Origin of the sequence: Neotamlana sargassicola, from assembly GCF_020523965.1 — a bacterium.
Lineage (GTDB): Bacteria > Bacteroidota > Bacteroidia > Flavobacteriales > Flavobacteriaceae > Neotamlana > Neotamlana sargassicola.
Genome location: NZ_JAJAPX010000002.1, coordinates 230,685 through 288,355 on the forward strand (window position 1 = coordinate 230,685; position 57,671 = coordinate 288,355).

Here is a 57,671-nt window from a genome sequence, read left to right on the forward strand (position 1 = left end):
GTTTATTAGGCTTACTTAATGCGTTTACAGGTGGAGCGTTTGCAAATGCATCGGTATTTGCACTTGGTATTATGCCTTACATTTCTGCTTCTATTGTTGTTCAATTAATGGGAATTGCAATTCCTTATTTACAAAAATTACAAAAAGAAGGAGCTAGTGGTCAGAAAAAAATAACACAAATAACACGTTGGTTAACCATCGCTATTTGTTTATTACAAGCACCAGGTTATTTAGCTAGTTTACCCGCATTAGGTATTCCTCAGAGCGCCTTTTTATTAGGAACTGGATTTACTTTTTATTTCTCTTCTGTTTCTATATTAGTAACGGGATGTATTTTTGCGATGTGGTTAGGTGAAAAAATTACCGATAAGGGAATTGGTAATGGTATTTCATTATTAATTATGGTTGGTATTATCGCTACTTTACCACAAGCATTTTTACAAAACGCAGCTACTAGATTAGAAGGTAATAACGTTATGTTAATTCTTTTCGAACTTGTAATTTGGTTTGTAATAATATTAGCATCTATTATGTTAGTAATGGGTGTTCGTAAAATTGCGGTTCAATATGCAAGAAGAACGGCTACTGGAGGTTACGAAAAGGCGGCAGTTGCTGGTTCTAGACAGTACATACCATTAAAATTAAATGCTTCTGGTGTAATGCCAATTATATTTGCTCAAGCTATTATGTTTGTGCCTGGATTAATTGGAGGATCTTCTTTTTTAAAAGATACCAGTTTTGGAGCATGGTTAACTACAAATTATTCTGATTTATTCGGATTTACATACAACCTAACATTTGCTTTATTAATTATTGTGTTTACATATTTTTATACGGCAATTACGGTTCCAACTAATAAAATGGCCGACGATTTAAAACGTAGCGGTGGTTTTATTCCAGGTATCCGTCCAGGTTCTGAAACTTCGGAGTATTTAGATAAAATCATGTCTCAAATTACCTTACCAGGTTCTATATTTTTAGCTTTAATTGCAATATTCCCTGCATTTATAGTTAAACTTATGGGAGTTCAACAAACATGGGCTATGTTTTTTGGTGGCACATCCTTGTTAATTATGGTCGGGGTTGCTATAGACACTATGCAACAAATAAATTCTTATTTGTTAAATAGACACTATGATGGTTTGATGAAAACTGGTAAAAATAGAAAGGCAGTAGCTTAATTATTATACTATGGCAAAACAAGCAGCAATAGAGCAAGACGGAACAATTATTGAAGCATTATCTAATGCAATGTTTCGTGTAGAATTAGAAAATGGTCACATTGTGACTGCGCATATATCTGGTAAAATGCGTATGCATTATATTAAATTATTACCAGGGGATAAAGTAAAATTAGAAATGAGTCCTTATGATTTAACTAAGGCTCGTATAACCTATAGATACTAAGACTCATGAAAGTAAGAGCATCAGTAAAGAAAAGAAGCGCAGATTGTAAAATAGTGCGTAGAAAAGGTAGACTTTACGTAATTAACAAAAAGAATCCTAGATTTAAGCAAAGACAAGGATAAAAAAAATAATGGTCATTAGTAATTAGACGTTAGATGAATCTGTTTGAAATAGAAATGTTTAGGATTCTAACAACTAAAAGCTAACAACTAAAAACTAAAATCAATATGGCAAGAATTGCAGGTGTAGACATACCAAAAAACAAAAGAGGAGTTATCTCTTTAACTTATATCTACGGTGTAGGTAGAAGCAGAGCAAAAGAAATTTTAGCTACAGCTAAAGTTGATGAAAGTACCAAAGTTCAAGATTGGACTGACGATGATATTAGCGGTATTCGTGAAGCTATCGCAGCCTTTACTATTGAAGGTGAGTTACGTTCTGAAACTCAATTAAACATTAAGCGTTTAATGGATATCGGTTGTAATAGAGGTATTCGTCACAGAGCGGGGCTTCCTTTAAGAGGACAACGTACTAAGAATAACTCTAGAACAAGAAAAGGTAAAAGAAAAACTGTTGCTAACAAGAAAAAAGCATAAGTAAAATAATTTAACAGTCATTAGTTCATTAGTATTTGGACGTTAGAAGAATCTGTTTGAAATGTAAAAGTTTAGGATTCCAATAACTAAAAGCTAGCAACTAAAAACTAAAAGAATATGGCAAAAACAAGCACAAAAAAACGTAAAGTTATTGTTGAGTCTGTAGGTGAAGCTCACGTTACAGCATCATTTAACAATATCATTATCTCACTTACCAATAAAAATGGAGACGTTATTTCATGGTCTTCTGCCGGTAAAATGGGATTTAGAGGTTCAAAGAAAAACACACCTTATGCAGCGCAATTAGCTGCTGAAGATGCTGCAGGCGTAGCTTCGGAAGCAGGTTTAAAGAAAGTAAAGGTATACGTTAAAGGACCAGGTAATGGTAGAGAATCTGCCATCCGTTCAATCCATAATGCAGGTATCGAAGTTACAGAAATTATCGACGTAACTCCATTACCACATAACGGTTGTCGTCCTCCAAAACGTCGTAGAGTATAATTACATTTTAATGTAAGTTAAATAAATATCAGCTATTTATAGCTGATATTTGTTTTTTTATGTACATTTGCAAACCGAAAAAAATAATATAAACAAGTATCAACGAGAGAAATACGTTTGTCGAAGGATAAGATTAAGACCTTAATTCACAAATTCTCTCATAATTTAATTTTAAAATGGCAAGATATACTGGTCCTAAAACTAAAATAGCTCGTAAGTTTGGCGAAGCTATCTTTGGAGACGATAAGTCTTTCGAAAAAAGAAATTACCCTCCTGGGCAACACGGAAACAACCGTCGTCGTGGTAAAAAATCTGAATACGCTATCCAATTAATGGAAAAGCAAAAAGCTAAATATACTTACGGTATTTTAGAGCGTCAATTTAGAGGCTTATTTAAAAAAGCTAGAGCTGCACAAGGAATTACTGGTGAAGTTTTATTACAACTTTGTGAATCTAGATTAGACAACGTTGTTTTCCGTATGGGAATTGCTCCAACAAGAAGTGGTGCAAGACAATTAGTATCTCACAGACACATTACAGTTAATGGTGAATTGGTTAACATTCCTTCTTATCAATTAAAAGCTGGTGATGTTGTTGCTGTAAGAGAAAAATCTAAATCTTTAGAAGCTATTGAAAGATCATTAGCGAACTCAAGTAATGTTTTTGAGTGGATTACTTGGAACAACGATACCAAACAAGGAACTTACGTTTCTGTTCCTCAAAGAATTCAGATTCCAGAAAACATTAACGAGCAATTCATTGTCGAATTATACTCTAAATAATAATTAACAATCATTGGTATTTGGCCAAAGGGTTTATTCGTACTTCTTCAAACTTATAAACCGCGCAACCAAATAACAATTAAAACGAAGAAAAACTATGGCAGTATTTAATTTTCAAAAGCCTGATAAAGTAATCATGATCGATTCTACTGATTTCGAAGGTAAATTCGAATTCAGACCACTAGAACCAGGTTATGGTTTAACAGTTGGTAACGCATTAAGACGTGTGTTATTATCTTCTTTAGAAGGTTTTGCAATTACATCGGTACGCATCGAAAGTGTAGATCACGAATTCTCAACCATCGCAGGCGTTGTAGAAGATGTTACTGAAATTATTTTAAATTTAAAGCAAGTACGTTTTAAAAGACAAATTGATGATATCGATAATGAATCGGTTTCAATTTCAATTTCTGGTCAAGACCGTATTACTGCTGGCGATTTTCAAAAGTTTATTTCAGGTTTCCAAGTATTAAACACAGAATTAGTAATCTGTAACTTAGATCCTAAGGTTAATTTAAATCTTGAAATTACAATTGAAAAAGGTAGAGGTTATGTTCCTGCCGAAGAAAATAAAAAAGCTTCTGCACCAATAGGAACTATTTTTACAGATTCAATTTATACGCCAATTAAAAACGTTAAGTATAGTATTGAAAACTATCGTGTAGAACAGAAAACTGATTATGAAAAGTTAGTTTTTGAAATTTTTACAGATGGTTCAATCACGCCACAAGACGCTTTAACAGAAGCTGCTAAAACATTAATTCACCACTTCATGTTATTCTCTGATGAGCGTATCACTTTAGAAGCTGATGAAATTGCACAAACTGAAACTTATGATGAAGAATCACTTCACATGAGACAGTTACTGAAAACTAAGTTAGTCGATATGGATTTATCTGTACGTGCACTTAACTGTTTAAAAGCTGCAGAAGTAGATACTTTAGGAGATTTAGTATCATTCAATAAAAACGACTTAATGAAGTTCCGTAACTTTGGTAAAAAGTCTTTAACCGAGCTAGAAGAATTAGTAAACGTTAAAGGTTTAAACTTCGGAATGGACTTAAGCAAATATAAATTAGATAAAGATTAATTTTATTAACTCCTTTATAATTTGCTCTCCTAACAGGATATAGTAGCAAGATAGAGGTTTAAAACAAAAGTCATGAGACACGGAAAAAAAGTAAACCATTTAGGTAGAAAAACAGCTCACAGAAAAGCAATGTTAGCTAATATGGCATGTTCTTTAATAGAGCACAAACGTATTAACACTACTGTAGCAAAAGCAAAAGCTTTAAAACAATTTGTTGAGCCGTTAGTAACAAAGTCTAAAGAAGATACAACACATAACAGACGTATTGTTATGTCTCGCTTAAGACAAAAAGATGCTGTTACCGAACTTTTTAGAGAAGTAGCTACAAAAGTGGCCGACAGACCAGGTGGTTATACACGTATTATTAAATTAGGAAATCGTTTAGGTGATAATGCCGATATGGCGATGATTGAGTTAGTAGATTATAACGAAATTTACAACGCAGACAAGCCTAAGAAGAAATCAACAAGAAGAAGTAGACGAGGCGGTTCTAAACCTGCTGCAACTGCTCCAGTTGAAACGGAAGCTTCAAACGAAGAAGAATAAAACGGAATTTAAAAAGATAAGCCAAAAGCTTATCTTTTTTTTATTAATTAAAAACTGTAATATATGTTAAAAAAAATCACATGCTATTTAGTACTTTTTGGAACCTTAAATTGTTTAGCTCAAACTAATTTAGGAACAAATGGATTAGGAGGTAATTCTAGGGAATCATCAAGCTTGTTTTCTGGTATGAAAGCAACAACTTATCATACTAATTTTAATGATAGAGACGGTAATAATATTGAGGGAACTCCATATTTATTTAGTCAGTGGAATAAACAGGCTAAAATATGGTTTGGGGAAAAAACTTTTGTTATTGATGCTGTAAACTATAACATTAAAGATGAAAGATTTGAGGTTAAATTTGATGACGATTCTATTTTTGTTTTAAGCCCAGAAATTAACAAGTTAAAACAAATAGCTATTGATTTGCTGGTTTTTAAGCCATTTCATAGTAACGAATTAAATACCGACGACTTCTATCAAGTATTATTAGATGAAAATAGTTTTTCATTGTTATCAAAATATAAGATTAAAATAACTCCTGGTAGTATGGACCCGTTAACTAAGCAGTATTTAACGCCAAAACAATATGCATCTGAAAAAGAGTTTTACTTAAGAACAGTTGCTGACGAAAAAATAAAACCTATTAAATTGAAAAAATCAGGGGTTTTAAAATTGATTCAAAGTAATTACACAAGTCAGGTTAAAAGTTTTGCCAAAAAGGAGAAGTTGAAATACAACGAAATATCCGATGTCAAAAAAATATTCAGTTATTATTTTTCTATTAAAAGTTAAAAAAGAAAGGATAAACTATTTTAGTTTGTCCTTTTTTTTTATCAATTTTGTGAAACTTTTTTTTAAATGAGATATCAAAAACGACAAAAGGCCATAGTTCTATTAGCGGATGGCACTATTTTTCACGGTAAGGCAGTAGCAAACAAACAAGGTACTGCATTTGGCGAAGTTTGTTTTAACACAGGAATGACTGGTTATCAGGAGATTTTTACAGATCCTTCGTATTTCGGTCAAATTATGGTTACAACAAATGCCCATATCGGAAATTATGGAACAAATACAGATGAAGTTGAATCGAACTCTGTAAAAATTGCAGGTTTAATTGTAAAAAACTTTAGTTACGATTATTCAAGGGATGCAGCCGATGCGTCATTAGAAGAATTTTTAAATAAAAATAACCTTTTAGCAATTTCAGATGTTGATACACGTGCACTTGTAAGTTATATTAGAGAGCATGGTGCAATGAATGCCATAATTTCAACAGAAGTTGATAATATCGAAGGTCTTAAAAAACAACTTGCTGAAGTGCCAAATATGGAAGGTTTAGAATTGGCTTCAAAAGTGTCAACTAAAGAACCATATTATTACGGCGACGAAAATGCAACTTATAAAGTGGCAGCCTTAGATATTGGAATTAAAACTAACATATTACGTAACATTGCAAAACGAGATGTTTATATTAAAGTGTTTCCTTATAATTCTAAATTCGAAGATTTAGAAGCGTTTAAGCCAGATGGTTATTTCTTGTCAAACGGACCTGGAGATCCAGAACCGTTAGTTGAAGCTCAGGAAGTAGCCAAGGAAATTATAAAAAGGAACTTACCATTATTTGGTATTTGTTTAGGTCATCAAGTTATTGCATTAGCTAATGGTGTTTCTACTTACAAAATGTATAACGGGCATCGTGGTATAAATCACCCAGTTAAAAATTTAATAACGGGTAAAGGTGAAATTACTTCTCAAAACCATGGATTCGCCATTAATAGAGAAGAAACAGAAGCAAATAAAGACTTAGAAATTACTCATGTGCATTTAAATGATAATACCATTGCAGGTATTGCCATGAAAGATAAAAATTGTTTCTCGGTACAATATCACCCAGAGGCTAGTCCTGGACCACACGATTCGTCGTATTTGTTCGATCAATTTATAGAAAATATTAAAAAATAGTTTAAAAAACCTCAAAGCAGTTCGTTGTTTTTGAGGTTTTTTTATTACTAAAACGTTATCGATATGTTTTTATGAAATTCTTTTGTAAAGCATGAAATAATAACAAGATTAAAACGTAAATTTGAATAAAATTAAGATTAAAATAAACTAATTATGAGTGTAATAGTTAATGTTCACGCAAGACAAATTTTAGATTCTAGAGGAAATCCTACTGTAGAAGTAGATGTAGTAACAGAAAACGATGTTTTAGGTAGAGCCGCAGTGCCATCTGGTGCATCAACAGGAGAACACGAAGCCGTTGAGTTAAGAGATGGTGGTAATACCTATATGGGTAAAGGTGTTTTAAAAGCTGTTGAAAATGTTAACGCTATTATTGCTCAGGAATTATTAGGTGTTTCGGTTTTCGAGCAAAACCTAATAGATAAAATAATGATTGAATTAGATGGTACATCTAATAAATCAAAATTAGGAGCTAATGCCATTTTAGGTGTTTCTTTAGCAGTAGCTAAAGCAGCCGCAGGAGAGCTTGGTTTACCTTTATACAGATATGTTGGTGGTGTTTCTGCAAATACATTACCTGTACCAATGATGAATATTATTAATGGAGGTTCACATAGTGATGCGCCAATTGCATTCCAAGAGTTTATGGTTATGCCAGTTAAAGCTAAAAACTTTACGCACGCTATGCAAATGGGAACCGAAATTTTTCATAACCTTAAAAAAGTATTACACGACCGTAATTTAAGTACAGCTGTAGGCGACGAAGGTGGTTTTGCACCAACTTTAGATGGTACAGAAGATGCTATTGAAACTATAGCAAAAGCTGTTGAAAATGCTGGTTATAAATTTGGAGATGAAGTAATGATAGCATTAGATTGTGCTTCGGCAGAGTTTTATGTTGATGGAAAATACGATTATGCTAAGTTTGAAGGAGAAACAGGCGTTGTAAGATCAAGTAAAGAACAAGCAGATTATTTGGCCGAATTAGTAGAAAAATATCCTATTATTTCTATTGAAGATGGTATGGATGAAAACGACTGGGATGGTTGGAAATATTTAACCGAACTTGTTGGAGATAAAGTACAATTAGTTGGCGACGATTTATTTGTAACAAACGTAGAGCGTTTATCTAAAGGAATAGATAACGGTATTGCAAATTCAATTTTAATTAAAGTAAACCAAATTGGTACTTTAACCGAAACTATTGCCGCTGTAAATATGGCGCATAACGCTGGTTATACTTCTGTAATGTCTCACCGTTCTGGAGAAACTGAAGATAATACTATTGCAGATTTAGCAGTAGCATTAAACACTGGCCAAATTAAAACGGGTTCTGCTTCACGTAGTGACCGTATGGCAAAATACAACCAATTATTACGTATCGAAGAAGAATTAGGTGACGTTGCTTATTTTCCAGGTAAAAATGCTTTTAAAATAAAGTAAAACAACTTAAAATTTATACTAAAAAGCGGTTATTATTATAATAATCGCTTTTTTTATGCTCTTTTTTGTAGCAATACAAAAAATTGGTAAACCAATATTAATATATCTTTAAAAATCGAACCTAATTTTGTACTTTAGCGTTCGGCAAAATAAAACTTAAAATAATACTAAATTAAACATGGCAAATACTGCTACAATTGAAATTAACGGGCAAAAAAATGAGTTCCCGTTATACACAGGAACTGAAAATGAAGTTGCAATAGATATCTCGAAACTTAGAGGCACTACTGGTGGTGTAACAACCATCGATCCTGGTTATAAAAATACAGGATCTTGTGTTAGTGGCATTACCTTTTTAGATGGTGAGAAAGGAATTTTAAGGTACCGAGGCTATAGCATTGAAGAATTAGCAGAAAAAGCCGATTTTTTAGAAGTAGCATATCTTTTAATTTTTGGAGATCTTCCAACAACCGCCGAATTAGATAAATTTCATGCAGATATTAAAAAGCATGCTGTTGTTGATGATGATGTGAAAAAGATTTTAGATGCTTTTCCAAAATCTGCGCATCCAATGGGGGTTTTGTCTTCATTAACAAGTGCATTAACGGCATTTAACCCGTCTTCTGTTAACGTTGAGTCTGAAGAAGAAATGTACAACGCTATTGTTCGTATATTAGGTAAATTCCCAATTTTAGTTGCTTGGACTATGCGTAAAAAATTAGGGTTGCCGCTTTATTACGGAGATTCATCTTTAGGATACGTTGAAAACATTTTAAAAATGATGTTTAAACAACCTAATGAAGATAAGTATACACAAAATCCAATTTTAGTAAACGCTTTAGATAAACTATTAATTCTTCATGCCGATCACGAACAAAACTGTTCTACTTCTACAGTAAGAATTGTTGGTTCTTCGCATGCTGGATTGTTTGCGTCTTTATCTGCAGGTATCTCTGCGCTTTGGGGACCACTTCACGGAGGTGCAAACCAAGCGGTATTAGAAATGCTTGAAGCTATTAAAGAAGATGGTGGCGATACAAAAAAATACATGGGAAAAGCTAAAGACAAAGCCGATCCTTTCCGTTTAATGGGCTTCGGACATCGTGTTTATAAAAATTTCGATCCTAGAGCTAAAATTATTAAAGTTGCTGCCGATGAAGTTTTAGGAGATTTAGGTGTTCAAGATCCAATTTTAGATATCGCTAAAGGTTTAGAAAAAGAAGCTTTAGAAGACCAATACTTTGTAGATCGAAAATTATATCCAAACGTCGATTTCTATTCAGGTATAATTTATCGTGCTATGGGTATTCCAGTTGATATGTTTACAGTTATGTTCGCATTAGGCCGTTTACCTGGTTGGATTGCACAATGGAGAGAAATGCGTTTACGTAAAGAACCAATTGGACGTCCAAGACAAGTTTATATTGGTGAAAATGAAAGAGCTTTTAAGGCTATTGCCGACAGATAAAAATTAGTTTTAAAATAAAACTTTAAAATATAAAGCTTCATAAGTCAGTTCTTATGAAGCTTTTTTATATTTACAATATGTTAAAACTAAATATTAAAAACGAAACATCTCGATTGCGCGCAGTTATTTTAGGAACAGCAGCAAGCAATGGTCCTGTACCAAAGCTCGAAGATTGCTACGATCCTAAAAGTAGAGAACATGTAAAAGCCGGTACTTATCCTACCGAGCAAGCTATGGTGCAAGAAATAGAAGAAGTTGCAAATGTTTTTAATAAGTATAATGTGCAAGTTTTTAGGCCAGAGGTTATAAAAGATTGCAATCAAATTTTTTCTCGAGATATTGCTTTTGTTATTGAAGATAAAATAATTCGAGCTAATATTTTGCCAAATCGAGAAGCCGAAGTTGAAGCCATTAAGCATGTTTGGGATAAAGTGGCACCCGAAAATAGAATTATACTTCCAGAAGATTGTCACGTAGAAGGTGGAGACGTTATGCCGTGGAATGAATATATTTTTATTGGCACTTATTCTGGAGCAGATTACCCCAATTACATTACAGCAAGAACCAATAGGGCGGCTGTTTTGGCTATACAAGAATTGTTTCCTAATAAAATAGTTAAGTCGTTCGAGCTTCGAAAATCTAATACTAATGCTAAAGAAAATGCTTTGCATTTGGACTGTTGTTTTCAACCACTAGGAAAAGGTAAAGCTATAATTCATAAAAATGGATTTTTAATAGAAGAAGAATATAATTGGCTAATTAATTTCTTCGGAATTAAAAATATTTTCGAAATAACTAAGGAGGAAATGTATCATATGAACAGTAATGTATTTTCCATTTCTGAAGAGGTTATAATTTCAGAAAAAAACTTTACAAGGTTAAACAGTTGGCTTCGCTCTGAAGGTTTTATAGTAGAAGAAGTTTCTTATGCCGAAATTGCTAAACAAGAAGGATTACTGCGTTGTTCTACTTTACCATTAATTAGAGATTAGGGTACTTAAAATCTCTAAGCATAACATATTCCTAAATTAAACAAATCAAAACGTGTTAAAAGAAAGTTATTAATGTAGCTGAATAAAACATGTTTGGTAAGGCCTATGCCAATACTTATTAAACTAATTTGCCGGTAAGTAAAAAGCAATCTCTTTTTTAATCAAATAATGGATATATTTAATTTAGCGGTATCTTCCAAAGATGACTAATTATGGTCAATCTTTTATAAAATCATCAGCATTATTAATTATGTAAGTAAATTATTAGTAGATTTTACTATTAACGAAAAGATGCGGCTTTTAACAAAAAAAAATAAAATACGATTAAAAAGTTGGTAAAACGTTTAACTTAGTTCTGTTTCAAATTAATCTAACTTCAAAATTCTCTCAATTAAAATTTTTAATGAAAATTAGTTACAAGCTTTCTTTCGGAACTATAAATGTATTAGAGCCCAATTTGGCGGAAGTGATAGTAAACGAAGGAATAATTTTTAATGAAATTATGGTAGATGAATACCATGACTTTTTATTAACTGTCCTAAAACCGCCATTTAGTCTTTTAATAAATAAAATAAATTCTTACTCGTACACTTATGGTGCACAGCAAATATTTTGTGATTTAAGCGAAATTCATGCAATAGGTGTTATGGTTTGGTCTTCTGCTAGTTTATTAGCTATCGATACATTAAAAAGTATAAATAATCATAAAGGGTGGAATATCAAATCATTTAGAGATAGAGATGAAGCTATTTCATGGTTAAAAAAAGGGCTAGATACGGTTTCTCAAACGTTATAGTTTAAATCTTACTCATTTAATTTTTGGTTGGTTTGTGTGGCCGTATTTTAAGCTTAAATTTGCAACAATAAATATCGTGTCATGACAAATTTTTTTAGAAAGCAGCGTCCAAACGTTAAAAACGACATTTTAAGCGGAATAACAGTCTCCTTGGCTATGATTCCTGAAGTAGTGGCCTTTGCTTTTGTGGCTCAAATCGATCCTTTAATGGCATTATCTGGGGCTTTTATAATTGGTTTAATTACAGCTATTTTTGGTGGTCGTCCAGGTTTAATTTCTGGAGCAGCTGGTGCGGTAGCCGTAATTTTTGTTCACATGATTGCCGAAGGGCACACCAAGGGCATGCTTATGGATACACCAATAGAAAACATGGGCTTCTTCTATTTAATGGCTTGTGTAATTCTTATGGGAATTATTCAAATATTAGCAGGTGTTTTAAAACTAGGACGATTTGTTCGTTTAATTCCGCATCCTGTAATGATGGGGTTTGTAAACGGTTTATCTATCGTAATTTTCATGGCACAGGTAAAAATGTTTTCACATAAAACGTTGCAAGTTTCTAGTGCTGGAGTAAAAGAATATATTAGTCATTACATGCAAGGTACGGAGCTTTACACCATGATTGGCTTAGTGCTTTTAACTATGGGAATTATTTGGGGTTTACCAAAATTAACCAAAAAGTTACCAGCAGCCTTAACGGCTATAATAATTACTTCGCTAATTGTAATTGGTTTTAATTTAGATGTTACTACAGTTGGTTCGTATATTATTGAAGGTGGCGGAACAGGTTTAAAAGGCGAGTTTCCTACACCCAATATCGAGCTTTGGCAAAACTTACCTATAAATTTTGACACTTTAAAGTTTATTGCACTACCTGCATTTTTAGCGGCATCGGTTGGTTTAATTGAAACTTTAATGACTATGAATTTAGTAGATGAAATAACCGAAACTAGAGGAAACGGAAATCGTGAATGTGTTGCCCAAGGCGCCGGAAATATTATGTCTGGGTTATTTGGTGGAACCGGAGGTTGTGGAATGATTGGGCAAACTGTTATTAATATAAATGCTGGCGGACGCGGAAGATTATCTGGAATTATGATGGCGGTTACGTTATTATCGTTTATTCTTTTTGCAGATAAACTTATTGAAATGGTGCCCATTGCTGCTTTAGTAGGCGTTATGTTTATGATGGTTATCGAAACTTTTGCTTGGTCTAGTTTTCGTATATTAAAGAAAATACCTTTATCTGATGCTGTTGTATTAATTACAGTATCGTTAGTTACTGTTTTTGTAGATTTAGCCGTGGCTGTTTTTGTTGGGGTTATTATTTCTGCCTTATCTTTTGCTTGGGAAAATGCTAAACGTATTCGAGCTAGAAAGCGCATGCGAGAAGACGGTACAAAAGTTTACGAAATTTGGGGACCATTATTTTTTGGGTCGATTCAGGCATTTAATGAAAAGTTTGATGTGAAAACAGATCCAGACAAGGTGGAAATTGATTTTGTAGAATCAAGAGTAAGCGATCATTCTGCTATTGAAGCTATTTTTAATTTAGTTGAAAAATATGAAGCAGCCGGAAAAAAAATAAAGTTGAAGCATTTAAGTGAAGATTGCAAAGTACTTCTTTATAAATCCAGTCCTAAATTTAAAGAGGTGATTATTGAAGATGTTGAAGATCCGCGCTATCATTTAGCAGCAAATCCAGAACAATTCCCTAAACCATTATCGCATTATAAATTATAATATAAAAAAAGCATCTTTTAAAGATGCTTTTTTTATTTCTATTAGGAATTGATTTGCTATTTCAAAGCCTTTAAAGCTTCAATAATTTCATCAGGTTCAGATCTGGTTCTGTAGTCAACATTAACATAGTTCCATGTAACAATACCCTCTTTATTAATAATAAAGGTTCCTGGTATAGGCAACACATTTGCATTACCGTTATTTATCTCTTTTAAATCAAGATTTCTATCTACGCGCATATGTTCCATTAAAAACTCAGGAACTTCCCATGCAACACCATAGTTTTTAGCTGTTTTAGCATCTTGATCAGACAAAACAGTAAATTCCATATTGCTCATTTCATTCTCTGTAAGCGACCCGTCTGGTACTTCTGGACTAACCGCAACTAAAGTGGCTCCTAAATCTTCAATTTCGTTTAATTTCGCTTGTAAAGCTCGAAGTTGTAAGTTACAATAAGGGCACCAACTACCACGGTAAAAGGTTAACACAACAGGCCCGTTGTTTAATAAATTATATAGAGAAATAGTATCGCCTTTTGCATTAGGTAAATTAAAATCAGGAGCTTTTTCTCCAACTTTTAATGCATCAGCGCCTTCTTCAAAAGCTTTAGCTTTACTAATTACTTCATCAACGCCAGCCATAAAACTTGGTTTAGCTTTACGTCCTGCAGCTATTTTAGCATCGGTTTGCTCTCTTAATGTTTTCATGCGTTTTTTTGTGGCAAGATAATTATAAATTAAGGCTGGAGTGAGATTTTAGCATTTAATTCACATATTACTTTACCCGAACGCTATCTGGAACAAGTAAGGTATAATCCCCTTTATTTCTAATTACATCACGTACAATAGACGATGAAATATAGGAGGTTCGAGATGCAGTTAATAAAAATACGGTTTCAATTTCCGAAAGGCTTCGGTTGGTGTGAGCAATGGCTTTTTCAAACTCAAAATCGGCAGGATTTCTTAATCCGCGTAAAATAAATTCAGCGTCCATAGCCTTACAATAATCCACCGTTAAACCTTTATAAGTAGTTACTTTTATCTTAGGTTCGTCTTTAAAAGCTTCTTCAATGAATTTCTTGCGTTCTTCTAACGAAAACATGTATTTTTTATCGGCATTAATACCAATAGCAACAATAATTTCATCAAAAAGAGGAATACCACGTGTAATAATATCGTGATGACCTAAGGTTAATGGATCGAAAGACCCTGGGAAAATTGCTCGTTTCATATTTATGTAAATTTCTAACTAATTAGAAATGTTAGTTTTAATGTTTTATTTTACTAAACCCATAATTTTTATTTAAAGGCTTCTTCAATGGCATTATCAAATAAATCACTCATGCTAATTCCAGCCGCGGTGGCTTGTTGTGGTAAAATACTAGCTTTGGTTAAGCCAGGAACGGTGTTCATTTCAAGTAAATAAGGTTCGTCGTTTTTAAAAATAAATTCGCTTCGGCTAAAGCCTTTCATTTTTAAAACTTCGTATACTTTTTTAGCGACAGCTATAACATTTTCTTCTTGTATTTTAGTTAATCTGGCTGGAGTTATTTCTTGGGATTTACCTAAATATTTTGCTTCGTAATCGAAAAAATCGTTTTCACTAACAATTTCTGTAATTGGCAATACTTTGGTTTCGCCTTTATAAGTTATAACGCCAATAGAAACCTCGGTGCCATCTAAAAACGATTCAATTATAATTTCGTCGTCTTCTTTAAAAGCGACATCAATTGCATTTTGTAAATCTTCTTGTTTATGTACTTTGGTAACTCCAAAACTACTTCCTGCTTTATTGGCTTTTACAAAGCATGGTAAGCCTACTTTTTTGATTATTTCAGCTTCATTTATTTCATCACCCAAGTTTAAATAAAACGATTCGGCTGTTTTTATACCATAAGGCTTTAAAATACTTAAAAAATCACGTTTATTAAAGGTAACTCCGGCTTGGTACATGTTACAGCTGGTGTGTGGAATGCCTAACAATTCCAAATAACCTTGCATATAACCATCTTCTCCTGGCGAACCATGAATGGCGTTAAAAACACAATCGAAAGTTATTTTTTCATTATTCACAGTAACCGAAAAATCGTGTTTGTTTATTGGGAACTCGTTTTCATTGTTATCAACATAAACCCATTTTTCTTTAAAAATATGTATGCGGTAAGGGTTGTATTTTTTAGTATCTAAAACTTCGTAAACTACGTTACCGCTGTTTAAAGAAATTTGATATTCACTAGAATATCCGCCCATAATTATGGCTATATTTTTTTTCATTTATATATTAATAGTTATGTATTGGTCTAAAATGTATAATAAAACGTATGTAATATTAGTTATAGCTAAAATAACCTATAATATGCAAAAGAAAAAACACTTGGGTTTTTATATATTTGCTAGATAGAAAAATTAATAGATGAGTTTTGTAAAATTCCTTTTCAGTAAAACCTTTTTAAAACAAATAGCATTAGCTGTACTTGTATTAGTCGTGCTTTGTTTTATATTATTAAAATGGTTAAATGTATCGACAAACCATGGTGATTTTGAAACAGTTCCAGATTTAAAAGGAAAATCAATTAGTGTAGCGCAGGTAGAGTTAGGCGATAATAATTTGGTGATGCAAATTCAAGATTCAGCGAATTATAATCCAGATTATCCTAAATTTTCTGTAATTGAGCAGGACCCTATTGCTGGAGCAAAAGTTAAAAAAGATCGCAAAATTTACATCACTTTAAACCCGTCGGGGTACCGAAAAATAAGAGTTCCAGACGGTTTAATAGATAAAACATTCCGTCAAGTAAAACCAACACTTGAAGCTTTAGGTTTTAAAATAGGAAAAATTAGTTATGTAGATAATTTAGGTAAAGATGTTGTTTTAAAATTATCTCATAAAGGAAAACCTTTAGAAGCTGGAGAAAAACTTGCAAAAACTTCGGTTATAGATTTAGTTCTTGGTAACGGAAATAGACCTTAATACATGGAACATACGGTAGATAATTTCTCTGAAGAAGATGAAAACGATTTATACGAACACCATGCTTTTGTTGTTGAAAAAGGACAAAAACCACTTCGAATAGATAAATATTTAATGAATTTTGTTGAAAACGCTACGCGCAATAAAATTCAAAATGCTGCTAAAAACGGAAGTATATACGTTAATGGTATACCCGTAAAGCAAAATTATAAAGTAAAACCTCTGGATAATATCCGTGTTTTATTTACGCACCCGCCACACGAAAACTTATTGGTAGGTGAGGATATTGATATTGAAGTTGTTTACGAAGACGATAGCCTACTTGTTGTAAATAAACCTGCGGGTATGGTTGTGCATCCAGGGCATGGAAATTATTCCGGAACTTTAATTAACGCCTTAATTTATAGGTTTGAAAATTTACCTAATAATTCAAGCGACCGTCCAGGTTTAGTACATCGTATAGATAAAGATACAAGTGGTTTACTTGTAGTTGCTAAAACCGAAGAAGCTATGGCGCATTTGTCGCTACAGTTTGCCGAAAAGACTAGCGAGCGCGAATACGTGGCTTTGGTTTGGGGAAACATTGAAGAAGATGAAGGAACTGTTGAAGGTAATATTGGAAGGCACCCGAAAAACCGATTGCAAAACACCGTTTTTTTAGGAGATGAAGCCGATAAAGGTAAGCCAGCTGTAACCCATTATAAAGTTTTAGAGCGTTTAGGCTATGTTACTTTGGTAGCATGTAAGCTAGAAACAGGAAGAACGCACCAAATACGTGTACACATGAAGCATATTGGTCATACTTTGTTTAATGATGAGCGTTACGGTGGCGAAAAAATATTAAAAGGAACTACGTTTACAAAATATAAACAGTTTGTAGACAATTGCTTTAAAGTACTACCAAGGCAAGCGTTACATGCAAAAACTCTAGGCTTTAAACACCCAAAAACAGGTGAGTTTTTACGATTTAATTCTGAAATTCCCGAAGATATTGCAAATTGTATAGAAAAGTGGAGAGGCTATGCAAAGCATCAAGATTTAAGTGATGATGATTAAGCTTTTACTATAATTACCTCAATCTGTTTATTGATGTTTTTATTGTTTTGTTTTAGAATCTTTAATTTCTTTATTTAAGTGATCTAAGTAAAGAATGCCATTTAAATGATCGATTTCATGCTGAAAAATTACAGCTACAAAACCTTCAACAGTTTCAATTTTGTGTTGCCCATTTAAAGCGTCGTATTCAATATCTATAATTTGTGAACTACTGTTTAAGGTTTCTTTTCTGTTAGGTATAGACAAGCAGCCTTCTGTAACCGTTTGTTTATCGGGAGAGTATTCTATTATTTTAGGGTTTAAATAAACTTCAAAAGGTGAATTTTCCTTATCTAATCGTTGTACCCAAATTATGTTTTTTAAAACACCAACTTGCGGTGCAGCAATGCCAACTCCTAAAGAGGTACTGTCAGTAACTGTGGCATAAAGGCGTTTAACAAAAAGTTGTAAAGCTTCATTTTTTGGTTCCGGATTAATGTAGCTACTTTTTTTTCGCAGAAGTAAAGAGTCGGTTTTATTAGTAATTTTATATACACGCATTGGCATGTTGCTTGTACCGGAGTTAATAAGTTTTAATTCTTTGTTTGAAAAGGCATTTTTAACAGAACTTTTGGCTATGGAGCAGGATGATAGTATTAAAATTAAAAATATGGAGGCATAAACAGTTTTCATAATTTTAGGGGAATTATAATTAAACAATGCTATAACTTAGAGTAGTTATGTATTTAGGTAATATGGTTAATTGCAAGTAAAATATTTACGTATTGCAGTTTACCATTCGTTTATTCTATTAGAATCTAATTTAATAAAAATAAACAATAAAATGGTAAAAGCCCAAAGCCCTGACCCACCATAACTAAACATAGGTAAAGGAATACCAATGGTTGGAATTAACCCCATAACCATGCCAATATTTACAAAAAAGTGAATAAAAATAATAGCAGCTACACTATAGCCATAAACACGACTAAATTGCGATTTTTGTATTTCGGCAAGGTGTAAAATTCTAAGAAGTAATAATACAAAAGTAACCACTACAAAAGTACTGCCCAGAAAACCCCATTCTTCACCCACGGTGCTAAAAATATAATCTGTGTGTTGTTCGGGAACAAATTTACCAGTAGTTCTTGTGCCTTCTAAAAAACCTTTTCCAGTAAATCCACCAGAACTGATAGCTTTTTCAGATTCGTTAAGGTTATAGGCGAAGGTTTTTTTCATGGCTTCAAGTTTAGCAGGATCTTTTTCTAAACGTAGCCATAAACTTATTCGGTCTTGTTGATGTGGTTGTAAAATACTCTGATAGAAAAATTTTACACCAAACGCTATTGAAATAGCGACTACAACTAAAAATACAGCTTGGTAAATTCGAATACGTTTTTTATTGAAGTAATAAACGCCAATTATAATTATAGTAGAAATAACAGATGTAATTATAAATCCAAACTTTAAAGATAAAATAGCTAAAATTAAAGCAGAAAATGCCGTTATTAAATACACTTTAGGTAGACCTTCGCGGAATAAAACATAAATAAACGCGCCATAAACAATGGTACTTCCTGTGTCGTTTTGAAGTAACACTAAAATTGCTGGAATACCAATAATGGCAAATGTACGTAACTGGTCTTTAAAGGTTTTTATATTAGTATTTAAGTCGCTTAAATGTTTGGCAATAGCCAATGCGGTGGCGCTTTTAGCAAATTCGCTTGGTTGAATGGTGAAACTGCCTATACCATACCAGGAAGTAGCGCCATTTACATTTTTACCGAAAATAAAAAGGCCAATTAAACTTAACATAGAAACGATGTAAATAATACTAGCAAACCGTTCGTAAAATTTAGCATCGATAGCTAAAACCAACACAATAAGTATAAGGTTTAAAAAAATAAAAACAAGTTGTTTTCCATAAGGTTGGCTTAAATCGAAATAATCTATATCAGTACCAACATGTGAAGCTGATAGAATATTGAGCCAACCAAAACCCACTAAAAGAAAGAAAAGAAAAATTGTAATCCAATCGAATTTAAAATGTCTGTTAGTATCTCTAACCATTAATCTTCGGTGTTATTTAATAGGTTTAGCTTTTGTTTTAGTTGCCAATAGATTTTTTCATCTACGGTTTGCAAGGTCGTGTAGCCATTAATTTTAAAAGGTTCGCCAGAATATGGTTTGGCATATTCATCTTCAAGGGTGTGTCGAAGTAGCCAGTCTTCTAGATCGGTTCTAGTTATTTCGCCTTTAATATGTTTTTCAATCATTAAGCTTGCAACTTTACCCGCAAATCGACTTCCCCAATACCCATTTTCAACAAAAACAGCAATAGCAATTTTAGGGTTGTCTTTTGGTGCAAAAGCAACAAAAATAGAATGGTCTGTAAGTTGTGTTTTAACACTATCTATTATAGCAAAGTTTTCAACGGTACCTGTTTTTCCACAGATATCAATATCTTTTACTTGTAAAGAAGCAGCAGTACCTTTTTCGTAAACAGCAAGCATACCATCAATTACAGGTTCAAAATGTTCACGGTTTATGGTTGTAAACTTTGGTTTTGTAAAATTTTCAGGTAGCGTTTCATCTTCAATGTGTTTTATAATATGTGGCGTATAAAAGTAACCTCGATTTGCAATAGCTGCTGCCATATTAGCCAACTGAATAGGTGTTGTGGCGACCTCACCTTGACCAATAGCGTTAGATATAGTATAGGTTGAATAAAAGGTATTTGGATAAATGTGTTTGTAATAATCTCGATCTGGAATACGACCTTTTTGCCCAACATATAGGTCGTTATTTAAAAAGTTGCCAAGTCCGAAACTTTTAGCGTGTTTACTCCAAGTATCAATGCCTTGAGAGGCATTACCAGTTTTATCTAATATTTTTCGGTAGGCTGTAGCAAAATAGGCGTTACAGGACCGTTGAATGCCCGTTACCATATTGTTTCTTGTACCGTAATTGCAATGGCATTTCATAAAACGATTGCCATATTTGTAACCTTTGTAGCACGTTACGTGTTCGTTTTCGTCCATGACACCTTCTTGAAGTGCTATTAAAGCGTTCATTAATTTAAATGGAGAACCAGGTTCATAAACACCTTGTAAGCTTCTATTAAACAATGGTTTTGCAATAGAATCGTTATATAACTTTGTGAAGTTTTTAGACCTATTTCTGCCCACTAAAATATTAGGATCGTAGGTAGGAGCAGCTACCATGGCCAGAATTTCACCTGTTTTAGGTTCTAAAGCAATAACACCACCGCGTTTGTTTTTCATAAGTAATTCACCGTATGCCTGCAGTTGGGCATCAATGGTAATGGTAATGTCTTTTCCTTGCTCTGGAATAGTGTCAAATTTCCCATCTTTATATGGGCCAATGTTTCTGTTAAATCTATCTTTTTGGATGAATTTAATTCCTTTTGTACCTCTCAATATTTCTTCATAAGAAGCTTCAACACCTTGTTTACCAATTAAATCTCCCATTCGGTAGTATGGGTTTTTGTTTATGGTGGCGTAATTTACTTCTCCAATATCACCTAAAACGTTTGCTCCAATAGTGGTTTGATAGTCACGAAGCGAGCGCTTTTGAATGTAAAACCCTTCAAACTTTCGCATTTTTTCTTGTAAAACAGCATAGTCTTCTTTTGACAATTGCGGAACAAATGGAGATGGTAGACGAGGTGAGTAGTTGTAAGCTTTATTGTATTTTCTATTAAAATCTTCTTTTGTAATTTTTAAAAGCTTACAAAATTCTGTAGTATCTAGTGGTTTAACCTCACGAGGAATAATCATGACATCGTAGGTTGGTTGATTAGCGACTAGAAGTTTACCGTTGCGATCGTAAACGAAGCCACGTTTTGGGTAATCGTAAACTTTTCGAATGGCGTTGTCTTCAAACAAATTATTGGCATCGGTTTTGTAAATTTGAAGATAAAAGAGTCTAGAAATAAATAAGATACCAACAGTAATTACCGAAATAAAAAGTAATAATTGTCTCATCGTGTTTTTCTACTAAATACTATGGTTATTGATATGCTAATTAAAATAGTAAATATACTAGAGAATAACGCTTTTTGAAGGATTAAAATTATTTTACTAATGTTAAAAACTTCAAAACTAAACAGAATAACATGATGTATGGCCGTTAATAAGGTGAAGTACATGAGTTTTGAGCCAAAATCGACAGCATTAAATTTAACAGTTTGATGTTCGTAAATGGTTCCAAAAGCAAATTTTAAGATTACAGGGCGTGCGTAAGCGATACAAACTGAAGCACCAGCATGAATGCCTCCTGTATCTAGAAATAAATCGATACTTAAACCTAGTAGAAAGCTTATAAAAATTAATATTATGCGATTATTTTTTACAGGAAATAAGGCTATAAATAGAATATAAGGGTAAGGGTTAATGTATCCTAAAAAGTTAATATTATTGAATATTAACACTTGCGCAAGAACCAGCGTGAAAAAATGAACAGTATAAATAGAGAATAAGTTATTCATTTTCCAGATTAGTAATTTCTTGTTTATTTACGTTTTCTATAATGTAAACATGCTCTAAATTAGTCATGTCATTAAATAGGTTTACTTCAATTTCATAATAATTTTCGGCAGCATCAAGTTGAAATGCTTTTATAACCCCAATGCCGATATTTTTCGGGAAAATGGATGATCGCCCGGAAGTAATAATGGTATCACCAATTTTTACTTTAGCCACTTTAGGAATATCGGTAAGTTGTACATTTTCCGGTGTATTTCCATTCCAAGATAATGTGCCAAAGTGGTTCGATTTTTTTAACTGCGCACTAATTTTACTCGTGGTGTTTAAAATGGATAAAACCGTAGCATAATTATTACTTGTTTTATCGATAATACCAATAATTCCTTTTGATGAAATAACACCAAAATCTTGTTTTATACTATCGTTTTTACCTTTGTTAATGGTTAATATATTGTCTGCTAACGAGTAACTGTTTTTAATAACGTTTGCATTATAAAACTTGTATAATTTGTTAAACGCTGTTGAATCGATATAAGCAGAATCTGGAGAAATGCTGGCATTATTTAAAAGCGCTCGCAAGCGGCGGTTTTCTTCGGCAAGTATATAGTTTTGCGATTTTAAACTAAAGTAACTACTTATATTGTTTAACGAATTATAAACGCCACCGGTTAAAAAATTAGCCGAATTAATAAACTTACTTTTATGGTAAGAGTGCGATTGAATAGTAAAAACTAGCGATAAACAGAACAACAAAAAGAACAGCAAAAAGTTTTTGTTCCTAATTATGAAATTAATTATTTGTTGCATGAAATTACCAGCGTATTTTTCAGTTTTATTTAATCAATACACTTTTATATTTAGCTAAGTTTTTAAGCGTGATGCCCGTACCGCGAACAACAGCTCTTAAAGGGTCTTCTGCAATATAAACGGGTAAATCTGTTTTTTGTGATAAACGTTTATCTAAACCACGAAGCATAGAACCTCCACCTGCTAAATAAATACCTGTATTATAAATATCGGCAGCTAATTCAGGAGGTGTTTGCCCTAAAGTTTCCATAACAGCATCTTCAATACGAAGAATAGATTTATCGAGTGCTTTGGCAATTTCTCTGTATGAAATAGAAACCTGTTTTGGTTTTCCTGTTAATAAATCACGTCCTTGAACGCTCATGTCTTCTGGTGGAACTTCTAAGTCTTCGGTAGCTGCACCAATTTGAATTTTTATTTTTTCGGCTGTGCGTTCACCTACATAAAGGTTATGTTGTGTTCGCATGTAATACACAATATCGTTTGTAAAAACATCACCAGCAATTTTAACCGATTTGTCGCAAACAATACCTCCAAGGGCAAGAACTGCAATTTCTGTGGTACCGCCACCTATATCTACAACCATGTTTCCTTTTGGTTGCATAATATCTACGCCAATACCAATAGCAGCAGCCATAGGTTCATGAATTAGGTAAACTTCTTTACCGTTTACACGTTCGGCACTTTCTTTTACTGCACGCATTTCAACCTCGGTAATTCCAGAAGGAATACAAATTACCATTCGTAATGCAGGTGTAAAAAATTTCTTTTTTAATGCCGGTATGTTTTTAATAAACATACTTATCATTTGTTCCGAAGCATCAAAATCTGCGATTACACCATCTTTTAATGGGCGAATGGTTTTTATGTTTTCATGGGTTTTTCCTTGCATTAAACTAGCTTCGTGACCAACAGCAATTATTTTGTTGTTTACTCTGTCGCGAGCTACAATGGAAGGTGAGTCTACTACAACTTTGTCATTATGAATAATTAGTGTGTTAGCCGTACCTAAATCTATTGCAATTTCTTCAGTTAGGAAGTCAAAAAATCCCATGCGTATTAAAAAAGTATTAAGGGTTTAAAAAACGAATTTCGTAAAAGTAATAAAAGTTAATAAATTAATTTGTTATAAATCTATTCAAAATTTATTAAACTCTTATACGCTTTTTGTCGATTTTTAGATGACTAAAGTTGAAAATTTAGTGCTTAAAATGGCGTGTTCCCGTCATTACCATAGCTAAGTCGTTATCGTTACAATAATCGATGCTTAATTGGTCTTTAATAGAACCACCTGGTTGAATAACGGAAGAAATTCCTGCATTTTTAGCAATTTCTACACAATCTGGAAACGGGAAAAAGGCATCGCTTGCCATGGCAGCACCGTTTAAATCGAATTTAAAAGTGCCTGCTTTATGTATGGCTTGCTCTAAAGCATCAACACGACTGGTTTGTCCAGTTCCGCTTGCACAAAGTTGTTTGTTTTTTGCTAAAACGATTGTATTCGATTTGGTGTGTTTACATATTTTTGAAGCGAATAATAAATCTTCAATCTGCGCATCTGTTGGCGCTAGGTTGGTTACGGTTTTTAAATCTTCAGCTTTATCGGTAATTTCATTTCTGTCTTGTACCAAAATACCATTTAAACAACTTCTTACGTTGGTTTTTGGCATGTCAACGTCGTGAATTTCTAATAAAATTCTGTTCTTTTTACCTTTTAATATTTCTAACGCTTCCGCGGAAAAAGACGGTGCGATAACCACTTCGCAAAATAGTTTGTGAATTTCTTCAGCTGTAGCTACATCAATTTCAGAATTACTAATTAATACACCTCCAAAAGCAGAAACTGGATCGCCAGCTAAAGCATCTACATAAGCTTGGTGTAGGGTGTCGCGTTGAGCTAAACCACAAGCATTGTTGTGTTTTAAAATAGCAAAAGTTGGAGCTTCATTTTTAAATTCAAGCATTAAATTCACTGCTGCATCAACGTCTAATAAATTGTTGTAGCTTAATTCTTTACCGTGAAGTTTAGTGAATAATTCATCAAAATTCCCAAAGAAAAATCCTTTCTGGTGTGGGTTTTCTCCGTAGCGTAATGTTTTGCCATTAGTTTCGCTAATTTTTAAAACGGTTTCTTCGTTATTCTGATTAAAATAATTAAAGATTGCCGAGTCGTAATGCGACGATACATTAAAAGCTTTTGCTGCAAAACGTTTTCTGTCTTCTTCGCTAACAGAACCGTTGTTTGCAGAAATTAATTCTAAAAATTCGGCATAATCATCAACCGAAGATACACAAATTACATCGGCATAATTTTTTGCTGCAGCGCGAATTAAAGAAATACCGCCTATATCTATTTTTTCAATAATATCTTGGTTACTTGCTCCAGAAGCAACTGTTTTTTCAAACGGATATAAATCTACAATAACCACATCAATTTGCGGAATTTCGTATTCTGCTAATTCGGCAACATCACCATCGTGGTTTTGTCGGTTTAAAATACCTCCAAAAACTTTTGGATGTAATGTTTTAACGCGTCCGCCAAGAATTGAAGGATACGAAGTAACATCTTCAACAGGAACAACGTTAATACCTAAATCGTTAATAAATTTTTCTGTACCACCTGTTGAGTAAATGGTTACACCTTGTTTGTCTAGTTCTTTAACAATTGGCTCTAATCCGTCTTTACTAAATACCGAAATTAGGGCTGATTTGATAGTTTTTTCGTTGCTCATTAGTGTTGTGTTGTTTAATGAAATTGCGTGTTATTTTGTTGTTTTTTGTAATAAAACGCAAAAGTACTCAAAATCATCAAATAAAAAACCAACGATTTACTTAAAATGAAGCGATTTCTTAACTAAAAATAGAAGTTATTAACAGAACAATTTAAAGGTTTATTTAAAATAAGTGGCTTCTTAGCTTTTTCGCCTAAAGTATTTCAGATACTTTCTCGCAAACAAACTCCAGAAAACGTTCGTCTGCTTCGGTGAAAGGGTCTGGTGTGTTCGAGTCTATATCTATTTGTCCAATATTTTCACCATTAACAAAAATAGGAATCACTATTTCGGCTTTTACGGTTATGCTGCAGGCAATATAATTATCTTGAGCAGTAACATCTGGCACCACAAAATTTTCGTTGCTAACAGCAACTTGCCCGCAAATACCTTTACCAAAAGGAATTATAGTATGGTCGGTAGGTGCGCCAACATAAGGACCTAGTTTAAGTTCGTTTTTATCTCCGTTTTTAAAGTAAAAACCCACCCAATTGTAATAACTAACGTTTTCTTCTAGTAATTCGCAAATTTTTAGTAAACGTTCGTCTGTTGTTAAATTGGTGGCTGTTGTAATAGTTTCTATTTGTGGTTTTAATGTTTCGAATAACATAACTAAAATTAATCTTGATTATCGAGCAAAAGTATTTAAAAAGCTGTAATTTCGGTTTTGGTTTAAGAAATATTTAATTGAAAACACTGTTTTTAAAATACAAAAGCGTCGTTAAATTTATAGTCACTTTTTTGGTGGTTTATGCGGTTTTGTCTTTTGCTTATAAGTTTTACTTACAGTTTAGCGATGGTTCTAAATTTTATCCAGATTATATTACCAATTTGGTATCAAAACAAACGCAAACCATATTAAACGATTTAGGCTATGCTACCATTATGCAACCGCATCCGCAAGAGCCTTCTATGAAACTTATTTTCAAAGGAAAGTATTTGGCAAGAATTGTAGAAGGTTGTAACTCTGTAAGCGTTATTATTTTATTTATGTCGTTTATAACAGCTTTTTCAGGGAGTTTTAAAAACACGTTTTTATATACGCTATTCGGGAGTGTTTTAATTTATATTGCAAACTTACTACGTATTGTTGTTTTAAGCATTGGATTGTATAAATATCCGGAACACGAGCATGTATTGCACACCGTTATTTTTCCTGCAATAATTTACGGTATGCTGTTTTTACTTTGGGTGTTTTGGGTAAATCGGTTTTCGAAATTTGAATCAAAAAAATGAATAAACTACTAGGTTACATAATTATTTCTGTACTATTTTTACTGTTGATTCTTGTCAGGTTTTTTGAGGATAATTTGTTCTACGATCCATATTTAACCTTTTTTCAAAACGATTATTTGTACATTGACAGTCCGCGGCGCGAAGTTGCTAAATTAGTACTAAATACTACGCTAAGATTTTTACTCAATACCACAATTTCTTTGGCTATAATCTATATGTTTTTTAAAGAAAAAAGTATTATTAAATTTTCAGGTGTAATTTATGGAGTAGCGTTTATAATTTTAATGATTTTCTATCTATATTTTGTGATAAACCCAAGACAAGAAGACTATTATTTGTTTTTCAATATTCGTAGGTTTTTAATACAGCCCATACTTTTATTATTGTTATTACCAGCGTTTTATTATCAGAAAAAGCAAAATTTAAATGTTAAGTAATTAATAAAGACCTTTTTAATTTCAGGCTTTTGTTTAATTTTGTATCAATGATTAAAAAAGTATTTCATAAAATTTTTTCTAGCACCTTGGCGTTGCTCGTGTCACTATCTACGGTTTCATTTACTGTTGAAAAGCACTATTGTGGCGATGTTCTGGTAGATGTTTCGATGTTTACCAGTGTTGAAAAATGTGCTATGGAAAACATGGAAGTGCTTTTAAAAATGAATTGTTGTAAAGACGAAGTTAACGTTGTTAAAGGTCAAGACGAGTTAAAATTATCATCGATTGAAGATGTTAAGTTATCGCCAATTCAATTTGCAACACTTTACGTTTATACCTATTTAAACTTATTTAAGGAAGTAGAAAAGCAACCTATTCCCTTTAATAATTATTCTCCGCCCAACTTGGTAGCCAATGTACAAGCGCTTCACCAAGTTTTCATCATTTGATTTTTAAAAATTATAGATTGATATCTGGAATATTTAACGGATATCTCTTGTTTTTCGCTTTCGCGGAAGATATTCCGAATTTATAAATCAAATAAAAAATCATGACACATACATATACAGTTACAGGCATGACTTGTAATGGCTGTAAAGCATCTGTTGAAAAAGCATTACTTAGTTTAGCCGAAGTAGAAAAGGCTGAAGCTAACACTGAAAAAGCTGAAGTTGTTATAACAATGAAATCGCATGTTTCAATAGAAAAATTACAACAAGCATTACCCGAAAAATATAAAATATCGCAACCTAATGTTTTTAATACATCAAGCACAAAAACTGAAGAAAAAAGCGATTGGAAGCAACTTTTTCCGTTGTTTTTAATTTTTGGATATTTAATCATAGCAGCCACTTTACTAAATTCTAAACCGTGGAGTTTAAGTGGTTTTATGCTCGATTTTATGGGCTTGTTTTACATTGTTTTTAGCTTTTTTAAGCTGTTAGACTTAAAAGGTTTTCCAGAATCGTTTAAAATGTACGACCCGCTAGCCAAAGTTGTTCCGGTTTATGGTTGGGTGTATCCGTTTATAGAAGTGGCACTTGGGTTAATGTTTTTAATGCGTTTTAAAATTACCGTAGCTTTAATTTTAACTTTAATTATTCTGGGTATTACCACTATTGGTGTAACTAAAACATTACTCGATAAAAAAGCCATACAATGCGCGTGTTTGGGTACAGCTTTAAAATTACCCATGACTAAGGCGACTTTTATAGAGAATAGTATCATGATTATTATGGCAATTGCCATGTTATTTCAATTAACACAGTAAAATACTAGTTACCTTTGCGTTAGGGATTGTAGCGGCATCCTTTTTTTGTCACTTCGAGTGTTTTACGAAGTATGAGTAAAATGTATCGAGAAGAGGCATAAAAAAGATATAGCGCAAAGCCCGACCCCGAAGTTTCGAGGGTAACGCCCAAAAACAAATACATGAAACATTTAATATATTTATTGTTGCTTTGGCCTATGTTAAATGGAGCTCAGGATAAAATTTCTGGTACCATTTTCGAAGCGAACAACAATAACCAAAATTTACCTTTAGCTGGTGCCAATGTGTACTGGTTAAATACAGAAATTGGTGCAGTTACTAACTTAGATGGTGAATTTAATTTACCTTACAGCACCAATTATAAAAAATTAGTAGTTAGTTATGTTGGGTTTAAAACCGATACGTTAACTATTAACGAACTGAAACCTATTAAACATTGGTTGCAACCAAGCGATAATTTAGATGAAGTTACCGTGACCTCGCGTAAGCAAGCTACAGCAAAATCGTTTTTAAGTGCAACTAATGTAATGACGGTGAGTAGCGACGAGCTGTTAAAAGCGGCGTGCTGTAATTTATCTGAAAGTTTTGAAACCAACCCGTCTATTGATGTGAATTTCGCCGATGCAGTTTCGGGTACCCGACAAATAAAAATGTTAGGGCTTACGAGTCCGTATATTTTAATTGCTACCGAAAATATTCCAACAGTTCGAGGGGCTTCGCAAGCTTTTGGGCTTAGTTTTATTCCTGGAACTTGGGTAGAGAGTATTCAAATTACCAAAGGAGCTGGTAGCGTGGTTAATGGTTTCGAGAGTATTGCTGGCCAAATAAATGCAGAATTGGTTAAGCCAACTACTGATAATAAATTTTTTGTAAACTTTTACGGTGCTTCCAGCGAGCGTATGGAGCTTAATACACATTTTAACACCAATGTGAGCGAAAAATGGAGCACGGGTTTGTATTTACACGGTAATACGCATAATCAAAAACATGATGTTAATAACGATGGGTTTTTAGACATGCCCTTGTACAACCAAATTAATGTTATGAACCGCTGGCAATATACTAATCCCCAAAAAGGATTGGTGAGTTTTATTAATTTAAAGTTTTTAAATGATGAAAAACAAGCCGGACAAGTTGATTTTAATCCAGATACCGATAAGCTTACTACCAATTATTGGGGTAGTGAAATTGATACCAAGCGTTACGAAATTTCAGCTAAATTAGGTTATGTGAATCCGCAGGTACCTTGGCAAAGTCTTGGTGTGCAAACGGCTTTTAGTGGGCACAAACAAGAATCGTATTACGGTTTAAATGTTTATGAAATAAACCATAACAGCTTGTATGCTAATGTTATTTATAATTCTATAATTTCGGATTCTAGACATAAAATTAAAACAGGACTTAGTTACACTTACGACCATTATGATGAGGTTTTAGATGTAGATAATTTAAACCCTAATTACGAACGTACAGAAAATTCGGTTGGTGCTTTTTTTGAATATAATTTCGATAATTTAGAAAAACTGAATTTAACCGCAGGTTTACGTGTAGATCATCATAATTTATTAGGTACTTTTATTACACCACGGTTTCATGCACGATATACGCCTTGGGGTAAATCGGCATTTAGAGCATCGTTTAGTCGTGGTAAGCGCAGTGCTAATATTTTTGCCGAAAACCAAAGTGTTTTTGCAACATCTAGAAATATAAATGTGTTAAATAATTCGGGTGAAATTTATGGTTTAGATCCTGAAATTGCTTGGAATTACGGGGTGTCTTATCTGCAAGGTTTTAATCTTTTTGGAAGAAAAGCCGATGTAACTTTAGATTTTTATAGAACCGATTTTAAAAACCAAGTGGTTGTAGATTATGAAAATCCGCAAGAAATTAATTTCTATAATTTAGATGGTGAAAGTTATGCTAATAGTTTTCAAGTAGAAATGAATTATAATGTGTTTAAAGGTTTTGACTTACGAACAGCATATAAATTTTATGACGTTAAAACTGATTATAGCTCAGGTAAATTAGAAAAACCATTAACTCCTAAGCACAGAGTTTTTGCGAATGTATCCTATGAAACACATTTAAAAGATGATGGTAAACAATGGAAATTTGATGCCACTTATAATTGGTTAGGCACACAGCGTTTTTCATCAACAGGAATTAACCCGCCAGCCTTTCAGTTAGGCGATAGTACACCAACGGTAGCAACATTAAATGCACAAATAACAAGAGTGTTTTCTCCAAAGTTTGAAGTATATTTAGGAGGCGAAAATATAACTAATGTTAGGCAGGATAATCCGGTTTTAAGTGCAGACGATCCTTTTGGTTCGTATTTTGATACGACCTTTGTATATGGTCCAATTTTTGGTAGTATGTATTATGCAGGATTGAGGTTTAAAGTATTGTAAAAAATAGATTTTAAAATAAATTAATAATAATATTTCCGCTTTCGCGGAAATGAAAAAAGATAAATAATATGAAAAAAATAACAGTTATAGCCATTATGCTATTGGCCACGGTAACATTCGCACAAAGTAAAAACGAACAAGCTACCATTGAGGTAGATGGTGTGTGTATGATGTGCAAAAGCCGAATAGAAAAAGCTTGTTTAGCAACTAAAGGGGTAAAAAGTGCTAATTGGAATGTAGAAACCCACGAATTAAAATTGTATTACAACGCACAAAAAACCAATTTAGATTCTATTAAAACCAAAATAGCTTCTGCTGGTCACGATACTAAAGATATTAAAGCTACCGAAGAGCAATATTTATCGGTTCACCCATGTTGTAGGTATCGCGATAATGCTGTAAAAGAAGAGCATAACGAATAATAACTTTCGAGTTGATTTAACATTTTTTTGTGGTTAATAAGAGTTTTTAACCGTAGAAAAATTTAGCGTAAATTTTAGTTAAATTTTTGCCAACGAAAATATCACGAATTCAACTTATAGCTACTTTTATATCGTTCTTTTAAAGAAGAAAATTATGAAACAAGACAAAGCAAAAGGAAAAGCTATTTTACCAAAACAAGCGGTAAAAAAAGCTCCACAAGCTCCTGTTAAGAAGAAGTAGTTTGTGTTTTGGGTTAATGTAATTAACCTTGGAATTTAGAAAAATTAATGAGAGGCCACTTTTTATAAGTGGCCTTTATATTATTAAAAAACGCTTCCCAAAAAATTGAGAAGCGTTTTTTGTATTTAAATTTTTCGCTATGTTTTTCATACCGAATAAAAAGTAATATCTGCGTTTGAGTGAGCAAATACTTGTCTGCAGCGACTCCGCTGCCTACATCATACCTGGCATGCCACCGCCACCCATTGGAGGCATAGCAGGAGCATCTTCTTTAATATCAATTAAAGCACACTCGGTAGTTAAAATCATTCCAGAAACCGAAGCAGCATTCTCTAAAGCAATTCGTGTAACTTTTTTAGGATCAATAATACCAGCTTTAAGCATATCTACATACTCTTCAGATTTAGCGTCGTAACCAAAGTCTTTTTTACCTTCAAGTACTTTGTTAATAACAACAGAACCTTCGCCACCTGCATTTTCTACGATAGTGCGTAACGGCGCTTCAATAGCTTTATTTACAATTTGTACACCAGTAGTTTCATCTAAATTAACCGTTTCAAGTTTTGATAATACGGCTTTAGCTCTCACCAAAGCAACACCACCACCAGCAACAATACCTTCTTCTACAGCAGCACGAGTTGCGTGTAAAGCATCATCAACACGATCTTTCTTTTCCTTCATTTCAACTTCACTAGCAGCACCAACGTAAAGTACAGCAACACCACCAGCTAATTTAGCTAAACGCTCTTGTAGTTTTTCTTTATCGTAATCGCTAGTGGTGCTTTCAATTTGCGATTTAATTTGGTTAACACGCGCTTTAATAGCTTCGGCATCACCAGAACCATTTACAATAGTTGTGTTGTCTTTATCGATAGTTACTGTTTCGGCAGTTCCTAACATGCTTAAATCAGCATTTTCTAAAGTAAATCCTCTTTCTTCAGAAATTACAGTTCCACCAGTTAAAATAGCGATATCTTCAAGCATTGCTTTACGTCTGTCGCCAAAACCAGGAGCTTTTACAGCAGCAATTTTTAAACCACCACGCAATTTGTTAACCACTAAAGTAGCTAAGGCTTGTCCATCAACATCTTCAGCAACAATTAATAAAGGACGACCAGATTGTGCTACTGGCTCTAAAATTGGAAGAATTTCTTGTAAGTTAGAAATCTTTTTATCAAATAATAAAATGTACGGATTTTCTAAATCGGCAATCATTTTATCAGAATCTGTTACAAAGTAAGGCGATAAATATCCTCTATCGAACTGCATACCTTCAACAACATCTACATAAGTATCTAAACCTTTGGCTTCTTCAACAGTAATCACACCTTCTTTACCAACTTTAGAGAACGCTTGAGCGATTAATTCACCAATAGTATCGTCGTTGTTTGCAGAAATGGCCGCAACTTGTTTTATTTTTTCAGAAGAATTACCAACCTCTTGCGATTGGGCTTCAAGATCTTTAGTAATAGCCTCAACTGCTTTGTCTATACCACGTTTTAAATCCATTGGGTTAGCTCCAGAAGCTACGTTTTTTAAACCTTCTTTTACAATAGCTTGTGCTAAAACGGTAGCAGTTGTAGTACCATCACCAGCTAAATCGTTGGTTTTGCTGGCAACTTCTTTTACCATTTGCGCACCCATATTTTCGTGTGCGTCTTCTAATTCTATTTCTTTAGCAACAGATACACCATCTTTTGTAATGTGAGGCGCTCCAAAGCTTTTCGAAATAATTACGTTACGCCCTTTTGGGCCTAAAGTTACTTTTACAGCATTCGCTAATGCATCAACACCGCGTTTTAATCCGTCGCGTGCTTCTATATCAAATTTTATGTCTTTTGCCATGATTGAAAAGTATGTTTTTATCATTCCCGAGAATTCGGGAATCTTTTTTTATGTTAATGTAATTTAGTTTTATAGGTGTTTCGCTTTCGCGGAAACAGAAAAAGTTACAATTAAACTATTGCAAGTATATCGCTCTCACGCATAATTAAATAGTCGGTACCTTCAAGTTTTAACTCTGTTCCTGCATATTTGCCATATAAAACAGTGTCGCCAACTTTTACGGTAATAGGTTCGTCTTTAGTGCCAGGTCCGGCAGCAACAACAGTTCCTTTTTGTGGTTTTTCTTTAGCGTTATCTGGAATAATAATTCCTGAAGCCGTTTTAGTTTCAGCTGCAGCTGGTTCTATAAGAACACGGTCTGCTAATGGTTTAATGTTTAATGACATTGTGATATATTTTAAATTTTAAAATTAATATTTACGGTATAGGTTTAAGCTAAAAATGTGCCATAGCTAGGGAACTGACAAACTTTCAGAAAGCCTGCCGAAACTGGTACAAACAAAAAATGCCAACTGGAAAAGTTGGCATTTTTTAATGTGTTTTGTTTAATTTTATTCTTCAGTTTCACTTGCAGCATCATTTGTTGCTGCTGGAGCTGCTGGTGTAGGAAGTGGTTGCTCGATAGTTTCTCCAGCCTCTAAAGCTTTAGATTCTAAACTACCAGAACTTCTGTTTACAGCTACATTCGATAGTAAAATTAATGCTAAAAGTATGGTTGCTAATGTCCATGTACTTTTATCTAAAAAGTCGGTTGTTTTTTTAACGCCTCCTAATTGTTGTGTACCACCGCCACCAAACGACGACGATAAACCACCACCTTTAGGATTTTGTACCATAATTACAACGATAAGTAAAAATGCTACTACTATTATTAAGGCTAAAAATATTGTAAACGTACTCATTATGTTTTATTTATTTTGATCTCTTAATTGTTCTACTGCTTTAATTTGGTCTGCAAAGAAACCACTTTTTTCTGGATATTTCAAACTTAAAATTTTATAAGATTGAATGGCCTTTTTATAATTTTTTTGTTCTACATAAATACGCGCCAAAGTTTCTGTCATTAAAGCTTCGGGTTGTATCATTTGTTCTTTGGCTAAATTTCCTTTTTGTGTCGTGTCTTTTACAGGACTTATTTTTGGGCTTTGCTGAATAAACTTATCAATTAAATCGAACTTTTTTTGCTTTTCTAAGTCTTCCTCTGGTTCGTTATTATTAGGTTCTGGTGTTGCCAGTTTTGCAATTTTGGGTTGTTCGGTTGTGTTTTCGCGTTCTATGGGTTTAAAATGCGATATTTTTAACCATTCGTTGAACGAATGCTTTTCGGCTTTGTTAAATTGAAAAGGTTTTCCTAGGTTTAACAGGGCTTCAGGAGATTTATTAGCGTCGGAATTACTAATTAAAGTGGCTGCTTCAATCGCTTTTTTTTTATCAGAATGAGTTTCTGGAGCTTTTTTAATTTCTTTAGGTTGAAACAAATTCGGGTCTAAAGCACCATCGGTTTCTTCAATTTGCTTGTGTAAATTATCATCGATTAATGTGCTTCTGTTAACCGAAATATCTTCAGCATCAACAGCTATATCTTTTAACTGTGTTGTATTTTGTTTGATGAATTCTGAAATTTCATTCTGAATAAATGCTTCGGAAGTGATATAATCGAATAGTATACTTCTATCGGTAGTAAAAGCCGCTGTAGTTTTTAACTCTTGATTGTAATCGAAACTGTTTTGATCTTTCAACCCTTTTAAATAAACTGCGCGGGCCGGTTGAAAATAAGGGAATTCCGAAATAATTGATTTTACGGCATTGGCTTGCTCGGAAGTTAGTGCTTCCGGATGTTGCAGGATATATGTAAAATCGGTTTTATTCATTTGATGCACCAAATTTATTTAATTTATTTAAGATTGTAATAAAATCTTACCATTTGGCTAATGTGGCGTTAATAATATCTTGGGTTAAACGATCGAAAATTTCTTCGTGAGCTGTTGTTTTTAAGGTTCCTGTTAATTGTGCAGTAGCTGCATAATCGTAGAAAAATGTAAAGGTTTGTTCAACATCGTCTTCTTCGTTATTGGTGTTAAAAAACCGAACTCTAACACTTATGTTAAGCCTGTTTTGTGCTGCGGTGTTCGATGAGGTAGAGGTGGTTGGGGAAATACGATAATCGGTAATTTCGCCTTCAAAAATTAAATCGCCATTATTGTTTACCAAGGTATAATTGGTTTGGTCTTGAACTAAGTTTTCTAATGCTAATTTAAAATCACGAGTTAAACCTGGTTCTATAAGTAAGGCTGTATTTTCAAAGCTATTTACTTGAAAGGTGTCTGCTTCAATTGAACTAGGCTGTGTAAAGCCGTATTGTATTTTGCAGCTATTTAATGTTGAAATTAAAAGGCTAAATAAGATGATGTGTTTTATGCGTTTCATGTAAACTAAACTCAAAATTATAAATCGTATTGTTTAATCTTTCGGTATAATGTGCGTTCGCTAATACCAAGTTCGGCTGCAGCCAGTTTGCGTTTTCCGCTGTGACGTTCTAACGACTTTTTAATTAATTCAAGTTCTTTGTCTTGTAAAGATAAAGTTTCTTCTTCCTCAATTTCTTCGGCAAAATGATATTTATCGTTAACGGCTTCTTCAATAATTGGGGTTGAAGTGTGTTCTGGAATGCTTAAAAAGGTATTGTCGTTGCTGTGTTCTTCAAATTCTATATCGTCGTCTGTGTCGTTACCGTATATTTTTTGAATTAAGCTTTCGTTGTTTTTTTCGACATCTTTAGTATTACCATTTTTCATGAGTTCCATGGTAAGTTTTTTAAGGTCGTTGAGATCGCTTTTCATATCGAAAAGCACCTTGTAAAGTATTTCACGCTCGCTACTAAAGTCGCTTTCTGCTTTTGTTTGTTTTATAACTGCAGGTAAATTGTTTCCAGTTGTTGGTAAATAGTTGCGCAGAGTTTCGGCAGAAACGGTTCGGTTTTGTTCTAATACAGAAAGTTGTTCGGCAATGTTTCGTAATTGGCGAATGTTTCCGCTCCAGTGATATTTTACAAGTAATTGAACAGCGTTTTCAGAAAGTTTTACCGTTGGCATTTTATACTTTAATGCAAAGTCGCTAGCAAATTTTCTGAATAATAAATGGATGTCTTCTTGTCGCTCGCGCAATGGCGGAAGATTAATATCTACAGTGCTTAAACGATAAAATAAGTCTTCTCGAAATTTTTCTTTTTGTATAGCTTCAAACATATTTACGTTTGTAGCCGCAACAATACGTACGTTAGTTTTTTGTACTTTGCTAGAGCCTACTTTTAAAAACTCGCCATTTTCTAAAACACGAAGTAGGCGTACTTGTGTTGTTAGAGGTAATTCTCCAACTTCATCTAAAAAAATGGTTCCACCATCGGCCTCTTCAAAATAGCCACTACGTGTTTGAGTTGCTCCTGTAAATGCGCCTTTTTCGTGACCAAAAAGTTCGCTGTCTATTGTGCCTTCTGGTATAGCACCACAGTTAACAGCTATATATTTGTTGTGTTTGCGGTGCGATAATTGGTGTATTATTTTAGGAATACTTTCTTTACCAACCCCGCTTTCGCCAGTTACTAAAACCGATATATCTGTTGGTGCAACTTGTATAGCTTTTTCTATGGCACGGTTTAGTGCTGGCGTATTACCAATTATACCAAAACGTTGTTTTATTGCTTGAACAGATTCCATTTTTTCTATATTCAAAAGTCAAGATTTAAAGTAATCAAGACTTCAAATTTTATTTAATATTAATTATTTTCTGAATAGCCCACAGCTTCTCCAATTAAGGTAGCACTAGTGCAGCTATTAATTTTTACGTTTACAAAATCGCCTTCTTTATAATGTTCCTTAGGGAATACAGCTACTAAGTTTTCTGATGTTCTTCCAGACCATTCGGCATCCGATTTTTTTGATGATTTTTCAATTAAAACCTCTACAACTTTGCCAACGTTACTTTTCATTACGTCTTCGCTTAAATCGCGCTGTAGTTGCACAATTTCTGCTAATCTGCGTTTTTTTACAGCTTCCGGAATATCATCTTCTAGTTTTCTTTCGGCTAAAGTTCCAGGGCGTTCAGAATAAGCAAACATGTAACCGTAACTGTATTTTACGTATCGCATAAGCGAAAGTGTGTCTTGGTGATCTTCTTCTGTTTCGGTTGGGAAACCAGAAATCATATCTTGACTTATACCGCAATCTGGAATTAAACGACGAATGTTGTCAATAATATCAAAATATTCTTCGCGCGTGTGCAAGCGGTTCATGGCTTTTAAAATGCGATTGCTTCCACTTTGTACCGGTAAGTGAATGTAATTGCAAATGTTTTTATGCTTTGCCATGGTTTCAATAACATCTATAGTAAAATCTTGTGGGTTAGATGTTGAGAAACGAAAACGCATTTTAGGTTGTGCTATGGCACACATATCTAATAATTTGGCAAAATTAACTGCAGTAGCTTTTTGTATATCGCTGGCTTTATCAAAGTCTTTTTTAAGTCCGCCGCCGTACCATAAATAACTATCAACATTTTGGCCAAGAAGTGTAACTTCCTTGTAACCTTTATTAGCTAAGTCGTTAATTTCTTCAATAATACTTTGAGGGTCTCTACTGCGTTCACGACCACGAGTAAATGGCACAACACAAAATGTACACATATTATCGCAACCACGTGTAATAGATACAAAAGCAGTAATACCATTGCTGTTTAATCGAACAGGAGAAATATCGCCATAGGTTTCTTCTTTTGATAAGATAACGTTAATAGCATCTCTACCTTCATCAACTTCAGCTAAAAGGTTGGGTAAATCTTTGTAAGCATCGGGGCCAACCACTAAATCTACAATTTTTTCTTCTTCAAGAAATTTACTTTTAAGGCGTTCGGCCATACAACCTAAAACTCCAACTTTCATTTTAGGGTTGTGGTTACTTTTTATGGCGTTGTATTTTTCTAACCGTTTTCTAACGGTTTGTTCGGCTTTATCGCGAATAGAGCAGGTATTAACTAAAACCAAATCGGCTTCTTCAATGGTTTGTGTCGTGTTAAAACCTTGTTCAGATAGTATTGAAGCAACAATTTCACTGTCGCTAAAATTCATGGCACAACCATAGCTCTCAATAAAAAGTTTGCGTTTATTGCCTTCTTTTTGCTCAAGAATTAATGATTCTCCTTGTTTATTTTCGTCTATTGTCTTTTCCATAATTATTTGAAATATTTCATTTCAACAAGCATGCAAAGATATAATTTATTTATGGTTTGGTGACAAATTGGCAGTTAATTTTTCTTTTAAAGTATTTTAAAAATATTGTAGGTAAACACGCAACCATTTTAGGTTTTATTTATCTATGAAATATAGTGAGTGTTTAGTTAATAGAGAGTAAAAGAGCTTTTTTGCTTATTCAAAAAAATAAAAATGAAGAATAATTTAAAAATAACAATTTGGGTAATTACAGTTTTGTTGAGTTTAACAAATATGACCTGTGATGATAATATAAATGATGATGTCTCTGAGAATTGCGATAAAACTGTTGTGCTTGATGCGGAAATGTACGCGAATTTAGAAACTGATTTTTTTACCATATCAAATGTTAACATTATAGATGATTGCCTTAGTTTTAGTTTTAGCGCATCTGGGTGTAGTGGCGATTCTTGGGAGTTTAATTTAGTTGATTCTGAAGTTATTGCAGAATCGTCGCCTGAACAACGTTATTTAAAAATACAGCTAATAAATAATGAAGCTTGTCTTGCTGTTTTTACAAAGCAAGTAAGTTTTAGTTTAAAACCATTGCAAATTAATAACTCCCAAAAAGAGTTAATTTTAAACATAGAAGGCTTAGATGATACCTTAACTTACAAATATTAATTCTTTTAAAAATAACGGAATAGCTCGAGGCTTATTCTTTTTTGTATCTTTAAAATAAAAACCAATTACACTATGAAAACTAAATTTATAGGTTTAATTCTCACACTTTGTTTTGCATTTTCATGCGATAAAAAAGACGATTTTGAAATAGTTCAAGTCGCTACGCCATTAGTAATGAGTAAAGCCGATTTTAGGAGTTCGGTTGAAGTTTCTGCTCCACAAACTATACAAGAAGTTGGGAAAATTTATGCTTATCAAGATTTTATTTTTATTGGGGATGTTGAAGGTATTCATGTTATCGATAATACAAACCCGGAAACACCAGTTACAATAAAGTTTATAAAAATTCCTGGAAACGAAGATATTTCGGTAAAAGACGATTATTTATACGCCGATAGTGCTACAGATTTGTTAGTTTTTGATATTTCTAATATTAGCGATGAGGTAAAATTAATAGAAAGGTTAGAAGATGTATTTAGTGTGTACGATTACCACATGCCTATCGAAGCAGATGAGGCTGATTATAGTAGATTTAATTACGAAGATGAGATTATTGTAGGTTGGACTGTAACTGCAGAACGAAGAAAAAAACGTGACGACGAACGATTTGTAGATTTTATTGTAGATGTGGCGGCAATTGAATCTACGACAGGAACTGGAGGTTCTTTGGCGCGTTTTCAAATTGTAGATAATTATTTATATACCGTTGGTTCTTACGAAATGGCAATTTTTAATATTTCTAATTTATCAGAACCCGTTTTAGCTAATACGCAATATGCTGGCTGGAATATTGAAACCATGTTTCAAGCCGATAATTATTTGTATTTGGGAAGCACAAATGGTATGTATATTTATAATTTAAATAATCCGGCAACGCCAGAATATGTCTCAGAGTTTATACATTGGGAAGGTTGCGATCCTGTAGTTGTAGATGGAGACTATGCTTATTTAACTTTACGTGGAGGTAATGCTTGCGGACAATTAGAAAGTGTTTTAGAAGTAATTGATGTTAGTGACAAAACCAATCCAACCTTGGCATCGCGCTACACTTTAGAGAACCCTTACGGTTTAGGGATTAAAGGAGATATGCTTTTTGTTTGCGATGGCACCGCTGGACTAAAATTAATTAATAAAGAAAATCCGTTAGATTTAAGTATGATAAAAGATTACGACGACATACAGTTGAAAGATATAATCCCGTTGCAAAATTCTTTATTAATGATTGGAGGGAATGTATTACATCAATACGAATACCTTGAAAATGACATAAAACCAATAAGTTCTTACAGTTTAAATTAATTTCGTAATTAATTCAATATTAAAGCCCTGCCATTCGGTAGGGTTTTTTATTTATGATATTCATAAAAAAACGATTACATTTAAAAAATAAAACCTTCAAACCATATTTATGAATACCGTAAATAATATTTCAAAACACATAAAAGAAGCCAGATTACTCGATTTTGGCGATATTTTTAACAAATCAATTGAACTTTTTAAAAAAACTTGGGTGCAAGGGTTGTTACTTCAGGTGTTTTCTTTAATTGTTATGCTGCCAATAATCCTTATGTTTTATGTGCCATTTATTGGTATGATAATGGAGCAGCAGCGAAGTGGTTATGCAGATCCAGAAGCTATGGATAACTTTTTTGGAAGCATGTCTGTGTTGTATATTATCGTTGTAGGATTGGGTGTTATTGTTTTAGGTGTTATTACAACGGCATTAAATGCTGCGTTTTATCGAATTATGAAAAAAATAGATTATGGCGAATCTGTTTTTACGCAAGATTTTTTCTATTTCGTAAAAGGAAAATATCTAGCAAAAGTATTTATATTAATGCTCATTGCTGTATTAATATTGGTGCCATCAGCTTTACTGTGTTATTTGCCTTTGTTTTATTTTGCAGTGCCTGTTATGTTTGTTTTTACCATTTTTGCTTTTAATGAAGATTTATCGGTTGGAGAAATACTTTCGTTAGCTTTTAAATTAGGAAATAAAAAGTGGGGTATAACATTAGGTTTGTTAATTATGTCTTATATCGGTATTACCATTGCAACTTTTATAACCTGTGGTATTGGTGGTATTTTTGTGCAATCGTTTTTGTTTCATCCCATATATATAATTTACAAAGAAGTAGTTGGTTTTGATCAAACTAGTGCAATCGACGAAATAGGAACAATTTAAAATTAAATAATTTACTTAAAAAATTAACAGCCTGTGTTTAAGATGTTAAATACAGGCTATTTTGCTTTAAATTATTTAATGAAAGACCATAAAATTAGGATGTTAAATTTTTTTTAGCATAAATTTGTAGCTCAAAACACGAAGTATGGCGAAGAATTTAGTGATAGTTGAGTCACCAGCAAAAGCAAAAACCATTGAAAAATTTCTTGGTAAAGATTTTAAAGTAGAATCTAGTTTTGGGCATATTGCCGATTTACCAAGTAAAGAATTAGGGGTAGATGTTGAAGGTGATTTTAATCCCAAATACGAAGTTTCTAAAGATAAAAAAGCAGTTGTTAAAAAACTTAAAGACTTAGCAAAAAAAGCCGAAATGGTTTGGTTAGCAAGTGATGAGGATCGCGAGGGAGAAGCTATTGCGTGGCATTTAGCCGAAACGCTTAAGCTTGATAAAGAGAAAACTAAACGTATTGTATTTCATGAAATTACAAAAACAGCCATATTAAAAGCTATTGAAAACCCAAGAGGAATAGATTATGATTTGGTTGATGCACAACAAGCACGTCGTGTTTTAGATAGAATTGTAGGTTACGAGCTTTCGCCAGTATTATGGAGAAAAGTAAAAGGCGGTTTATCTGCAGGTCGTGTACAATCGGTTTCTGTGCGATTAATTGTTGAGAAGGAACGTGAAATTGCAGATTTTAAACCTGAAGCCTCATACAGAATTGATGCTGAATTTTCAAATGAAGACGGACAAACATTTAAAGCAAAGCTTCCTAAGAATTTTAAAACTAAAAAAGAAGCTCTAGCGTTTTTAGAAAAAAATGCTGCTGCAAACTTTAAAGTAGCCGATTTAACAAAAAAACCAGCAAAAAAATCACCAGCAGCACCATTTACAACATCAACTTTACAGCAGGAAGCATCACGTAAACTATATTTTTCGGTAAGTAAAACCATGACGATGGCACAACGTCTATACGAAGCGGGTTTAATTACTTACATGAGAACCGATAGTGTAAATTTATCTGACGAGGCAAGAAAAGGTGCCGAGGCCGAAATTAAAAAAGCCTATGGCGACGAATATAGCAATCCTAGAAATTATGTAGGCAAAGCAAAAGGGGCACAAGAAGCTCACGAAGCTATTCGTCCAACAAACTTTGCAACGCACAGTGTAAATATAGATAGAGATCAAGCAAGGCTTTACGATTTAATATGGAAACGAGCTATAGCATCGCAAATGAGTGAAGCTAATTTAGAGCGTACCAACGTAAAAATTGAAGCCGACACACATGAAGAAACATTTACAGCAAATGGTGAGGTTATTACTTTCGATGGTTTCTTAAAAGTATATTTAGAAGGAACCGATGATGAAGATACCGAGCAAGATGGCATGTTGCCAGCAATGAAGGTTAATGAAACTTTATTAAATAGCTACATTACCGCAACCGAGCGTTATACGCGTCCGCCAGCACGATATACTGAAGCCTCTTTAGTTAAAAAGTTGGAAGAATTAGGTATTGGTCGTCCGTCTACATACGCGCCAACAATATCAACTATTCAAAACAGAAATTATATTGAAAAAGGTACTATTGATGGTGTAGAGCGTGAATATTCACAATTAACACTTCAAGAAGGAAATATAAAAGATGTAACCTTAACCGAAAAAGTAGGTTCAGATAAAGGAAAATTAGTGCCAACCGATATTGGAATGATTGTAACCGATTTCCTAGTTAATCATTTCGATGCTATTCTCGATTATAATTTTACAGCGAAAGTTGAAGAAGATTTTGATGATATTGCTGAAGGAAAAGAGGATTGGCAAAAAATGATGAAATCGTTTTATAAAGATTTTCATCCAGTTGTTGAAGATGTAAAAGAAAACGCCGATAGAGAATCTGGTGAGCGTATTTTAGGGAAAGATCCTAAAACCGGAAAGCAAGTAAGTGTGCGTTTAGGTAAATTTGGACCAATGGTGCAAATAGGTACGGTTGATGATGAAGAAAAACCACAATTTGCAAGCCTAAGTCCAGACCAACAATTAAATACCATAACCTATGAAGAGGCGATGGATTTATTTCAACTTCCAAAAAATTTAGGTGAGTTTGAAGGCGAAACGGTTGAAGTAAATAATGGTCGTTTCGGGCCATACGTGAAATTTGGAAAAGCTTATGTGTCGTTGCCTAAAGGAACAGATCCGTTAAGCGTTGAATTAGATGATGCTATTGTTTTAATAAAAGAAAAGCAAAAAGCTGATGCGCCAATTTATCATTATCAAGATTTGCCAGTACAAAAAGGAAAAGGGCGTTTTGGGCCATATATTAAATGGAACAACATGTTTATTAACGTAAACAAAAAATACGATTGGGATAATTTGTCCGATGATGATATTGTAACCCTTATCGAAGATAAAATTCAAAAAGAAAAAGATAAACTTATTCATTCTTGGGAAGATGGCGCTATTCGTGTTGAAAAAGCACGTTGGGGAAGGCATAATGTAATTCAAGGAAAAACTAAAGTAGAGTTAGCAAAAACCGTTGATGTAAGCGAAATGACTTTAGAGGAAGCAAAAGCTATTATTGAAGCTAATGCTCCAAAGAAAAAAACAAGAAAAAAAGCAACCAAAAAGAAGTAGCTTAGGTTTTTGTTGCACTATTTTTAGTGGTTTATGTAATTCGTGTATTTTTTTTCAATAATCTATAAGAAAATTCATTTATTCTTTTAATATTTGTGATAATCAAGATGTAAAAAATAATCACTTATATTTTTAATGGATTTTAGTTTTTTATCCCCAGTACCAGATGCTGTTCTAGCTCATAACGAGTTACTTTCGGAGCAGGCTTTAGGCAAAAAAATTAAAATTCACTCAGCTCAAAACGGCGTACCAAATTTAGAAGGCGTAAAAGTGGCTATTCTAGGTGTTTTAGAAAATCGCAACGATATTAATTATATTGGAGAGTCTTTTCAGTTAAACGAAATCCGTAAAGCATTTTACAGTTTATTTCCAGGTAGTTGGCAAGTATCAATTGCCGATTTAGGTGATATTAATATAGGTGAGAGTGTAAGCGATACTTATTTTGCGCTTAAAGAATCTGTAATTACCTTAATTAAAGCAAACGTAATTCCTGTTATTTTAGGAGGTTCGCAAGATTTAACATATGCTAATTACCGTGCTTACGACGATTTGTTGCCTATGGTTAATGTTGTAAACGTAGATGCTAAGTTTAATTTAGGTGATTCTAGCAAGCCAATAAAAAACAACAGTTTTGTGGGGAAAATTATTCTAGATAAACCCTACAATTTGTTTAATTACACTACGGTGGGTTATCAAACTTATTTTAATCCACAAGAGGAGATAGATTTAATGGAGAGTTTGTATTTTGAATATTATCGACTTGGTGAAATTTCAAATAACATAACTCTGGCAGAACCAGTTATGCGAGACGCTAATATTGTTTCGGTAGATATGTCTTCAATAAAAAGTTCCGATGTAAGTTTAAAGCAAAAATATTCTCCTAACGGATTCGATGGAAAAGAAATTTGTGCCATTACCCGTTATGCAGGCATAAGTAATAAAGTAAGTTCCTTTGGAATTTATGAGTATAAACCTTCAAAGGACGACGAAGTTACTTCCATGCTAATAGCGCAAATGATTTGGTATTTTGTCGAGGGTGTAAATTACCGTGTAAACGACGACGATTTTTCCAACGAAAATAATTTCCAAAAATTTATAACTTTAACAGAGTCAGAGGAATTAGTGTTTTATAAAAGTAATAAAACAGGTAGATGGTGGATAGAAATTCCTTTTTTGGCAAATGTTAATAATAAATTAAAAAGACACACGTTATTACCATGCATGCATCAAGATTATGTCGATGCGTGTAATAATAAAGTGCCAGAACGCTGGTATAAAGCAATACAAAAGAATAGCGTATAGCGGGCAAAACAGCCTAAGCGCTTATTTAATCGGTAAAATGTAAATTTTATACGATGAAACGTAAATTTTTTAGATAAAAAGTTGCTTTTTAAAAAATATATAAATATGTTTACGCTCTCAAATAAGAAGCTAAAATAATTAACCTCGAGTTTTCTATGGATATGAAGAAGTTTATTTTATTAACCGCAGTAATAACAATGCTAGTAAGTTGTGGCTCTAATGATAGAGGCGAGCTAGTTGGTGTTAAAGGAAAAAAATGGCATCCTGAAAAGCCATACGGAATGGAACTAATTCCTGGAGGCGCATTTATTATGGGTAAAGCAGACGACGATCTTGCTGGTGTTCATGACGCCCCTTCAAAAACTGTAACTGTTAGAGCCTTCTATATGGATGCAACAGAAATTACAAATAGCGAGTATCGCCAATTTGTGAACTGGGTAAGAGATTCAATTCTTAGATATAAACTGGCAGTGCTAGCAGACGAGGTAGGTAAATTACCAGAAGATGGCGGTATTGGTGAATTTGCATTTAAAGATGCCGATACAGCAAATATGTCTGTTTACGAAAAATATATGTTCGAAAATTATACCGGTTTAGGACCAACTGGTTTCGAGGGTAGAAAAATTAACCGAGATATAGATTTAATTTTTGATACCACAGATTATCCAGATGAATATTATGCCGAGGTTATGGATACGATGTATTTACCTTTAGAAGAATCTTACAACGGGCAACGTACTTGGGATGTTAAGAAATTTAAATTCCAATACAGTTATATGGATATTCAAGAAGCTGCAAGAAAGCGAGGTATAAAACGTAAAGAAGCAATCAAGAAAGAAGAGATCGAAATTTATCCAGATACTACAGTTTGGATTAGAGATTTTGCCTATTCTTATAATGAGCCAATGCACAACGATTATTTCTGGCACGATGCCTATGGTGAATATCCAGTGGTTGGTGTTACTTGGATGCAAGCTAAAGCTTTTTGTGAATGGCGTACAATTAATAAAAATGCATATCAAAAATCTAAAAAAGGAGCAGCGTTTGTAAATTCTTTTAGATTACCTTCTGAAGCAGAGTGGGAATATGCTGCACGAGGTGGTTTGCAAGCAGCAACTTATCCTTGGGGAGGGCCTTATACAAAAAGCGACAGAGGTTGTTTTATGGCAAACTTTAAGCCTGTAAGAGGCGATTATGCTGCCGACCAAGCATTGTATACGGTTGAGGCTAAGTCGTACGAACCAAATGATTATAATTTGTATAATATGGCTGGTAACGTATCAGAATGGATCAATGCATCTTACGATGCTGCAGCGTACCAATATACGTCAACAATTAACCCAAGTGTAAACGATAAAAACAATAAACGTAAAATTGTTAGAGGTGGTTCATGGAAAGACGTGGCTTACTTTTTACAAGTTAGTTCGCGAGATTACGAATACCAAGACTCTGCAAGAAGCTACATTGGCTTTAGAACTGTTCAAGATTATATGGGGACAAACGTAACACAGTAACGGTTCAATATTGAAAGTTTTTTAATCAATTCAATAATTATAAATAACTATTAACCTACTAAGTATTAACCTACTTAAACATTAAAATCGAAAATTATGGCAAAGTCAAAAGCAAGCAAAAAGTTCATGAATATGGCTTACGGATTAGGAGCAGCAGTTGTAATCCTGGGTGCATTATTCAAAATTACTCATATCGAGTTTGGCCCTTTAACCGGTAACGTACTTTTAACTATTGGTCTAGTGTCAGAAGCAATTATCTTTGCTTTATCGGCATTCGAACCAGTTGATGATGAATTAGATTGGTCTTTGGTTTACCCAGAATTAGCTGGTGGTGAAAAAGCTGTAAGAGAAAACAGTGATGCCGAAGGAATCTTATCTAAAAAACTAGATAGTCTTTTAAAAGAAGCTAAAATTGATGGTGAATTAATTGCTAGCCTTGGAGATAGTATTAAAAACTTTGAAGGAGCAGCCAGAAACATGGGTTCTACTGTAGATTCTGTTGCAGCAACTAAAAAATACGGTGAGGAATTATCTTTAGCTGCAGCCCAAATGGAATCGTTAAACAGCCTTTACAAAGTACAATTAGAGAGCATTAACAAGCAAGCTGCTATTAACGAGGAGTCTGTTGAGAATGCTGCTAAAGTTAAAGAGCAAATGCAGTCGTTGGCATCTAACTTATCATCGTTAAACGGTGTTTATGGAGGTATGCTTTCTGCTATGAACAAAAGTTAATTAGAAGGTTAATTTTTAATCCCAAATCACATAATTAATTAACCAAAAAACCTAATTTAAAATGGCAGGAGGAAATTTAACCCCAAGACAGAAAATGATTAATTTGATGTATTTAATCTTCATTGCGATGTTAGCATTAAATATGTCTAAAGAAGTACTGTCAGCTTTCGGATTGATGAACGAAAAGTTGGTAGAATCAAACGAAGCAACCGAAGCCAGAAATGCGAGCTTTGTTGCTAGTTTAGAGCAAAAGGCTTCAGAACAACCAGATAAATATTTGCCTTTAAAGGCTAAAGCCGATCAAATTGATAAGCTTGCTCATGAATTTGATGGTTTTCTTACAGATTTAAAAAGTAAGATGGTAGCTACTGTTGATAATCCTAAGGATTACGAAGTAATGGATAAAGGCGATTACTTAGATGAGCATTTATTTAAAGGTGATAAGCTTACAGAAGAAGGAAAAGAATTTTTAGATCATATGAATTCCTTCAGAGAAGGTGTTGTAGAGGTTTTAAAATCTGAACCAGGTATGGAATCGGTTGTTAAAGAAGTGGAAAAAAAGTTTAATACCGACGATGTAACAAATAGAGATGGTATTGAAATTGATTGGTTAGATTACCACTACAAAGGTTTTCCACTTGTAGCATCTTTAACTAAAATGACACAGCTACAGGCTGATATTAAAACTACTGAAAGCGAAGTGTTATCTGGTATGTTACAAGGTACATTAGCAAGCGAGGTTTCTATGACGAACTATACCACTTTAATGGAAACTTCAAAATCGGCTTACTTTAACGGTGAGCAGTTCGATGGACAAATTGTATTAGGACGTAAGGATGCTTCTACAAAACCAAATAGAGTTGAATTAACTTTAGATGGTAGAGCATTGAGCGAAAACCAATATGCCATAGAAGATGGTAAAGTAAAATTAAAAATAGGAACCGGTAGTGTTGGAGAACACAAAATTGAAGGTAAGCTTATTTTTGGTGAAGGTGGAGAGGAAATTGAAGTTCCTGTAAATTCGTCATTCGCTACCGTAGCAAAGCCTAATGCTGCTACCATTTCTGCAGATAAAATGAATGTAGTTTACCGTGGTGTTAAAAACCCAATGACTATATCTTTTGCAGGTGTTCCAGCAAATAAAGTATCTGTAAATGCACCTGGATTATCATCGGTTGGTAACGGAAAGTATATTATGGATGTTACTAAAGTAAAAGGACGTGAAGTTACTATTAACGTAAACGGTGTTTTACCAGATGGTTCTAAAGTAAGTGATAATGCTACGTTTAGAATTAAAAACATACCAAAACCAACAGGAACATTAATTGGTAAGCCTGGTAATACAGGTAGTTTAAAATTACCAAGACGTAATGTAGAAATTGGAGTTGTTGGTGCTTTGTTAGAGGATTTCGATTTCGATTTACCAATAGAAGTAAAGTCTTTTAGTGTAAAAGTTCCAGGACAACCAACGGTAACTGTATCAGGTCAAAAATTTAATGCGGCTGCAAAATCTGCTCTTAAAAAAGCAAAGCGTGGTGATGTAGTTCAAATCCTTGATATTAAGGCAAGAATTAAAGGTAACTCAACTTATATTTTACCTCCGGTATCATCGGTTGCTGTTGAATTAACCAATTAATTTATTTTTAATACCATTTTTCAGAAATAAAATTTAATAATAATATGAATTTAAAGAAAATAAATTTTAGTATCCTAGTAACGTTAATAACTGTATCTTCTTCTTTTGCACAGTTTAATTTACTAAATGCTAAATCGCCAGAAGAAATTGGGCTTAAAACAGAAGAGCAAATTTCTTTAGATAACGACAAACCGTTGGAATATGGTTATGTTGGAGATCGTGACATATTATTTGGAAAAATGGTATGGGAAAGAGTTGATTTAAATCAAAGAGCAAATTTCCCACTGCTATATCCTATTGATGAGAATATTATGACTGCCGATAGAAAGTCTTTATTTACAGTATTAATTGAGGCTATTCAAAACGGAGACATAAAAACGGTTTATGCCGATTCTTACTTTAAAGAAGAGCGTTCTATGAATCAAATAGACGATGTTTTAAACTTCTCGTCTGTAACAGAAGAAGGTACTAACTATTTAAACGATATGGGGTATTCAATGGAGGATTACGAACAAGATCCTTCTATTTTACCAGAGATGTATAAAATAGTTGAAACTATTACAGCTGCCGATATTCAGGAGTATATGATTAAGGGATTCTGGTATTTTGATAAGCGTCAAGCCGAAATGAAATATAGAATATTAGCGATTGCACCTGCGGCACCAGAAGCGCGTTTTAAAAACTCTGATGATGAAATAAACAAAAAACCAATTCCTTTGTTTTGGGTGTTTTACCCATCGGCTAGAGAGGTTTTGCATAAAGCAAAAGCATTTAATAACGAAAATAGTTCAATGCCTTTCTCTTTCGATCATATCTTAAATGCAAGACGTTTTCACGGATATATTTACAGAGAACAAAATGTTCAAGGTGATCGTGCTATTCACGAGTATGTAGCAGAAGATGCTTTAATGCAATTACTAGAATCTGAAAGGATTAAAGATAAGATTAGAGATTTCGAATTAGATATGTGGACATACTAGTTCAAAATTTATGATAGATTAACGCCCGCTAAAAGCGGGCGTTTTTGTTTTTTGTAATTGTTTAACACAAAAATTTATTTTCTATATATCTTCGCAGTGTGAAGCAAGTAGATTATATAATAGTAGGTTTAGGTATTGCGGGAGTTAGTTTTTGCGAACAATTAAGAGCGAATAACAAGTCCTTTTTAGTTTTCGACAATAACTCACAGAAGTCATCGGTAGTGGCAGGAGGATTGTATAATCCTGTTGTGCTTCGAAGGTTTACATCGGTTTGGAAAAGTAAGGAGCAACTCGATTTAGCTTTACCAATGTACGCTGCTATTGAAAAAAGATTACATATTAAGTTAGATTATAAATTACCAGTATACAGAAAATTTGCATCGACAGAAGAACAGAACAATTGGTTTACAGCTTCAGATAAGCCTTTATTAGCTCCATTTTTATCTACAAATCTTGTTAAGAATACTAATCAACAACTAAACGCACCTTTCGGGTTTGGAGAAGTATTACATTCTGGTAAAATAGATGTAAAAACACTAATAGAACGTTATAAAACTGATTTAATTAATAAAAAACAGTTTTTTGATGAAGCATTTGATTACGACTCAATTGCTTTTAGCGACGGCGCTTTAAATTATAAAAATATAAGTGTAAAACACATAGTTTTTGCCGAAGGTTACGGCTTAAAACAAAATCCTTTTTTTAAAAATTTACCGTTAGTGGGAACTAAAGGAGAGCTTATTACAATTTATGCACCAGAAATAAATATAGATTTTGTTTTAAAATCTGGAGTGTTTTTAATTCCATTAGGAGCGGATTTATATACGGTTGGTGCAACTTATGAGTGGAAAGACACTACCTATAAGGTAACAGAGAAAGCCAAAACAGAATTAATAGGTAAGTTAAAAAAACTTATTAATTGCGATTTTAAAGTGGTAAATCAAGTGGCAGGAATGAGACCTACAGTTATTGATAGAAGGCCGTTAGTAGGAACACACCAAAAACATAAAAACATACACGTTTTAAATGGTTTAGGTACTCGTGGTGTTATGATTGGACCTTACGCAGCGCAACAATTGTATAATTCAATTGAAAATAATACAACTTTAAACTCAGAAATTAATATCGACAGATTCTTAAATATGGATTAGGGATAGTAACGGCATCCTTTTTTGAAGTATGAGAAAAAGATATAGTGGATAGCCCGACCCCAATTTGTTGGGGTAATCTCCAAATTATTTTTTCACTAAATTTTTATCGAAATGCATAAAAAGGTTAATCCAAATATTTCTAGACAGCCTTAAAATAATGGGCATAAAAACTATTAAGGTGGCTACTATTGCAATAAAAACGCTTATTAAGCTCGCATTAAACACAAAAAACGAAATAACAAAAGCTGCTACTGCGAAAGCAATTCCAACGCCATAACTAACATACATAGAGCCATAAAAAAACGAGGGCTCAATTTTATATTTTGTTCCACAATTCGAACATTTGTCCTGCATGTTTAAAGCTTCGCTTAAAATATATGGGTTTTTGTTAACATACATAGATTCGTGGTGGCATTTTGGGCAAGTGCCGGTAAAAATGCTATATAGTTTAGAGCCTTTTTTAAACATAATATTTGTGTATTTTTGCTATCAAAATTAAGTAGTACAAAGTTACTTTTTTAAAAATAAACCCACTGTAATAAAAGTTACATTTCTATGATGAATATTCATAACTTATCGATTTCCTTTCAAGGCGAATACCTTTTTGAGGATATAACATTTAAACTTGGAAATGGCGACCGCATTGGGCTTATTGGTAAAAATGGAGCAGGTAAATCTACTATGTTAAAAATTTTATCGAAAGAGTTAGAGCCAGACACAGGGCAAATTGCTGCTGATAAAGATTTACAAATTGGCTTTTTAAAACAGGATATAGATTTTGTTTTAGGAAGAACAGTGCTGGAAGAATCGTATGAAGCTTTTACCGAAATAAAGGAATTAGAAGCTAAAATGGATGAAGTTAACAATCAATTAGCCGAACGTACCGATTACGAAAGCGAAGCCTACAACCAGTTAATGATAGATATTAACGAGTTGCAGCATCAATACGAAATTGCTGGTGGTTATAATTATCAAGGCGATACCGAAAAAATATTACAAGGTTTAGGTTTTAAACGTGATGATTTTAACAAACTAACCGATACCTTTTCTGGTGGTTGGCGTATGCGTATTGAGTTGGCTAAACTATTATTGCAAAATAATGATATTCTGCTACTGGATGAGCCTACAAACCACTTGGATATTGAATCTATTATTTGGTTAGAAGGTTTTTTAAAAGGCTACACTGGTGCTGTGGTAATTGTATCGCACGATAAAATGTTTTTAGATAATGTAACTAACCGAAGTATTGAAATTTCTTTAGGAAGAATTTACGATTACCCAAAACCATATTCACAATATTTAGTGTTGCGTAAAGAGTTGCGCGAACAGCAGTTGGCATCTCAAAAAAATCAGCAAAAACAAATTGAGCAAACCGAGAAATTAATCGAGAAGTTCCGCGCTAAAGCATCGAAAGCAACCATGGCGCAATCGTTAATTAAAAAATTAGATAAAATTGAACGTATTGAGGTTGATGAAGATGATAATAGTGTAATGACACTTAATTTTCCAGTTTCAATAACACCTGGTAAAGTGGTGGTTGAAGCCGAAGCGGTTTCGAAAAACTATGGGGATAAAAAGGTTTTAACCGAAGTAGATTTACTTATCGAGCGCGATAGTAAAACGGCTTTTGTTGGGCAAAACGGACAAGGAAAATCAACCTTAGCGAAAATTATAGTTGGTGAGTTAAAACACAACGGAAATTTAAAACTGGGCCATAATGTGCAGATAGGTTATTTTGCTCAAAACCAAGCGGAATATTTAGATGGTAATAAAACCGTTTTAGATATTATGATTGATGCTGCCAACGAAACCAACCGTAGCAAAGTTAGAGATATTTTAGGATCGTTTTTATTTAGAGGGGACGAGGTAGAAAAGTATGTACGCGTGCTTTCTGGAGGTGAGCGTAACCGTTTAGCTTTAGCTAAATTAATGCTACAGCCTTTTAATGTTTTGGTGATGGATGAGCCTACAAACCACCTTGATATAAAGTCTAAAAACGTATTAAAAGATGCCTTAAGTCGTTTTGAAGGTACTTTAATTTTAGTATCGCACGACCGTGATTTTCTTCAAGGTTTAACAAATAGTGTTTATGAGTTTAAAGACCATAAATTAAAAGAATATTTGGGCGATATCGATTTTTATTTAGAACAACGAAACGTTGAAAACTTGCGAGAAGTGGAAAAACGTACGGTTGTTAAAGAAACTCCTAAGGAAAAGAAAAGTAGAAGCTACGAAGAACAGAAAAAACTAAAGTCGCTAAATAATAAATTAAGTAATGTTGAAGCTAAAATTAGTGAGCTTGAAAAGAAAATAAAAGCTATTGATACTGAATTAGAGGTTAATTACGAAGAGGTTACATCGAAGCCTAGTTTTTTTGATGATTACCAAAAATTAAAATCTAACCTTAGTGATAATATGGAGAAGTGGGAAGCATTGCAATTCGAAATAGAGGCTTTAGAAGACTAACTTTTAAGTTTTTTTTAAGATAAAGGCATTAAACTATAAGGTAGTTTTGCAGTCATATACCATCAAACTACCAATCAATGCGAAAAATTATACTTGCCGGAATAGGGATAGTATTAATTGTTGTTTCCATTTTAGGAGCTAAAACAATTATAGCTAATAAGCACAAACCCAAACCAGTAAAAGAAAAAGTTGTAAAAACAGTAATTACAGATACGGTTTTAAATAGCGATGTTAAAATTGTTGTTCCAGCCAACGGAAGTCTTACAGCAAAACAACGTTTAGAAATTTATACCGAAGTACAAGGTATTTTTAAAACAGGCAATAAATTATTTAAACCAGGACAAGAGTATAAAGCTGGAGAGCCTTTAATTAGAATTGATGCTTCAGAATATTACGCGAGTGTGCAATCGGCAAAAAGTGAATTGTATAATAGTATTGCGGCAATCATGCCCGATTTACGTTTAGATTTCCCTGATGTTTTTCAAAAGTGGCAAAATTACTTAAGCGGTTTCGATTTAAGTAAAACAACACCTAAGTTACCCGAAATGACTTCCGATAAGGAAAACTATTTCATTACAGGTCGCGGCATTGTTACTAGTTATTATAGCGTTAAGAATTTAGAACAGCGCTTGGCAAAATATACTATTTCGGCTCCTTTTACAGGAATTTTAACCGAGGCTTTAGTTACCGAAGGATCTTTAATACGCAGTGGCCAAAAATTAGGAGAATTTATAAATCCATCAGTTTACGAAATGGAAGTGGCCATAAGTAAAACCTACGCATCGTTATTAAAAGTAGGTGAATCTGTGGTTTTAAATGATTTAGATAATACCGAAACATATACCGGAAAAATTTCTAGAATAAATGGTAGTATTGATGCTACAACACAAACTATAACCGCTTATATCGAAGTTAAGGATAGTGCATTAAAAGAAGGTATGTACTTGGAAGCTAAACTAGATGCAAAAACCGAAACTAATGCCTATGAGATGGACAGGAATTTATTACAGGATGGCGACCAAGTTTTTGTAGTAAAAAATAATGTTTTAGAGCTTATAAACGTAACGCCAGTATATTTCTCTGATGCGAAGGTGGTAATAAAAGGTATTCCAAATAATACGGTGGTACTTAAAAAATCTGTGCCAGGGGCTTATTCAGGTATGCGCGTAAAGTATGCTAAATCTTTAGATACGGTTGAGTAATGAAAAAAATAATTCAATATTTTATTCGTTACCATGTTGCTGTAAATGTATTTATACTAGCATTTATTGTTTTTGGTATTTTTGGTGTTTTAGCTTTAAAATCGTCGTTTTTTCCGCTTTCCGAATCTAAAATAATTAACATTGCCATTACTTATCCTGGGGCTTCGCCTTTAGAGATTGAAGAGGGAATTGTACTTCAAATTGAAGATAATTTAAAAGGTTTAAGAGGTATAGATCGTGTTACTTCGGTTTCAAAAGAAGATAGTGGAACTATAACTGTTGAAATTGAAAAAGGCGAAAATATCGATTTTATGCTGCTGGAAGTTAAAAATGCAGTAGATCGTGTACCATCTTTCCCAACAGGCATGGAACCTTTGGTAGTGTCGAAACAAGAAGCCGTAAGAGAAACCATAAACTTCGCCATAAATGGTAAAAACATACCACTTGCTACTTTAAAACTCTTATCAAGGCAAGTTGAAACCGATTTAAGGGCTATTGATGGTATTTCGCAATTAGAAATTTCAGGTTTTCCAGACGAAGAAATTGAGATTGCTGTTAACGAAACACAGCTTTTAGCGTATAATATAACATTTTCTGAAGTTGCAAATGCGGTAAGTAAGGCTAATATTTTGGTTACCGGTGGAAATGTAAAAACAGAGGCCGAAGAATTTTTAATTCGTGCAAATAACAAAAATTATTACGGTCGTGAGCTTTCTAATATTGTTGTAAAAGCGTCTGCCGATGGAAAAATAGTGAGATTAAAAGATGTGGCTATTATTCGCGATCGATTTTCGGAAACTCCAAACACCACCTATTTTAATCAGGATTTAGCGGTTAATATTTCTATAACAAGTACCAATAGCGAAGATTTAATTTCATCGGCTACAAAAGTTAAAGAGTATATTGAAGCTTACAACCAAAAATACGATAATGTAAGAATAGATGTTGTTAGCGATCGTTCAGTACCATTAAAACAACGTACAATGCTATTGGTTGAAAATGCATGGCAAGGTATTTTGTTAGTGTTAATATTTTTGTCGTTATTTTTAAACACAAGGCTGGCGCTTTGGGTAGCCTTTGGTTTACCTATTTCGTTTTTAGGGATGTTTATTTTTGCGGCCCAATTCGATGTAACTATAAATGTACTGTCCCTATTCGGGATGATTATCGTTATTGGTATTTTGGTAGACGATGGTATTGTAATTGCCGAAAATATTTATCAGCATTACGAAAAAGGTAAAAGTCCAGTTCAAGCGGCAATAGATGGTACTTTAGAGGTTATTCCTCCAGTAGTTTCAGCTATTATTACCACGCTTTTAGCATTTTCGTTGTTTTTCTTTTTAGATAGTAGAATAGGCGAAAATTTCGCTGAAGTTTCGGTAGTTGTAATTTTAACTTTAGTGGTTTCGTTAGTAGAAGCTTTAATTATTTTGCCTGCGCATTTGGCACATTCAAAAGCGTTAAAACCACCAGTTGAAGATAAAAATCCCTCAAAATTAAAACAATTCTTTTCTATAATGCGTGGCATTAATAAAATGGGAGATAGAATAATGACGTATTTGCGAGTGCGCGTTTATTCACCTGTTTTAGGTTTTGTACTTCAATACAAAATGTTGGCTTTAGGCATTTTTGTTGGCTTATTAATTATTACAATAGGCGCTTTAAAAGGAAGTGTAATTGGAGTAACATTATTTCCAAGGGTTGCGAGCGATACGGTAACAGTTGAGTTGGTTATGCCCACTGGTACTAACGAGAAAATCACCGACTCGATTATTACAATGATTGAAGAAAAGAGTTTTATTGTAAATCAACAATTAACCGATAAATATTTAAAAGGAACAAATAAAGAACTTTTTGAAAACACTATTGTTAATATTACGAGTAGCTCTAGTGCAACTTTGCGTATAAATTTGTTGCCTGGTGAAGAACGGCCAGACGAAATAAAATCGTTTTTAGTAACTAATAAGTTAGAAGAGCTTGTTGGACCTGTAATTGGAACCGAACGATTAATTTATGGTTCGGGAGGGAATTTTGGAGGTAACCCAATTTCTGTTTCTTTATTAAGTAATAATATTGAAGAACTTAAAGCTTCGAAAGAAGCGTTGAAATCGTATTTAAAATCGAACCCATTATTAAAAGATATTGGAGATAACGATCCTGCCGGTATAAAAGAAATTCGTTTAGAGCTTAAAGAAAGTGCCTACTTATTAGGCTTAGATCTGCAAACCGTAATGGCGCAAGTGCGTTCTGGTTTTTTTGGGAACCAAGCACAGCGTTTTCAGCGAGGGCAAGACGAAATTAAAGTTTGGGTGCGCTACGATCGTACAAACCGCAGTTCTATAAACGATTTAGACCAAATGCGAATTGTAACACCAAGTGGCGAGCGTGTTACCCTTAAAGATATCGCAACTTATTCCATTGCTCGTGGTGAAGTTGCTATTAACCATTTAGAAGGTGTGCGAGAAATACAGGTGTATGCCGATTTAAAAGACCCAGGAACAAGCGCCACCGATATAATTGATGATATTAAAACAAGCTTTATCCCAGAATTGCAATCAAAATATCCAACAATTAATGCATCATACGAAGGACAAAACAGAGAGGCAACCAAACTTATGAAGTCCTTAAAAATTGCGGGACCAATTATATTATTGCTTATTTACATTACCATAGCATTTACTTTTAGAAGTTATTCACAACCTTTTTTG

At 33.5% G+C, this 57,671-nt stretch carries 55 protein-coding genes (2 of these 55 cut by a window edge); 36 read left to right on the top strand and 19 right to left on the bottom strand.

Annotated elements, in window-relative coordinates:
- From secY to LG651_RS05915, 15 genes are all read left to right on the top strand, one after another.
- Nucleotides 1-1,181, top strand: the 3' portion of a protein-coding gene (secY, locus tag LG651_RS05845; RefSeq protein ID WP_044631110.1) for a preprotein translocase subunit SecY. 166 nt of this gene lie to the left of the window's left edge; 1,181 of the gene's 1,347 nt are visible here — the last part of the coding sequence; its start codon lies off the left edge, out of view; it ends in the stop codon at nt 1,179-1,181.
- A 10-nt stretch (nt 1,182-1,191) separates the two neighbouring features.
- Nucleotides 1,192-1,407, top strand: a complete 216-nt coding sequence (gene infA, locus LG651_RS05850) for a translation initiation factor IF-1 (protein WP_007094967.1) — start codon at nt 1,192-1,194, stop codon at nt 1,405-1,407.
- Between the two features lie 5 nt (nt 1,408-1,412).
- The gene (gene ykgO / locus LG651_RS05855; RefSeq protein ID WP_013305171.1) at nt 1,413-1,529 is read left to right on the top strand and encodes a type B 50S ribosomal protein L36; all 117 of its coding nucleotides are present in this window, start codon (nt 1,413-1,415) and stop codon (nt 1,527-1,529) included.
- A 105-nt stretch (nt 1,530-1,634) separates the two neighbouring features.
- Nucleotides 1,635-2,003, top strand: a complete 369-nt coding sequence (gene rpsM, locus LG651_RS05860; protein ID WP_044631111.1) for a 30S ribosomal protein S13 — start codon at nt 1,635-1,637, stop codon at nt 2,001-2,003.
- A gap of 117 nt (nt 2,004-2,120) precedes the next feature.
- Nucleotides 2,121-2,504 carry a 30S ribosomal protein S11 gene (gene rpsK, locus LG651_RS05865; protein WP_044631112.1) on the top strand — a complete coding sequence of 128 codons (384 nt, stop codon included), beginning with the start codon at nt 2,121-2,123 and terminating at the stop codon, nt 2,502-2,504.
- A gap of 176 nt (nt 2,505-2,680) precedes the next feature.
- The gene (gene rpsD, locus LG651_RS05870; RefSeq protein WP_226695203.1) at nt 2,681-3,286 is read left to right on the top strand and encodes a 30S ribosomal protein S4; all 606 of its coding nucleotides are present in this window, start codon (nt 2,681-2,683) and stop codon (nt 3,284-3,286) included.
- A 97-nt stretch (nt 3,287-3,383) separates the two neighbouring features.
- A complete protein-coding gene (locus LG651_RS05875; RefSeq protein ID WP_226695204.1) occupies nt 3,384-4,376 on the top strand; it encodes a DNA-directed RNA polymerase subunit alpha in 993 nt (330 codons plus the stop codon).
- Nucleotides 4,377-4,448: 72 nt separating this feature from the next.
- Nucleotides 4,449-4,922, top strand: a complete 474-nt coding sequence (gene rplQ / locus LG651_RS05880) for a 50S ribosomal protein L17 (protein ID WP_226695205.1) — start codon at nt 4,449-4,451, stop codon at nt 4,920-4,922.
- Nucleotides 4,923-4,985: 63 nt separating this feature from the next.
- Nucleotides 4,986-5,717 carry a hypothetical protein gene (locus tag LG651_RS05885; RefSeq protein WP_226695206.1) on the top strand — a complete coding sequence of 244 codons (732 nt, stop codon included), beginning with the start codon at nt 4,986-4,988 and terminating at the stop codon, nt 5,715-5,717.
- 66 nt (nt 5,718-5,783) lie between these two features.
- On the top strand, nt 5,784-6,887 hold the full coding sequence (gene carA / locus LG651_RS05890; RefSeq protein ID WP_226695207.1) for a glutamine-hydrolyzing carbamoyl-phosphate synthase small subunit: 1,104 nt from the start codon (nt 5,784-5,786) through the stop codon (nt 6,885-6,887).
- Between the two features lie 153 nt (nt 6,888-7,040).
- Nucleotides 7,041-8,330 (top strand): phosphopyruvate hydratase, encoded by a 1,290-nt coding sequence (gene eno / locus LG651_RS05895; protein ID WP_226695208.1) that lies wholly within the window; start codon nt 7,041-7,043, stop codon nt 8,328-8,330.
- 178 nt (nt 8,331-8,508) lie between these two features.
- Nucleotides 8,509-9,798 carry a citrate synthase gene (locus tag LG651_RS05900; RefSeq protein WP_226695209.1) on the top strand — a complete coding sequence of 430 codons (1,290 nt, stop codon included), beginning with the start codon at nt 8,509-8,511 and terminating at the stop codon, nt 9,796-9,798.
- Nucleotides 9,799-9,875: 77 nt separating this feature from the next.
- Nucleotides 9,876-10,790 (top strand): dimethylarginine dimethylaminohydrolase family protein, encoded by a 915-nt coding sequence (locus LG651_RS05905; protein ID WP_226695601.1) that lies wholly within the window; start codon nt 9,876-9,878, stop codon nt 10,788-10,790.
- A gap of 403 nt (nt 10,791-11,193) precedes the next feature.
- Nucleotides 11,194-11,586, top strand: a complete 393-nt coding sequence (locus LG651_RS05910; protein ID WP_226695210.1) for a hypothetical protein — start codon at nt 11,194-11,196, stop codon at nt 11,584-11,586.
- A gap of 81 nt (nt 11,587-11,667) precedes the next feature.
- Complete coding sequence (locus LG651_RS05915) at nt 11,668-13,329, top strand: SulP family inorganic anion transporter (RefSeq protein WP_226695211.1); 1,662 nt, start codon at nt 11,668-11,670, stop codon at nt 13,327-13,329.
- Nucleotides 13,330-13,385: 56 nt separating this feature from the next.
- Here LG651_RS05915 and LG651_RS05920 read toward each other — a convergent pair whose 3' ends face one another.
- The 3 genes from LG651_RS05920 to LG651_RS05930 all read right to left on the bottom strand — a co-directional run bounded on the left by LG651_RS05920 (nt 13,386) and on the right by LG651_RS05930 (nt 15,602).
- Nucleotides 13,386-14,036 (bottom strand): peroxiredoxin-like family protein, encoded by a 651-nt coding sequence (locus LG651_RS05920; protein ID WP_226695212.1) that lies wholly within the window; start codon nt 14,034-14,036, stop codon nt 13,386-13,388.
- A 67-nt stretch (nt 14,037-14,103) separates the two neighbouring features.
- Nucleotides 14,104-14,559, bottom strand: a complete 456-nt coding sequence (gene coaD, locus LG651_RS05925) for a pantetheine-phosphate adenylyltransferase (RefSeq protein WP_226695213.1) — start codon at nt 14,557-14,559, stop codon at nt 14,104-14,106.
- 68 nt (nt 14,560-14,627) lie between these two features.
- Nucleotides 14,628-15,602: a D-alanine--D-alanine ligase gene (locus LG651_RS05930; protein ID WP_226695214.1), complete on the bottom strand. Its 975-nt coding sequence runs from the start codon at nt 15,600-15,602 to the stop codon at nt 14,628-14,630.
- A 139-nt stretch (nt 15,603-15,741) separates the two neighbouring features.
- Here LG651_RS05930 and LG651_RS05935 point away from each other — a divergent pair, with 139 nt between their 5' ends.
- Both LG651_RS05935 and LG651_RS05940 read left to right on the top strand, forming a co-directional pair.
- Nucleotides 15,742-16,299: a PASTA domain-containing protein gene (locus LG651_RS05935; protein WP_226695215.1), complete on the top strand. Its 558-nt coding sequence runs from the start codon at nt 15,742-15,744 to the stop codon at nt 16,297-16,299.
- Nucleotides 16,300-16,302: 3 nt separating this feature from the next.
- A complete protein-coding gene (locus LG651_RS05940) occupies nt 16,303-17,355 on the top strand; it encodes an RluA family pseudouridine synthase (RefSeq protein WP_226695216.1) in 1,053 nt (350 codons plus the stop codon).
- A gap of 39 nt (nt 17,356-17,394) precedes the next feature.
- Here the strand turns inward: LG651_RS05940 and def are convergent, their stop codons facing one another.
- The 8 genes from def to LG651_RS05980 form a co-directional block, all read right to left on the bottom strand.
- A complete protein-coding gene (gene def, locus LG651_RS05945) occupies nt 17,395-18,027 on the bottom strand; it encodes a peptide deformylase (RefSeq protein ID WP_226695217.1) in 633 nt (210 codons plus the stop codon).
- Nucleotides 18,028-18,126: 99 nt separating this feature from the next.
- Nucleotides 18,127-19,404, bottom strand: coding sequence for a rod shape-determining protein RodA (gene rodA, locus LG651_RS05950; RefSeq protein WP_226695218.1), 1,278 nt, complete (start codon nt 19,402-19,404; stop codon nt 18,127-18,129).
- A complete protein-coding gene (gene mrdA / locus LG651_RS05955; protein ID WP_226695219.1) occupies nt 19,404-21,341 on the bottom strand; it encodes a penicillin-binding protein 2 in 1,938 nt (645 codons plus the stop codon). Before mrdA ends, rodA begins: the two co-directional genes overlap by 1 nt.
- Complete coding sequence (locus LG651_RS05960; RefSeq protein WP_226695220.1) at nt 21,338-21,844, bottom strand: rod shape-determining protein MreD; 507 nt, start codon at nt 21,842-21,844, stop codon at nt 21,338-21,340. The genes mrdA and LG651_RS05960 overlap by 4 nt, the downstream gene beginning before the upstream one ends.
- On the bottom strand, nt 21,837-22,649 hold the full coding sequence (gene mreC, locus LG651_RS05965; protein ID WP_226695221.1) for a rod shape-determining protein MreC: 813 nt from the start codon (nt 22,647-22,649) through the stop codon (nt 21,837-21,839). The genes LG651_RS05960 and mreC overlap by 8 nt, the downstream gene beginning before the upstream one ends.
- Nucleotides 22,650-22,674: 25 nt before the next feature.
- Nucleotides 22,675-23,703 (bottom strand): rod shape-determining protein, encoded by a 1,029-nt coding sequence (locus LG651_RS05970; RefSeq protein ID WP_226695222.1) that lies wholly within the window; start codon nt 23,701-23,703, stop codon nt 22,675-22,677.
- A 145-nt stretch (nt 23,704-23,848) separates the two neighbouring features.
- Nucleotides 23,849-25,381 (bottom strand): bifunctional phosphoribosylaminoimidazolecarboxamide formyltransferase/IMP cyclohydrolase, encoded by a 1,533-nt coding sequence (gene purH / locus LG651_RS05975; protein WP_226695223.1) that lies wholly within the window; start codon nt 25,379-25,381, stop codon nt 23,849-23,851.
- Between the two features lie 193 nt (nt 25,382-25,574).
- Nucleotides 25,575-26,030, bottom strand: coding sequence for a GAF domain-containing protein (locus tag LG651_RS05980; protein ID WP_226695224.1), 456 nt, complete (start codon nt 26,028-26,030; stop codon nt 25,575-25,577).
- A gap of 77 nt (nt 26,031-26,107) precedes the next feature.
- Here LG651_RS05980 and xrtF point away from each other — a divergent pair, with 77 nt between their 5' ends.
- The 6 genes from xrtF to LG651_RS06010 all read left to right on the top strand — a co-directional run bounded on the left by xrtF (nt 26,108) and on the right by LG651_RS06010 (nt 31,196).
- On the top strand, nt 26,108-26,656 hold the full coding sequence (gene xrtF / locus LG651_RS05985; protein ID WP_226695225.1) for an exosortase family protein XrtF: 549 nt from the start codon (nt 26,108-26,110) through the stop codon (nt 26,654-26,656).
- Nucleotides 26,653-27,093, top strand: coding sequence for an exosortase F system-associated membrane protein (locus LG651_RS05990; protein ID WP_226695226.1), 441 nt, complete (start codon nt 26,653-26,655; stop codon nt 27,091-27,093). Before xrtF ends, LG651_RS05990 begins: the two co-directional genes overlap by 4 nt.
- 47 nt (nt 27,094-27,140) lie before the next feature.
- Nucleotides 27,141-27,542, top strand: coding sequence for an HYC_CC_PP family protein (locus LG651_RS05995; RefSeq protein WP_226695227.1), 402 nt, complete (start codon nt 27,141-27,143; stop codon nt 27,540-27,542).
- 101 nt (nt 27,543-27,643) lie between these two features.
- Nucleotides 27,644-28,363: a heavy-metal-associated domain-containing protein gene (locus LG651_RS06000; protein ID WP_226695228.1), complete on the top strand. Its 720-nt coding sequence runs from the start codon at nt 27,644-27,646 to the stop codon at nt 28,361-28,363.
- 161 nt (nt 28,364-28,524) lie between these two features.
- The gene (locus LG651_RS06005; RefSeq protein ID WP_226695229.1) at nt 28,525-30,774 is read left to right on the top strand and encodes a TonB-dependent receptor; all 2,250 of its coding nucleotides are present in this window, start codon (nt 28,525-28,527) and stop codon (nt 30,772-30,774) included.
- A 68-nt stretch (nt 30,775-30,842) separates the two neighbouring features.
- Nucleotides 30,843-31,196 (top strand): heavy-metal-associated domain-containing protein, encoded by a 354-nt coding sequence (locus tag LG651_RS06010; protein WP_226695230.1) that lies wholly within the window; start codon nt 30,843-30,845, stop codon nt 31,194-31,196.
- Nucleotides 31,197-31,650: 454 nt separating this feature from the next.
- Here LG651_RS06010 and groL read toward each other — a convergent pair whose 3' ends face one another.
- The 7 genes from groL to miaB form a co-directional block, all read right to left on the bottom strand.
- On the bottom strand, nt 31,651-33,282 hold the full coding sequence (groL, locus tag LG651_RS06015; protein WP_226695231.1) for a chaperonin GroEL: 1,632 nt from the start codon (nt 33,280-33,282) through the stop codon (nt 31,651-31,653).
- A 110-nt stretch (nt 33,283-33,392) separates the two neighbouring features.
- Nucleotides 33,393-33,668, bottom strand: coding sequence for a co-chaperone GroES (locus tag LG651_RS06020; RefSeq protein ID WP_044631148.1), 276 nt, complete (start codon nt 33,666-33,668; stop codon nt 33,393-33,395).
- A gap of 165 nt (nt 33,669-33,833) precedes the next feature.
- Nucleotides 33,834-34,184, bottom strand: coding sequence for a preprotein translocase subunit SecG (gene secG / locus LG651_RS06025; protein WP_226695232.1), 351 nt, complete (start codon nt 34,182-34,184; stop codon nt 33,834-33,836).
- Nucleotides 34,185-34,190: 6 nt separating this feature from the next.
- Nucleotides 34,191-35,153: a hypothetical protein gene (locus LG651_RS06030; protein ID WP_226695233.1), complete on the bottom strand. Its 963-nt coding sequence runs from the start codon at nt 35,151-35,153 to the stop codon at nt 34,191-34,193.
- Nucleotides 35,154-35,199: 46 nt separating this feature from the next.
- Nucleotides 35,200-35,724: an LPS assembly lipoprotein LptE gene (lptE, locus tag LG651_RS06035; protein WP_317197711.1), complete on the bottom strand. Its 525-nt coding sequence runs from the start codon at nt 35,722-35,724 to the stop codon at nt 35,200-35,202.
- A gap of 2 nt (nt 35,725-35,726) precedes the next feature.
- Nucleotides 35,727-36,995 carry a sigma-54 interaction domain-containing protein gene (locus LG651_RS06040; protein WP_226695603.1) on the bottom strand — a complete coding sequence of 423 codons (1,269 nt, stop codon included), beginning with the start codon at nt 36,993-36,995 and terminating at the stop codon, nt 35,727-35,729.
- 59 nt (nt 36,996-37,054) lie between these two features.
- Nucleotides 37,055-38,503 carry a tRNA (N6-isopentenyl adenosine(37)-C2)-methylthiotransferase MiaB gene (gene miaB / locus LG651_RS06045; protein WP_226695234.1) on the bottom strand — a complete coding sequence of 483 codons (1,449 nt, stop codon included), beginning with the start codon at nt 38,501-38,503 and terminating at the stop codon, nt 37,055-37,057.
- A 213-nt stretch (nt 38,504-38,716) separates the two neighbouring features.
- On the opposite strand from miaB, the gene LG651_RS06050 reads away from it, so the two are divergent.
- From LG651_RS06050 to LG651_RS06095, 10 genes are all read left to right on the top strand, one after another.
- Complete coding sequence (locus LG651_RS06050) at nt 38,717-39,166, top strand: hypothetical protein (protein ID WP_226695235.1); 450 nt, start codon at nt 38,717-38,719, stop codon at nt 39,164-39,166.
- Nucleotides 39,167-39,238: 72 nt separating this feature from the next.
- The gene (locus LG651_RS06055; protein ID WP_226695236.1) at nt 39,239-40,465 is read left to right on the top strand and encodes an LVIVD repeat-containing protein; all 1,227 of its coding nucleotides are present in this window, start codon (nt 39,239-39,241) and stop codon (nt 40,463-40,465) included.
- Between the two features lie 109 nt (nt 40,466-40,574).
- Nucleotides 40,575-41,351 (top strand): hypothetical protein, encoded by a 777-nt coding sequence (locus LG651_RS06060; protein ID WP_226695237.1) that lies wholly within the window; start codon nt 40,575-40,577, stop codon nt 41,349-41,351.
- 145 nt (nt 41,352-41,496) lie between these two features.
- Nucleotides 41,497-43,980, top strand: coding sequence for a type I DNA topoisomerase (topA, locus tag LG651_RS06065; RefSeq protein ID WP_226695238.1), 2,484 nt, complete (start codon nt 41,497-41,499; stop codon nt 43,978-43,980).
- Between the two features lie 135 nt (nt 43,981-44,115).
- Nucleotides 44,116-45,282, top strand: coding sequence for a formimidoylglutamase (locus tag LG651_RS06070; protein WP_226695239.1), 1,167 nt, complete (start codon nt 44,116-44,118; stop codon nt 45,280-45,282).
- Between the two features lie 161 nt (nt 45,283-45,443).
- Nucleotides 45,444-46,796, top strand: a complete 1,353-nt coding sequence (porK, locus tag LG651_RS06075; protein ID WP_226695240.1) for a T9SS ring complex lipoprotein PorK/GldK — start codon at nt 45,444-45,446, stop codon at nt 46,794-46,796.
- A gap of 96 nt (nt 46,797-46,892) precedes the next feature.
- Nucleotides 46,893-47,528: a type IX secretion system motor protein PorL/GldL gene (porL, locus tag LG651_RS06080; RefSeq protein ID WP_226695241.1), complete on the top strand. Its 636-nt coding sequence runs from the start codon at nt 46,893-46,895 to the stop codon at nt 47,526-47,528.
- Between the two features lie 61 nt (nt 47,529-47,589).
- Nucleotides 47,590-49,164: a type IX secretion system motor protein PorM/GldM gene (gene porM / locus LG651_RS06085; protein WP_226695242.1), complete on the top strand. Its 1,575-nt coding sequence runs from the start codon at nt 47,590-47,592 to the stop codon at nt 49,162-49,164.
- Between the two features lie 44 nt (nt 49,165-49,208).
- Entirely contained in the window at nt 49,209-50,144 is a 936-nt protein-coding gene (gene porN / locus LG651_RS06090) for a type IX secretion system ring subunit PorN/GldN (RefSeq protein WP_226695243.1), read from the top strand.
- Nucleotides 50,145-50,242: 98 nt separating this feature from the next.
- Complete coding sequence (locus tag LG651_RS06095; protein ID WP_226695244.1) at nt 50,243-51,295, top strand: NAD(P)/FAD-dependent oxidoreductase; 1,053 nt, start codon at nt 50,243-50,245, stop codon at nt 51,293-51,295.
- A gap of 84 nt (nt 51,296-51,379) precedes the next feature.
- Here LG651_RS06095 and LG651_RS06100 read toward each other — a convergent pair whose 3' ends face one another.
- Nucleotides 51,380-51,763, bottom strand: coding sequence for a DUF983 domain-containing protein (locus LG651_RS06100; protein ID WP_226695245.1), 384 nt, complete (start codon nt 51,761-51,763; stop codon nt 51,380-51,382).
- Between the two features lie 87 nt (nt 51,764-51,850).
- Here LG651_RS06100 and LG651_RS06105 point away from each other — a divergent pair, with 87 nt between their 5' ends.
- The 3 genes from LG651_RS06105 to LG651_RS06115 all read left to right on the top strand — a co-directional run.
- Complete coding sequence (locus LG651_RS06105) at nt 51,851-53,761, top strand: ABC-F family ATP-binding cassette domain-containing protein (protein ID WP_226695246.1); 1,911 nt, start codon at nt 51,851-51,853, stop codon at nt 53,759-53,761.
- A gap of 77 nt (nt 53,762-53,838) precedes the next feature.
- Nucleotides 53,839-54,963: an efflux RND transporter periplasmic adaptor subunit gene (locus LG651_RS06110; protein WP_226695247.1), complete on the top strand. Its 1,125-nt coding sequence runs from the start codon at nt 53,839-53,841 to the stop codon at nt 54,961-54,963.
- On the top strand, nt 54,963-57,671 hold the 5' portion of the coding sequence (locus LG651_RS06115) for an efflux RND transporter permease subunit (protein ID WP_226695248.1). Its footprint extends 489 nt past the window's final position; the window shows 2,709 of its 3,198 coding nt (coding positions 1-2,709); it begins with the start codon at nt 54,963-54,965; the stop codon falls past the right edge of the window. Before LG651_RS06110 ends, LG651_RS06115 begins: the two co-directional genes overlap by 1 nt.

What these genes read in the sequence shown, in the direction of transcription:
- infA (WP_007094967.1), top strand. Translation starts at nt 1,192, where the DNA reads ATGGCAAAACAAGCAGCAATAGAGCAAGACGGAACAATTATTGAAGCA.
- ykgO (WP_013305171.1), top strand. Translation starts at nt 1,413, where the DNA reads ATGAAAGTAAGAGCATCAGTAAAGAAAAGAAGCGCAGATTGTAAAATA.
- rpsM (WP_044631111.1), top strand. Translation starts at nt 1,635, where the DNA reads ATGGCAAGAATTGCAGGTGTAGACATACCAAAAAACAAAAGAGGAGTT.
- rpsK (WP_044631112.1), top strand. Translation starts at nt 2,121, where the DNA reads ATGGCAAAAACAAGCACAAAAAAACGTAAAGTTATTGTTGAGTCTGTA.
- rpsD (WP_226695203.1), top strand. Translation starts at nt 2,681, where the DNA reads ATGGCAAGATATACTGGTCCTAAAACTAAAATAGCTCGTAAGTTTGGC.
- LG651_RS05875 (WP_226695204.1), top strand. Translation starts at nt 3,384, where the DNA reads ATGGCAGTATTTAATTTTCAAAAGCCTGATAAAGTAATCATGATCGAT.
- rplQ (WP_226695205.1), top strand. Translation starts at nt 4,449, where the DNA reads ATGAGACACGGAAAAAAAGTAAACCATTTAGGTAGAAAAACAGCTCAC.
- LG651_RS05885 (WP_226695206.1), top strand. Translation starts at nt 4,986, where the DNA reads ATGTTAAAAAAAATCACATGCTATTTAGTACTTTTTGGAACCTTAAAT.
- carA (WP_226695207.1), top strand. Translation starts at nt 5,784, where the DNA reads ATGAGATATCAAAAACGACAAAAGGCCATAGTTCTATTAGCGGATGGC.
- eno (WP_226695208.1), top strand. Translation starts at nt 7,041, where the DNA reads ATGAGTGTAATAGTTAATGTTCACGCAAGACAAATTTTAGATTCTAGA.
- LG651_RS05900 (WP_226695209.1), top strand. Translation starts at nt 8,509, where the DNA reads ATGGCAAATACTGCTACAATTGAAATTAACGGGCAAAAAAATGAGTTC.
- LG651_RS05905 (WP_226695601.1), top strand. Translation starts at nt 9,876, where the DNA reads ATGTTAAAACTAAATATTAAAAACGAAACATCTCGATTGCGCGCAGTT.
- LG651_RS05910 (WP_226695210.1), top strand. Translation starts at nt 11,194, where the DNA reads ATGAAAATTAGTTACAAGCTTTCTTTCGGAACTATAAATGTATTAGAG.
- LG651_RS05915 (WP_226695211.1), top strand. Translation starts at nt 11,668, where the DNA reads ATGACAAATTTTTTTAGAAAGCAGCGTCCAAACGTTAAAAACGACATT.
- LG651_RS05920 (WP_226695212.1), bottom strand. Translation starts at nt 14,036, where the DNA reads ATGAAAACATTAAGAGAGCAAACCGATGCTAAAATAGCTGCAGGACGT.
- coaD (WP_226695213.1), bottom strand. Translation starts at nt 14,559, where the DNA reads ATGAAACGAGCAATTTTCCCAGGGTCTTTCGATCCATTAACCTTAGGT.
- LG651_RS05930 (WP_226695214.1), bottom strand. Translation starts at nt 15,602, where the DNA reads ATGAAAAAAAATATAGCCATAATTATGGGCGGATATTCTAGTGAATAT.
- LG651_RS05935 (WP_226695215.1), top strand. Translation starts at nt 15,742, where the DNA reads ATGAGTTTTGTAAAATTCCTTTTCAGTAAAACCTTTTTAAAACAAATA.
- LG651_RS05940 (WP_226695216.1), top strand. Translation starts at nt 16,303, where the DNA reads ATGGAACATACGGTAGATAATTTCTCTGAAGAAGATGAAAACGATTTA.
- def (WP_226695217.1), bottom strand. Translation starts at nt 18,027, where the DNA reads ATGAAAACTGTTTATGCCTCCATATTTTTAATTTTAATACTATCATCC.
- rodA (WP_226695218.1), bottom strand. Translation starts at nt 19,404, where the DNA reads ATGGTTAGAGATACTAACAGACATTTTAAATTCGATTGGATTACAATT.
- mrdA (WP_226695219.1), bottom strand. Translation starts at nt 21,341, where the DNA reads ATGAGACAATTATTACTTTTTATTTCGGTAATTACTGTTGGTATCTTA.
- LG651_RS05960 (WP_226695220.1), bottom strand. Translation starts at nt 21,844, where the DNA reads ATGAATAACTTATTCTCTATTTATACTGTTCATTTTTTCACGCTGGTT.
- mreC (WP_226695221.1), bottom strand. Translation starts at nt 22,649, where the DNA reads ATGCAACAAATAATTAATTTCATAATTAGGAACAAAAACTTTTTGCTG.
- LG651_RS05970 (WP_226695222.1), bottom strand. Translation starts at nt 23,703, where the DNA reads ATGGGATTTTTTGACTTCCTAACTGAAGAAATTGCAATAGATTTAGGT.
- purH (WP_226695223.1), bottom strand. Translation starts at nt 25,381, where the DNA reads ATGAGCAACGAAAAAACTATCAAATCAGCCCTAATTTCGGTATTTAGT.
- LG651_RS05980 (WP_226695224.1), bottom strand. Translation starts at nt 26,030, where the DNA reads ATGTTATTCGAAACATTAAAACCACAAATAGAAACTATTACAACAGCC.
- LG651_RS05990 (WP_226695226.1), top strand. Translation starts at nt 26,653, where the DNA reads ATGAATAAACTACTAGGTTACATAATTATTTCTGTACTATTTTTACTG.
- LG651_RS05995 (WP_226695227.1), top strand. Translation starts at nt 27,141, where the DNA reads ATGATTAAAAAAGTATTTCATAAAATTTTTTCTAGCACCTTGGCGTTG.
- LG651_RS06000 (WP_226695228.1), top strand. Translation starts at nt 27,644, where the DNA reads ATGACACATACATATACAGTTACAGGCATGACTTGTAATGGCTGTAAA.
- LG651_RS06005 (WP_226695229.1), top strand. Translation starts at nt 28,525, where the DNA reads ATGAAACATTTAATATATTTATTGTTGCTTTGGCCTATGTTAAATGGA.
- LG651_RS06010 (WP_226695230.1), top strand. Translation starts at nt 30,843, where the DNA reads ATGAAAAAAATAACAGTTATAGCCATTATGCTATTGGCCACGGTAACA.
- groL (WP_226695231.1), bottom strand. Translation starts at nt 33,282, where the DNA reads ATGGCAAAAGACATAAAATTTGATATAGAAGCACGCGACGGATTAAAA.
- LG651_RS06020 (WP_044631148.1), bottom strand. Translation starts at nt 33,668, where the DNA reads ATGTCATTAAACATTAAACCATTAGCAGACCGTGTTCTTATAGAACCA.
- secG (WP_226695232.1), bottom strand. Translation starts at nt 34,184, where the DNA reads ATGAGTACGTTTACAATATTTTTAGCCTTAATAATAGTAGTAGCATTT.
- LG651_RS06030 (WP_226695233.1), bottom strand. Translation starts at nt 35,153, where the DNA reads ATGAATAAAACCGATTTTACATATATCCTGCAACATCCGGAAGCACTA.
- LG651_RS06040 (WP_226695603.1), bottom strand. Translation starts at nt 36,995, where the DNA reads ATGGAATCTGTTCAAGCAATAAAACAACGTTTTGGTATAATTGGTAAT.
- miaB (WP_226695234.1), bottom strand. Translation starts at nt 38,503, where the DNA reads ATGGAAAAGACAATAGACGAAAATAAACAAGGAGAATCATTAATTCTT.
- LG651_RS06050 (WP_226695235.1), top strand. Translation starts at nt 38,717, where the DNA reads ATGAAGAATAATTTAAAAATAACAATTTGGGTAATTACAGTTTTGTTG.
- LG651_RS06055 (WP_226695236.1), top strand. Translation starts at nt 39,239, where the DNA reads ATGAAAACTAAATTTATAGGTTTAATTCTCACACTTTGTTTTGCATTT.
- LG651_RS06060 (WP_226695237.1), top strand. Translation starts at nt 40,575, where the DNA reads ATGAATACCGTAAATAATATTTCAAAACACATAAAAGAAGCCAGATTA.
- topA (WP_226695238.1), top strand. Translation starts at nt 41,497, where the DNA reads ATGGCGAAGAATTTAGTGATAGTTGAGTCACCAGCAAAAGCAAAAACC.
- LG651_RS06070 (WP_226695239.1), top strand. Translation starts at nt 44,116, where the DNA reads ATGGATTTTAGTTTTTTATCCCCAGTACCAGATGCTGTTCTAGCTCAT.
- porK (WP_226695240.1), top strand. Translation starts at nt 45,444, where the DNA reads ATGAAGAAGTTTATTTTATTAACCGCAGTAATAACAATGCTAGTAAGT.
- porL (WP_226695241.1), top strand. Translation starts at nt 46,893, where the DNA reads ATGGCAAAGTCAAAAGCAAGCAAAAAGTTCATGAATATGGCTTACGGA.
- porM (WP_226695242.1), top strand. Translation starts at nt 47,590, where the DNA reads ATGGCAGGAGGAAATTTAACCCCAAGACAGAAAATGATTAATTTGATG.
- porN (WP_226695243.1), top strand. Translation starts at nt 49,209, where the DNA reads ATGAATTTAAAGAAAATAAATTTTAGTATCCTAGTAACGTTAATAACT.
- LG651_RS06100 (WP_226695245.1), bottom strand. Translation starts at nt 51,763, where the DNA reads ATGTTTAAAAAAGGCTCTAAACTATATAGCATTTTTACCGGCACTTGC.
- LG651_RS06105 (WP_226695246.1), top strand. Translation starts at nt 51,851, where the DNA reads ATGATGAATATTCATAACTTATCGATTTCCTTTCAAGGCGAATACCTT.
- LG651_RS06110 (WP_226695247.1), top strand. Translation starts at nt 53,839, where the DNA reads ATGCGAAAAATTATACTTGCCGGAATAGGGATAGTATTAATTGTTGTT.